The 57,671-nt window shown below is 43.4% G+C and carries 49 protein-coding genes, 3 tRNA genes and 3 pseudogenes (1 of these 55 running past the window's edge); 27 read left to right on the forward strand and 28 right to left on the reverse strand.

What is annotated here, in order from left to right:
• Window positions 1-763: FtsW/RodA/SpoVE family cell cycle protein (locus tag CUR83_RS00005; protein WP_284718821.1), on the reverse strand; the 763-nt coding region annotated here is incomplete at its 3' end.
• A 288-nt stretch (window positions 764-1,051) separates the two neighbouring features.
• Entirely contained in the window at window positions 1,052-2,488 is a 1,437-nt protein-coding gene (gene murD, locus CUR83_RS00010; protein WP_093070146.1) for a UDP-N-acetylmuramoyl-L-alanine--D-glutamate ligase, read from the reverse strand.
• Between the two features lie 668 nt (window positions 2,489-3,156).
• Here murD and CUR83_RS00015 point away from each other — a divergent pair.
• The 5 genes from CUR83_RS00015 to CUR83_RS00035 all read left to right on the forward strand — a co-directional run bounded on the left by CUR83_RS00015 (window position 3,157) and on the right by CUR83_RS00035 (window position 7,851).
• Window positions 3,157-4,656 carry a SulP family inorganic anion transporter gene (locus CUR83_RS00015; protein ID WP_093070144.1) on the forward strand — a complete coding sequence of 500 codons (1,500 nt, stop codon included), beginning with the start codon at window positions 3,157-3,159 and terminating at the stop codon, window positions 4,654-4,656.
• A gap of 171 nt (window positions 4,657-4,827) precedes the next feature.
• On the forward strand, window positions 4,828-5,682 hold the full coding sequence (locus CUR83_RS00020) for a universal stress protein (protein ID WP_093070142.1): 855 nt from the start codon (window positions 4,828-4,830) through the stop codon (window positions 5,680-5,682).
• Window positions 5,683-6,144: 462 nt separating this feature from the next.
• A complete protein-coding gene (locus tag CUR83_RS00025; protein WP_010197981.1) occupies window positions 6,145-6,483 on the forward strand; it encodes a P-II family nitrogen regulator in 339 nt (112 codons plus the stop codon).
• A gap of 106 nt (window positions 6,484-6,589) precedes the next feature.
• Window positions 6,590-7,096 (forward strand): ammonium transporter family protein, encoded by a 507-nt coding sequence (locus CUR83_RS00030; protein WP_284718822.1) that lies wholly within the window; start codon window positions 6,590-6,592, stop codon window positions 7,094-7,096.
• The gene (locus CUR83_RS00035; protein ID WP_284718823.1) at window positions 7,060-7,851 is read left to right on the forward strand and encodes an ammonium transporter family protein; all 792 of its coding nucleotides are present in this window, start codon (window positions 7,060-7,062) and stop codon (window positions 7,849-7,851) included. The genes CUR83_RS00030 and CUR83_RS00035 overlap by 37 nt, the downstream gene beginning before the upstream one ends.
• Window positions 7,852-8,047: 196 nt before the next feature.
• On the opposite strand, the gene CUR83_RS00040 is transcribed toward CUR83_RS00035, so the two are convergent.
• The 3 genes from CUR83_RS00040 to CUR83_RS00050 all read right to left on the reverse strand — a co-directional run bounded on the left by CUR83_RS00040 (window position 8,048) and on the right by CUR83_RS00050 (window position 9,844).
• Window positions 8,048-8,431 (reverse strand): DUF2147 domain-containing protein, encoded by a 384-nt coding sequence (locus tag CUR83_RS00040; RefSeq protein ID WP_058023491.1) that lies wholly within the window; start codon window positions 8,429-8,431, stop codon window positions 8,048-8,050.
• A gap of 260 nt (window positions 8,432-8,691) precedes the next feature.
• Window positions 8,692-8,955, reverse strand: a complete 264-nt coding sequence (locus CUR83_RS00045; protein WP_093070137.1) for a hypothetical protein — start codon at window positions 8,953-8,955, stop codon at window positions 8,692-8,694.
• A gap of 52 nt (window positions 8,956-9,007) precedes the next feature.
• On the reverse strand, window positions 9,008-9,844 hold the full coding sequence (locus CUR83_RS00050; protein WP_227674111.1) for a DNA/RNA non-specific endonuclease: 837 nt from the start codon (window positions 9,842-9,844) through the stop codon (window positions 9,008-9,010).
• 186 nt (window positions 9,845-10,030) lie between these two features.
• Here CUR83_RS00050 and CUR83_RS00055 point away from each other — a divergent pair.
• A tRNA-Ser gene (locus CUR83_RS00055) sits at window positions 10,031-10,121 on the forward strand.
• Window positions 10,122-10,404: 283 nt separating this feature from the next.
• A complete protein-coding gene (locus tag CUR83_RS00060) occupies window positions 10,405-11,760 on the forward strand; it encodes a tyrosine-type recombinase/integrase (protein WP_284718824.1) in 1,356 nt (451 codons plus the stop codon).
• 93 nt (window positions 11,761-11,853) lie between these two features.
• On the opposite strand, the gene CUR83_RS00065 is transcribed toward CUR83_RS00060, so the two are convergent.
• Entirely contained in the window at window positions 11,854-13,077 is a 1,224-nt protein-coding gene (locus CUR83_RS00065; RefSeq protein ID WP_284718825.1) for a hypothetical protein, read from the reverse strand.
• A gap of 586 nt (window positions 13,078-13,663) precedes the next feature.
• Between CUR83_RS00065 and CUR83_RS00070 the strand changes: the two genes are divergently transcribed.
• From CUR83_RS00070 to CUR83_RS00095, 6 genes are all read left to right on the forward strand, one after another.
• Window positions 13,664-14,569 carry a YagK/YfjJ domain-containing protein gene (locus CUR83_RS00070; protein WP_144297489.1) on the forward strand — a complete coding sequence of 302 codons (906 nt, stop codon included), beginning with the start codon at window positions 13,664-13,666 and terminating at the stop codon, window positions 14,567-14,569.
• A gap of 137 nt (window positions 14,570-14,706) precedes the next feature.
• Complete coding sequence (locus CUR83_RS00075) at window positions 14,707-14,994, forward strand: hypothetical protein (protein ID WP_284718826.1); 288 nt, start codon at window positions 14,707-14,709, stop codon at window positions 14,992-14,994.
• Window positions 14,995-15,089: 95 nt separating this feature from the next.
• The gene (locus CUR83_RS00080; protein WP_284718827.1) at window positions 15,090-16,085 is read left to right on the forward strand and encodes a DUF932 domain-containing protein; all 996 of its coding nucleotides are present in this window, start codon (window positions 15,090-15,092) and stop codon (window positions 16,083-16,085) included.
• A gap of 122 nt (window positions 16,086-16,207) precedes the next feature.
• Window positions 16,208-17,332 (forward strand): YqaJ viral recombinase family nuclease, encoded by a 1,125-nt coding sequence (locus CUR83_RS00085; RefSeq protein ID WP_284718828.1) that lies wholly within the window; start codon window positions 16,208-16,210, stop codon window positions 17,330-17,332.
• Between the two features lie 140 nt (window positions 17,333-17,472).
• Window positions 17,473-18,384 carry a recombination directionality factor gene (locus CUR83_RS00090; RefSeq protein ID WP_284718829.1) on the forward strand — a complete coding sequence of 304 codons (912 nt, stop codon included), beginning with the start codon at window positions 17,473-17,475 and terminating at the stop codon, window positions 18,382-18,384.
• Window positions 18,385-18,552: 168 nt separating this feature from the next.
• A complete protein-coding gene (locus CUR83_RS00095; protein WP_223808574.1) occupies window positions 18,553-18,813 on the forward strand; it encodes a helix-turn-helix transcriptional regulator in 261 nt (86 codons plus the stop codon).
• A 64-nt stretch (window positions 18,814-18,877) separates the two neighbouring features.
• Here CUR83_RS00095 and CUR83_RS00100 read toward each other — a convergent pair whose 3' ends face one another.
• Together CUR83_RS00100 and CUR83_RS00105 are read right to left on the reverse strand one after the other, a co-directional pair.
• Window positions 18,878-19,090 carry a hypothetical protein gene (locus CUR83_RS00100; protein ID WP_284718830.1) on the reverse strand — a complete coding sequence of 71 codons (213 nt, stop codon included), beginning with the start codon at window positions 19,088-19,090 and terminating at the stop codon, window positions 18,878-18,880.
• A 328-nt stretch (window positions 19,091-19,418) separates the two neighbouring features.
• A complete protein-coding gene (locus CUR83_RS00105) occupies window positions 19,419-21,071 on the reverse strand; it encodes an RNA-binding domain-containing protein (protein ID WP_284718831.1) in 1,653 nt (550 codons plus the stop codon).
• Window positions 21,072-21,258: 187 nt separating this feature from the next.
• Here CUR83_RS00105 and CUR83_RS00110 point away from each other — a divergent pair, with 187 nt between their 5' ends.
• A complete protein-coding gene (locus CUR83_RS00110) occupies window positions 21,259-22,194 on the forward strand; it encodes a hypothetical protein (RefSeq protein ID WP_284718832.1) in 936 nt (311 codons plus the stop codon).
• 143 nt (window positions 22,195-22,337) lie between these two features.
• Here the strand turns inward: CUR83_RS00110 and CUR83_RS00115 are convergent.
• Both CUR83_RS00115 and CUR83_RS00120 read right to left on the reverse strand, forming a co-directional pair.
• Window positions 22,338-22,721: pseudogene (locus CUR83_RS00115) on the reverse strand (transposase family protein); the annotation flags it as partial.
• 8 nt (window positions 22,722-22,729) lie between these two features.
• Window positions 22,730-23,170: an IS5/IS1182 family transposase gene (locus tag CUR83_RS00120; protein ID WP_071001767.1), complete on the reverse strand. Its 441-nt coding sequence runs from the start codon at window positions 23,168-23,170 to the stop codon at window positions 22,730-22,732.
• 228 nt (window positions 23,171-23,398) lie between these two features.
• Here CUR83_RS00120 and CUR83_RS00125 point away from each other — a divergent pair, with 228 nt between their 5' ends.
• On the forward strand, window positions 23,399-23,647 hold the full coding sequence (locus tag CUR83_RS00125) for a hypothetical protein (RefSeq protein WP_284718833.1): 249 nt from the start codon (window positions 23,399-23,401) through the stop codon (window positions 23,645-23,647).
• Between the two features lie 28 nt (window positions 23,648-23,675).
• Here the strand turns inward: CUR83_RS00125 and CUR83_RS00130 are convergent, their stop codons facing one another.
• The 5 genes from CUR83_RS00130 to CUR83_RS00150 all read right to left on the reverse strand — a co-directional run bounded on the left by CUR83_RS00130 (window position 23,676) and on the right by CUR83_RS00150 (window position 32,667).
• Window positions 23,676-26,780 (reverse strand): type I restriction endonuclease subunit R, encoded by a 3,105-nt coding sequence (locus CUR83_RS00130; protein ID WP_284718834.1) that lies wholly within the window; start codon window positions 26,778-26,780, stop codon window positions 23,676-23,678.
• Window positions 26,781-26,805: 25 nt separating this feature from the next.
• Window positions 26,806-27,996 (reverse strand): restriction endonuclease subunit S, encoded by a 1,191-nt coding sequence (locus CUR83_RS00135; RefSeq protein WP_284718835.1) that lies wholly within the window; start codon window positions 27,994-27,996, stop codon window positions 26,806-26,808.
• A 135-nt stretch (window positions 27,997-28,131) separates the two neighbouring features.
• Window positions 28,132-30,912 (reverse strand): type I restriction-modification system subunit M, encoded by a 2,781-nt coding sequence (locus tag CUR83_RS00140; RefSeq protein WP_284718836.1) that lies wholly within the window; start codon window positions 30,910-30,912, stop codon window positions 28,132-28,134.
• A gap of 106 nt (window positions 30,913-31,018) precedes the next feature.
• Entirely contained in the window at window positions 31,019-31,927 is a 909-nt protein-coding gene (locus CUR83_RS00145; RefSeq protein ID WP_284718837.1) for a hypothetical protein, read from the reverse strand.
• Between the two features lie 8 nt (window positions 31,928-31,935).
• The gene (locus CUR83_RS00150) at window positions 31,936-32,667 is read right to left on the reverse strand and encodes a YaaW family protein (protein WP_284718838.1); all 732 of its coding nucleotides are present in this window, start codon (window positions 32,665-32,667) and stop codon (window positions 31,936-31,938) included.
• Between the two features lie 123 nt (window positions 32,668-32,790).
• Here CUR83_RS00150 and CUR83_RS00155 point away from each other — a divergent pair, with 123 nt between their 5' ends.
• Window positions 32,791-33,552 carry an IS5 family transposase gene (locus tag CUR83_RS00155; RefSeq protein WP_284718839.1) on the forward strand — a complete coding sequence of 254 codons (762 nt, stop codon included), beginning with the start codon at window positions 32,791-32,793 and terminating at the stop codon, window positions 33,550-33,552.
• Window positions 33,553-33,616: 64 nt separating this feature from the next.
• Here the strand turns inward: CUR83_RS00155 and CUR83_RS13415 are convergent.
• Window positions 33,617-33,763 (reverse strand): annotated as a pseudogene (locus CUR83_RS13415) (DUF3817 domain-containing protein); the annotation flags it as partial.
• 173 nt (window positions 33,764-33,936) lie between these two features.
• Here CUR83_RS13415 and CUR83_RS00165 point away from each other — a divergent pair.
• Together CUR83_RS00165 and CUR83_RS00170 are read left to right on the forward strand one after the other, a co-directional pair.
• Window positions 33,937-34,164, forward strand: a pseudogene (locus CUR83_RS00165) (threonine synthase); the annotation flags it as partial.
• A gap of 348 nt (window positions 34,165-34,512) precedes the next feature.
• A complete protein-coding gene (locus tag CUR83_RS00170; RefSeq protein ID WP_071001644.1) occupies window positions 34,513-35,256 on the forward strand; it encodes a TorF family putative porin in 744 nt (247 codons plus the stop codon).
• Window positions 35,257-35,464: 208 nt separating this feature from the next.
• Here the strand turns inward: CUR83_RS00170 and CUR83_RS00175 are convergent, their stop codons facing one another.
• The gene (locus CUR83_RS00175; protein ID WP_189586920.1) at window positions 35,465-36,121 is read right to left on the reverse strand and encodes an IS1595 family transposase; all 657 of its coding nucleotides are present in this window, start codon (window positions 36,119-36,121) and stop codon (window positions 35,465-35,467) included.
• An 882-nt stretch (window positions 36,122-37,003) separates the two neighbouring features.
• Window positions 37,004-37,306, reverse strand: coding sequence for a hypothetical protein (locus CUR83_RS00180; protein WP_071002761.1), 303 nt, complete (start codon window positions 37,304-37,306; stop codon window positions 37,004-37,006).
• A gap of 357 nt (window positions 37,307-37,663) precedes the next feature.
• Here CUR83_RS00180 and CUR83_RS00185 point away from each other — a divergent pair, with 357 nt between their 5' ends.
• Window positions 37,664-38,446 carry a YdcF family protein gene (locus CUR83_RS00185; RefSeq protein ID WP_093070132.1) on the forward strand — a complete coding sequence of 261 codons (783 nt, stop codon included), beginning with the start codon at window positions 37,664-37,666 and terminating at the stop codon, window positions 38,444-38,446.
• A gap of 35 nt (window positions 38,447-38,481) precedes the next feature.
• On the opposite strand, the gene CUR83_RS00190 is transcribed toward CUR83_RS00185, so the two are convergent.
• The 6 genes from CUR83_RS00190 to ftsL all read right to left on the reverse strand — a co-directional run bounded on the left by CUR83_RS00190 (window position 38,482) and on the right by ftsL (window position 46,564).
• On the reverse strand, window positions 38,482-39,432 hold the full coding sequence (locus tag CUR83_RS00190) for a putative RNA methyltransferase (RefSeq protein WP_342213128.1): 951 nt from the start codon (window positions 39,430-39,432) through the stop codon (window positions 38,482-38,484).
• A gap of 128 nt (window positions 39,433-39,560) precedes the next feature.
• Window positions 39,561-40,679: a phospho-N-acetylmuramoyl-pentapeptide-transferase gene (gene mraY / locus CUR83_RS00195; RefSeq protein WP_186474969.1), complete on the reverse strand. Its 1,119-nt coding sequence runs from the start codon at window positions 40,677-40,679 to the stop codon at window positions 39,561-39,563.
• A 3-nt stretch (window positions 40,680-40,682) separates the two neighbouring features.
• Complete coding sequence (locus CUR83_RS00200; RefSeq protein ID WP_093070127.1) at window positions 40,683-42,131, reverse strand: UDP-N-acetylmuramoyl-tripeptide--D-alanyl-D-alanine ligase; 1,449 nt, start codon at window positions 42,129-42,131, stop codon at window positions 40,683-40,685.
• 83 nt (window positions 42,132-42,214) lie between these two features.
• Window positions 42,215-43,933, reverse strand: a complete 1,719-nt coding sequence (locus CUR83_RS00205) for a UDP-N-acetylmuramoyl-L-alanyl-D-glutamate--2,6-diaminopimelate ligase (RefSeq protein ID WP_284718841.1) — start codon at window positions 43,931-43,933, stop codon at window positions 42,215-42,217.
• 67 nt (window positions 43,934-44,000) lie between these two features.
• The gene (locus CUR83_RS00210) at window positions 44,001-46,085 is read right to left on the reverse strand and encodes a peptidoglycan D,D-transpeptidase FtsI family protein (RefSeq protein ID WP_284718842.1); all 2,085 of its coding nucleotides are present in this window, start codon (window positions 46,083-46,085) and stop codon (window positions 44,001-44,003) included.
• A complete protein-coding gene (gene ftsL, locus CUR83_RS00215) occupies window positions 46,082-46,564 on the reverse strand; it encodes a cell division protein FtsL (protein ID WP_071003736.1) in 483 nt (160 codons plus the stop codon). Before ftsL ends, CUR83_RS00210 begins: the two co-directional genes overlap by 4 nt.
• Before the next feature lie 14 nt (window positions 46,565-46,578).
• Between ftsL and CUR83_RS00220 the strand changes: the two genes are divergently transcribed.
• Window positions 46,579-46,737, forward strand: a complete 159-nt coding sequence (locus CUR83_RS00220) for a hypothetical protein (protein ID WP_156770989.1) — start codon at window positions 46,579-46,581, stop codon at window positions 46,735-46,737.
• 242 nt (window positions 46,738-46,979) lie between these two features.
• Here CUR83_RS00220 and rsmH read toward each other — a convergent pair whose 3' ends face one another.
• Window positions 46,980-48,029 (reverse strand): 16S rRNA (cytosine(1402)-N(4))-methyltransferase RsmH, encoded by a 1,050-nt coding sequence (rsmH, locus tag CUR83_RS00225; RefSeq protein WP_071002755.1) that lies wholly within the window; start codon window positions 48,027-48,029, stop codon window positions 46,980-46,982.
• A 346-nt stretch (window positions 48,030-48,375) separates the two neighbouring features.
• Here rsmH and gltX point away from each other — a divergent pair, with 346 nt between their 5' ends.
• The 5 genes from gltX (at window position 48,376) to CUR83_RS00250 (ending at window position 51,692) form a co-directional block, all read left to right on the forward strand.
• Window positions 48,376-49,902, forward strand: a complete 1,527-nt coding sequence (gene gltX, locus CUR83_RS00230; protein WP_186475412.1) for a glutamate--tRNA ligase — start codon at window positions 48,376-48,378, stop codon at window positions 49,900-49,902.
• A 144-nt stretch (window positions 49,903-50,046) separates the two neighbouring features.
• A complete protein-coding gene (locus CUR83_RS00235) occupies window positions 50,047-50,412 on the forward strand; it encodes a hypothetical protein (protein ID WP_186474972.1) in 366 nt (121 codons plus the stop codon).
• A gap of 122 nt (window positions 50,413-50,534) precedes the next feature.
• Window positions 50,535-50,610: transfer RNA gene (locus tag CUR83_RS00240), tRNA-Ala, on the forward strand.
• Window positions 50,611-50,739: 129 nt separating this feature from the next.
• Window positions 50,740-50,815 (forward strand) — tRNA-Glu (locus CUR83_RS00245).
• A gap of 223 nt (window positions 50,816-51,038) precedes the next feature.
• On the forward strand, window positions 51,039-51,692 hold the full coding sequence (locus CUR83_RS00250; protein WP_186474973.1) for a LysE family translocator: 654 nt from the start codon (window positions 51,039-51,041) through the stop codon (window positions 51,690-51,692).
• Window positions 51,693-51,809: 117 nt separating this feature from the next.
• Here CUR83_RS00250 and acnA read toward each other — a convergent pair whose 3' ends face one another.
• Together acnA and CUR83_RS00260 are read right to left on the reverse strand one after the other, a co-directional pair.
• Window positions 51,810-54,650: an aconitate hydratase AcnA gene (gene acnA, locus CUR83_RS00255; protein WP_284718843.1), complete on the reverse strand. Its 2,841-nt coding sequence runs from the start codon at window positions 54,648-54,650 to the stop codon at window positions 51,810-51,812.
• A gap of 286 nt (window positions 54,651-54,936) precedes the next feature.
• Window positions 54,937-56,001 carry a DUF3025 domain-containing protein gene (locus CUR83_RS00260; RefSeq protein WP_212564086.1) on the reverse strand — a complete coding sequence of 355 codons (1,065 nt, stop codon included), beginning with the start codon at window positions 55,999-56,001 and terminating at the stop codon, window positions 54,937-54,939.
• A 126-nt stretch (window positions 56,002-56,127) separates the two neighbouring features.
• Between CUR83_RS00260 and CUR83_RS00265 the strand changes: the two genes are divergently transcribed.
• Window positions 56,128-56,853, forward strand: a complete 726-nt coding sequence (locus CUR83_RS00265) for a metal-dependent hydrolase (RefSeq protein ID WP_212564085.1) — start codon at window positions 56,128-56,130, stop codon at window positions 56,851-56,853.
• 26 nt (window positions 56,854-56,879) lie between these two features.
• On the forward strand, window positions 56,880-57,386 hold the full coding sequence (locus tag CUR83_RS00270) for a YchJ family protein (RefSeq protein WP_212564084.1): 507 nt from the start codon (window positions 56,880-56,882) through the stop codon (window positions 57,384-57,386).
• Here the strand turns inward: CUR83_RS00270 and CUR83_RS00275 are convergent.
• Window positions 57,358-57,671, reverse strand: the end of a protein-coding gene (locus CUR83_RS00275) for a PDDEXK-like family protein (protein WP_212564083.1). 985 nt of this gene lie beyond the right edge of the window; only the last 314 of its 1,299 coding nucleotides appear in the window; the start codon falls outside the window, past its right edge; it ends in the stop codon at window positions 57,358-57,360. The genes CUR83_RS00270 and CUR83_RS00275 overlap by 29 nt on opposite strands.

The following is a 57,671-nucleotide window of genomic DNA, read 5'->3' on the forward strand; positions in this document are numbered from 1 at the left end:
TCAGACTACGTGCCAGCTGATAATCGGTATCCTGCACATCATCAAACGGATCCATGAACGACATCACACGTACCAATCGATACTCTGCCGTGGTCACCATCAACACTGCGCCACCAACGGCTGCCGCACCCAATGCTAAGAAATGCTTATAAGGTGCTCCAGCGATATAAAAAATCGCAAATAGCGTCCCCAAAATAACGACAAAAGAACCAAAATCTGGCTGCGACAATAGCAGTATCGTTATCAGTACCACCACTAGCATAATGCGTAAAAAGCCGTCTAGGCCATTACGAACCTCAAAAGAGCGGCGCACCACAAAATCAGAGACAAACACAATCATGACAAGCTTAGCCAACTCGGCTACCTGAAAGTTAAAGCCTCCCAGCGTGAGCCAGCGCTTAGAGCCGTTAATGGGTGTACTAAACAGCGTTGCCACCAGCAAAATACCAGTAATACCCAACAAAAGAAACTGCGTTTCAGTCTTATATAGCGTCCGTAACGACACACCATAATAAGGGATAATGGCGACGATTAACCCAATCGTCATGTAAAGTAGCTGATTATTGAAAAAATACAGCTCCGTCATACCGCGACTGAGCGCAAAAGGAATAGAAGCAGAAGCCACCATCAGCAGACTAAGTACCATCATGCAACCTACGCTCGATAGTAAAATTGCGCGCGCTGATGGCATAGAAAGCACACCATCTGAGCCAGAGGCTTGCTTGGTTTTGGGCGAAGAACGAAAAAAAGAAGAGAGCGCCATAATTTTATATACACTAACAAACGAAAAAACACGACGTCTATGAAACGCCACCGTTTAAAAAATCATAAAGTAAATCTTACTAGATAGACGATGATAAAAACCCTCAATCATCAAAAAATGCTTGAGCAATCATTTATCTAGCAACCAGAGTCATTACGATCGACAGTAGCAGCAATTTATAAGCAAAACAATCATTTATACGAGAAATGCTGCTTTGGTTAATAAGTAACTCACATGCTACTACACTATCTAAGCTAATCTGTTCGAGCCCATAGCCATTTAAAACTTTTAACTGATAATCGTGCTATCTGATTGTGCCGTGTCTAACTGAGCAACCAATCGACTGAAATGCTCACCGCGAGCCGCATAACCACTGTATTGATCAAAACTGGCACAGGCAGGTGACAACAATACCGCTTGCACTTGCGATAGGCTGCTGGCAGTGACTTGCTGAATAGTGACAAAGGCGTTTTCTAATGTTTGGCATTGATGCAATGCCACATCGTCGCTTAATTTCGTTGCGCGTAAATGCTGCTCAATCTGCTTGCCATCCTCACCAATAAACAGCACTTGGCTGACATACTGATTGATAAAGGGCGTCAACTCGCCAAACTGCTGACCTTTACCTTGCCCGCCCAAAATCAATAATAGCTTACCATCTTTTGGTGCATAGACCGCGCCTAGCCCTTCGATAGCAGCCATGGTCGAGCCAATATTGGTGCCTTTAGAATCATCAAAATAGTCGATATTAGCAAAGCTCCCTATATACTGGCAGCGATGCTCAAGACCTGTGAATTGCTGTAACGTTTCGAGCATACTCTCAAGGGGCAAACCTGCAAGCTCACCGAGCGCTAAAGCTGCTTGCGCGTTTAGCAGATTATGACGTCCTTTCATCAACAGTTTGTCTGCGGACAGTAACCTTTCTGTACCACGCGCAATAAATGTTTGACCTTCCCCATCTGTTATCAGGCCGTACTGTCCTTTGTCAGGCGCATGGATGCCAGTACTGATCCTTGGCAGATTGTCTGCAACCAATGGACGGGTGAGTGCATCCTCACGGTTGATGACGACGGACTTAGCGCCTTGGAAAATACGATGTTTGGCCTGATGGTAGCCCAGCATATCACCATGGCGATCGAGATGATCTGGTGACATATTGAGGACAGTGGCAACCTTTGCCCCCAAATTTGTGACGGTTTCTAGTTGAAAGCTAGATAGTTCTAGCACCGCCAGCTCCATGTTCGTATTATCCAGCAAAGTGAGTGCTGGTATCCCTATGTTGCCGCCTACACCCACATTGATACCAGCGTCTGCTGCCATTTGCCCAACTAAGGTGGTCACGGTGCTTTTGGCATTGGAGCCTGTGATCGCCACGATCGGCACCGTACAAGCCTCACAAAAAAGCTGAATGTCGCTGACGACGGGAATATTTGCGTGACGAGCTGCTGCAATGGCAGGTGTGTCAAGCGAGATACCAGGACTGATAATAATGCGGGCAGCTTGCTGCAATAATTCTGCGTCAATGGTACCAAACTGACGAACCTCAATCTCATCTGGCAATTGTGCTGCCAGTGTAGGCGCGACCTGTGCATCTGTTACCGCCACTTGATAGCCTTGTTTGGCAAGATAATGCGCGACCGATAACCCAGACTGTCCCAAACCAACCACGACCTGTAGACCATTACCCTTGTGGATCAAGGTTTCTGTTGCGTTATGAGCGGTCATATCTATTCCTTCTATTGAACGAGCGAGATGTCATCAAGCACACTGATGCGGATAGCGACTCCAAATGACACCGTCGAGATGACAAGCATCATAACGGTATCGTTCAGATTTCGGTACTGATTTTTTATGTGTTTGTGCTATTATTCGCCTATTTTTATATTCAGTGGCTAATGCTATAATAGCTAACTTAATTGATGCGTGACACTGCTATATGATAAAGCAGTTCACCCAAGCATTTTAGTTTATCATGTTGTCACATTAATCGCGCTATTGTCACGTCTCTTTAGCAATGATTCATGTGTTACAACGAGATGTCAGACCCGCATTCTTTTCTGGCAGATTATTGATTACCCTCTACTGCAGCAAGTGATTGCTGATTCTATGTCTTACGATAGGTCTTTTTTATAGCCTATTTTAAGCAATCTGGTTCAAACCATATTTTAGGTAGTTTTATTGCTCTTATCATCTTTTTGAATATTGATGAGCGTATTTGTGATACCAAAAAAATCAGTAGACATACTTATGATTGACCTTTCACATTCCAACACGGCAACATGACCTGTGCATGTTGACGTAAAAGAAAAATGAATAGCTATTTTTAGTGACACGATCATTTTATAAATGAGTAATGATTACTTTTTTTGCCTCTAACCCTATGTAGTTTACTTATGATATCTTTTGTTGATAACTTGCGTGACGAGTGGTTCTCCAACGTTCGCGGTGACGTTTTATCGGGCTTGGTTGTCGCCTTGGCGCTTATTCCAGAAGCCATTGCTTTCTCTATTATCGCAGGTGTGGATCCAAAAGTCGGCCTATATGCCTCATTCTGTATCGCTGTGGTGATCAGTTTTGTCGGTGGTCGTCCAGGTATGATTTCGGCAGCAACGGGTGCTATGGCCTTAGTCATGGTTGATTTGGTTGCCGATCATGGTTTGCGGTATTTACTGGCTGCGACCTTATTGTGCGGCGTCATTCAGGTCGTCATGGGCATCCTAAAGCTTGGTAATTTGATGCGCTTTGTCTCGCGCTCAGTCGTCATTGGCTTTGTCAACGCACTGGCAATATTGATATTCGCCGCCCAGTTACCAGAATTAAATCCCATGACTGAGCGTGTCGGTATGACGGTATATATCATGACAGCTGTGGGTTTGGCAATTATTTATCTGTTTCCACTTATCCCTAAAATAGGCCGTGTGATTCCCTCTCCATTGATTTGTATCGTTGGTTTGACAGCGGTCGCCATGTATATGAATCTTGATATTCGTAACGTCGGTAACATGGGTGATTTGCCAGATTCGTTGCCTGTGTTTTTATTGCCTGATATTCCATTGAACCTAAATACATTGTTGATTATTGCTCCTTATTCTATTGCGCTTGCCATTGTGGGTTTATTAGAGTCTATGATGACTGCGACGATTGTCGATGAGCTGACCGATACGCCAAGTGATAAGAACAAAGAATGCCGTGGTCAAGGCATAGCTAACGTGGTGTCAGGTTTCTTCGGTGGTATGGCAGGCTGTGCGATGATTGGTCAGTCAATGATTAATGTAAAATCCGGTGGACGCACGCGCCTTTCTACCTTGATCGCAGGTGTAGTACTGCTTATCATGGTGGTGTTTTTGAGTGAATGGGTCAGCCAAATCCCAATGGCAGCCCTCGTTGCTGTCATGATTATGGTATCGATTGGCACGTTTAACTGGCAATCTATTCGCGAATTCAAAACCCATCCGATGTCATTCAATATAGTGATGCTAGCGACGGTATTGACCACTGTCTTTACGCACAACTTAGCTTATGGCGTTGGTGTTGGCGTGTTGCTATCTGCCTTAGCATTTGCCAATAAGATTGGTCAGTTCTTAACCATATTCAGTGAGTACGATGATAGTAGCAATACCCGTTATTATTATGTTCAAGGACAGGTATTCTTTGCCTCTACGACACAGTTTTTGAATAGCTTTGATACCAAAGAAGCGGTAGACAGCATTCAAATTGACGTCAGCAATGCACATTTTTGGGACATCAGTGCTGTTGATACCTTGGACAAGCTGGTCATGCGCTTGCAACGTGAAGGTATTAATGTCAAAGTGGTAGGACTCAACAATGCGAGTCGAACACTGATTGACCGCTTCTCTATTCACGATCGCCGAGATATTGGCTTATTAGATTAAGCAAATCTACGTCTAACTTGTCATTGATGTATGGCAAGGTTGTATGGCAAGGTTTTGTGAATCGATGGATAAATAGACAGCTGCGTTGGTCAAAAGAGTTGGGTATGTACGTGATGCCTTAGCCCTACGCTGAGTGGCTGATTTTGATGATTAGAATGATGTGGCCGTTTTATGAGTAACTTAAAACCAGATAGTGTCATTGCTTGCTTGGACTGTCCTGATCATGTTCAAGCTGTATTAGAGGCCAGCATGTGGGCTTCTATTCGCTTGCGCGCGCCTGTAGGACTGCTACATTCAGTCCCAAGCTTACAGCAAAAAGCTGCAATCAATTATTCTGGTTGTCTCAATATCGATGATGAAAATGCCTTGCTTGAGCAGTTCACAACCAAAGAGCATTTGGGCAACTGTGAACTAAAAGCACAGGGCAGACTATTACTGTCTCAAGCTACCACGTATTGCGAGCAAAAGCCTCATAAGCTTAAAACTTATACCTTGCATCGTCATGAAAACCTGAACCAGAGTATCGATTACGTCGATGACAAAGCACAATTGATCGTTATCGGTCATCATGTCACGTGCAAATCGACATTAGGACAACTGATTAGAGTCAGCCACTGCCCCATTTTGGTGACACATGCACCATTTTTGCCCCCTACTACCGCTTTGTTTGCTTTTGACAACAGTCCAACATGCCATAAGTTACTTAATTGGTTGTGTAAGACCCCGCTCGTGCGTGCCTTGACCATTCATATTGTCATGATCGGTAAAGAAACCTCTGATAACTGTGACGCCCTACGTGAAGCATACGCGAAGCTCAAGCAAGCAGGTATCAAATCTAAAAAAATATTATTAGACTGCCGTGATGTTGCGGCGGCTTTAAATTACTACCAAAACCAAAACGATATCGGCCTACTCATAACAGGCGCGTTTGGCCAATCGCGTTTACGTGAGTTGCTACAAGGCAGCGATACTAAGAAGTTATTAGGCAGCACCAAAACACCATACCTCCTTTTTCCTAAGGCTTAAGCATCGTTTTATCTACACACATAGCCTATCTATATAAGCGCAGAGCACCAATGACTCTTTTGGTCTCTGCCGCTTACCGCGACCTCTCCTCTATTTAGCTTTAATCAGCTGTCATCAAACGTTCATTTTATTACTAAACTCAAGTTAGCAAATCGTCACATGAAATAGAGGGATAGCCTCCCCAAGCACCTACAAAGTTGGTTATAATAAAGTTTTCATTAACCAAACGCTAAAGGTTGATTCGCTTTTACTATGTTTATAATGATGGCTCTCATCATTACATCGTCACCCATATACTCTGTTGCAACCGCGGTTATTTTTGAATAAATAAACCCAATTCTACCTCCCCCTTGAGTAGGTTGGCACAGTTCTTGAATAACTTATCGTAAGCAAAGCAGAGATACGACGATGCACCATAATGCCTCTATCAATCTGCGGCATCACACAAATAAGGAATTTTTTATGAAGCTAATCACTGCGATCTTAAAACCGTTTAAGCTCGACGATGTGCGTGAAGCGCTTTCTGACATCGGTGTTAAAGGTGTTACCGTCACTGAAGTCAAAGGTTTCGGTCGTCAAAAAGGTCACACAGAGCTCTATCGCGGCGCAGAATACGTGGTGGACTTTTTACCTAAGGTAAAAGTCGAAGTCGCTGTGATCGACGAGATGGTCGAACCTGCTATTGAAGCAATCACTCGTATCGCTAGCACTGGCAAGATTGGTGACGGCAAAATCTTCGTCACTGCGCTTGAGCAAGTCATTCGTATCCGTACGGGCGAAACCGGACCTGATGCTATCTAGATTTGAGGCCATATCTATAAACATCGATTTATAGAGAAAGGCTCTTACTGCATTTTTATCTATCGGTCATACCGATATCTATATTGTAAATTCAAGGGGAATTTAAATGGAAAGTCAAATCTTTGAGCTCCAGTATGCGCTCGATACGTTTTACTTTTTGATCTGTGGGGCATTGGTCATGTGGATGGCAGCTGGCTTCACTATGCTAGAGGCCGGATTGGTCCGATCAAAAAATACGGTCGAAATCTTAACTAAGAATGTCGCGCTATTTGCGACCGCCTGTACTATGTACATGATATGCGGCTACGCTATTATGTATGGTGGCGATCTGTTCTTGAGCGGAATTGCAGGCGGCGACACCTTGGTAGAAGACGCGTTAGCAGCCTCTGCCGAAAATGGCTTTAGTGGTGACTCTGTCTACTCTGCAGCCTCAGATTTTTTCTTCCAAGTAGTCTTTGTAGCGACTTGTATGTCAATCGTTTCAGGTGCTGTTGCTGAGCGTATGAAGCTATGGGCTTTCTTATTATTTGCTGTTGTCATGACTGGTGTTATCTATCCATTAGAAGGCAGTTGGACTTGGGCGGCAACGATGTCTTTGGGTTATTTAACCTAGGTGACATGGGTTTCTCTGACTTTGCAGGCTCTGGTATCGTCCATATGGCGGGCGCTGCTGCTGCTCTAGCAGGTGTATTACTCCTAGGACCCCGTAAAGGTAAATACGGTCCTAAAGGTGAGATACGTGCGATTCCTGGCGCCAATCTTCCACTTGCGGCGCTTGGTACATTGATCCTATGGATGGGTTGGTTCGGTTTCAACGGTGGTTCAGTACTCAAGCTTGGCGATATCGCCAGTGCCAACTCTGTTGCCATGGTATTCTTGAACACCAATGCTGCTGCTGCTGGCGGTGCTGTGGGTGCTCTGATAATCGCTCGTATCATCTTTGGTAAAGCGGATCTAACCATGCTCCTAAACGGTGCATTAGCCGGCCTAGTCGCCATTACTGCAGAGCCATCAACCCCTTCTGCGCTACAAGCCACTCTTTTCGGTGTTGCCGCTGGTGTCATCGTCGTATTATCAATCTTAGCGTTAGATAAAATCAAAATTGATGATCCAGTGGGTGCAATCTCAGTTCATGGCGTGGTTGGTCTGTTTGGTCTACTAATCGTACCAATTACCAACCCAGCATCTACCTTCATCGGTCAGATTGCAGGCGCTGCGACCATCTTTGTTTGGGTATTTGTTGCAAGCTTCATCGTTTGGGTCATCATCAAAGCTGTCATCGGTATCCGTATCTCTGAAGAGGATGAATATGAAGGTGCTGATATTGCAGAGTGTGGTATGGAAGCTTATCCAGAATTTATCAGATAAGACCTCTTAATAGTCTAAACCCTATCGTTCGATACGCTGATACTACTTACCGTAGTGTCAGCGTTTATTATTTTATTGAGTAACCTCCCCTTACTGACACAATAAAATGTAAAACATAAAAAATCCCGCAGTACCTTTCGGTAGTGCGGGATTTTATCTATTAAGTACAGATCTGATAAAAAACTACTTGATCGACTTATTTCTTTTTCCACTCTTGGCTACGAGAGAATGGACCAATATAGCCTCTTAGCTTCAAAGTATTACCACTTAGATTTGCCGTCATACGATAATCTTTGCCTTTTTCAGGATCAGTAATCGTACCACCGCTGTATTTACCGCCACCATCAGATTTTAGACCTCTAATAATGGTCGTGCCTATATGCTTTTTGCCTTTGGCTGAGTTAGTAGCAATAAGCGTACCTGTCAGTACCCCATTTGACTCAGTAATTTTTACCGTACCTTTTGGCTTGCCTTCATCATATGTCTGCCAAGTCGTATTGGCTAATGGGTCAGCAGCAAATGCCATACTAGCAATACCAATACCAGCAACGGCTAACGTGGTTTTTGTAAATAACTTCATAGATTGACTCCCTTCATACAATGATTGCTCGAAACATTATGTTTCTGATCTCCTATGCTTATCCTTTGCTAGAATCTTTTATTACAAGCTTTGCGATTCCCTACTTATAAAGCGTAGGTTATCGATATTGCTCATAACTCTTTGTCAAAGATTTTGAGCGACATAAGCGATGTCTTGACTCATTATAATCAATTTTCCGACTTTGCCTAGTAATTTTTTTATACTTTATTATTTCTATAAAATAAAACCATATCAAAGACTTACAAGAAGGGATTGTCGATATCTTTGCCCAATTGGTCATCATTTTCCTTTGACTTATCATCATTATTATTATAAAGGTTTTTACTTTCAAATATGTTTATGACCCGACTCATTAGCTCATGCAATTGCTGAGCGTGTTCATATCCGGATGCATCCAAAGTCAGGTCAATATCACCATAGATGATGATTTTGTCCTTTTGGTTTTCAATAACAAGATCACCAACCTGCATGCTTTGGTGATCATTGGCGAATGGGTCAATCATGTGTGTATCCTTATGGTGTATTTAAAACTCAAAAAGTATTCTACGTTTTGCTCTATGCCTTTAACTGCGCAAGTAACCACTCCAAAATAGCCCAGACGAATAGCATCCAATCCGGCTCCTGAGCTGACGCATCAGTTGTGTCTGAACTCTCACCTGCCTTCAATGGCAAATCCAATGCTTCTCGCTTGGTTTGAATGTCCAACATCGGCAAGACATCGATACCGGTTTCAGCGGTCAGCTCATCGATACTAATAACATCAATGCGTTCAGATTCGTCATTTGGTGCGTAATATACCCCTGCCTGATTGGTCGCGGGTATATACACTGCTTTGAAAAAATGGCTGGGTACAAGCACACGATTGGCAAGCTGCTTGGTCTTTTTATTGGTAAATGCGACGCCAGTAATGGTATAAACCTCACCGTATTGCTGGGTCAAATAGCGAGTAGCAGACTCAATATTACGCCAAATATAACGATTATTGCGCGGCGACTGCGGCGCGATATTGGCCAGACTAAAACTATCATATTGCTGGCTGCGCGTTGCCATATTGGCATTTGGTGCTAGGTGTCCGCGATCATAACCAGAACCTGAATAGTCAGACAATGACGCGCGTGCTGTTTCTGGGAGCTTGCTTTCTTCGTGAAAACTGTCTTCACGGTCGATCTGTTTGGCTTGCTGCAGACGCGCACGATCTAGATGTTCTGCTGACCACAGCGGTGTCCGTGATACACCAGAGTACATAACGGCAAAGCCATCCATGCATAGTGTTTGTGTCTTATTACTTAGCTTGGTGTTGGTAAATTCAGGATAGATACCACCATAAAAAGATTGGCTACACTGCGTGAAATTATCAGCATGTGCCTGATTAACACCTATTACAACTGTCATGACAGTCATTAGTATGCTGTGTTTAACTCCATATGTGCGCTCACGGAAACTTATCATTCAATCTTCAACCATTTATACTCATCATTGCGTATCTGCTATCCTAGCAGGCAGTTAGCAATAAAGAAAGATAGCGCGCAAGTCGTGACATTTTAAATGGTATCCGCTATACTTAGGCGTTCAAAAAACGGTGAAGTGGGTGAGTGGCTGAAACCGCACGCCTGGAAAGTGTGTATACGTTAATCGCGTATCGAGGGTTCGAATCCCTCCTTCACCGCCAATCTTATAATATCCTACTTTTCCCACCTTGTCCCAAACGCTCCCATATACCTTTGCAGCCCTTTATAAATAACGCTTCTAGCGTTTTTTTTATGCCTACTACTTTCCCAATCTATCCGAACATAACCCACCTATCCCGCGGCTTGTGTTGGTCTATTCGTTGGTCTATTATTTCATTAGACCTCAAAAAGACCAACATTTAGGCTTTATGATTCAGCATTAGACCAACGTACTTGTTGTATTTCTTGATTCATATAGCTTTAAGCCATAGGGAATAGACCAACATGCTAAGCGATAGTAAGATCCGCAAGCTTAAACCTAGTGAGAAATGCACACCTTCACGTCCTGACAAATACAGTGATCAGCAAGGCTTACAGCTATTAGTACGCAATACTGGCACAAAGACATGGATAAGCGCCTATCGCTTTGATAGTAAGCAGACACGCCTCACACTCGGTACTTACCCCATCATGTCGCTTGCTGAAGCTAGACAAGCCAATACTGACATTAAAGCGCTGCTCGCTGATGGTATCGACCCAAAAAATAAAAAGCGTCAAGACAAGCTTGCTAACATCCACGCGCAAAAGTTCAATAACTACGCCTTAGACTGGCTCGCTGAGCGCAAGCGCAACGTTAAGCCGCGTACCTATCAGCAAGACTATAACCGGATGCATAAAGACGTATTGCCTCATTTTGAAGGCATTGCACTAAAAGATGTAAGCTTTGAGGATTGTCGATCGATGGCAGATGAGATCGAAACGCGTGTGAACACAAAAGGTGAGCCGCCACGTGAGGTGACTAGACGCACTATTGATCTGGTTGCTAATGTTTTAAGACGTGCCAAACGCGAACGCATCATCGACCAAAACCCAATCGATGATCTAAAAGCACTCTATCCTAAAGCCAAAAGTCAGCACATGAAGCATGTAGATATCAATGAGCTGCCTGCCCTACTCCAAGCTATCGAAGGCTATCATGGTCACGACCAAACCCGATTAGGTATGAAATTCTTAGCATATTCATTCTGTCGTACCATCGAGCTGCGTATGATGAAGTGGAGTCATATCGATTTTGCCAATCGCTTATGGCGTGTTGATATTGATAACCTTAAAATTGCGCGTAAGCATGTCGTACCGCTATCAGATCAAATGCTGGCAGTATTAGAAGAGATGAAAGCAATCACAGGGAAATATGAATATGTGTTTTACCACACGGGTATGCATCAGCCGTATAGTGAAGAGTTTATCAATAATGCGCTCGATATCTTGGGTTACGCAGGCAAACAGACAGGTCACGGCTTTCGTCACATCGCCTCTACCAACCTAAACGAGCTTGGCTATATGGGCGATGCGATCGAAAAGCAGATGGCGCATGATAAAAAAAGCAGCATTCGCGCGGTTTATAACCACGCGCAGCACTTAGAAGAACGGCGTAAGATCATGCAGGTCTGGGCGGACTTTTTAGATCTGCTCCGAGACAAAGGTAAGGTAGTAGACTTTCAAACAGCAAGGCAGCAAATTGAGAGGTCGTTAGGTAGTTATCAAGCTGATGGCCTTGAAGCAATTGATAAACAACACCTTATTCAAGCGCTTATTAATAAGGGTATGACGAAAGTAGAGTTGCAGGAGCTATTAGAATAATTTGATAATTTTTTTATAAAGTTAGCCATTCAAAACATTAGATCAAACACTTAATAATTACATCAAATCGAGTGGCTTTCCCTACTAAACCACCTAGTTTTTGTTGAAAACTTTTTTATATTCATTTTCAATGATTTGACTTATAACCTTGTTGGCAGTCGTTCCTTTAGCTTTCATGATAGAGTCCAATTGATCTTGATTTTTCTTATATATCTTGACTTCACTTAAATCTTCATTTTTGTTGCTCGTTGAGAATTTAGCCCATGCGTCTTTCATGTTCTCTATAATTTTGGCTCTATATGATATTTCAGATATTGACTCAAGATCAACTGTAGGGTCGCTCATATCTATATTTTTAGTAAGAGTCTCATATGTGTATTTTGCATTTGATAGGACATCAAGACTCGCTAAGATTAAATTATACTTGTCCTCTATAGAGGAGGGTATGAAGATATCCTGAAGTATAAGGTGATCTCTCTTGTCTGAGCTTAGATAATTATAAGCCCATTCAATTTGATCACTATCATCACCCTTGAGCCACTTAATTTCTCTATCAGTACGATTTCTAAAATATACAGATTTAATAGTTTCTATACGCCATATTAACGGAAGATTGTTTTCGACTACATAATTTGCATAATACGGAAGGGTGAGTGGAGTGTAGTTGAAATGCATAATCTCATATTTTAAATAATTCGAAATATGAGAAATTAACTCAGTACCTCCAACCATAGTTTTATTGTAAAAAAACCCTTGAACTAAATAAGCGATGTGCAGGGCGCTACGAAGATCACCTTTTATCCAGTTCAATGAGCTATCTGGCAGCTGGTTGTTAATTTTAAATCGCATTAGCTCGTGAAAGTATGGAATTGGATATGGCTGAGACTTGAATATGCTGATCAAAGTGGATTTGAACGCTCCCTTATCAAATTCGATATTAGCTGATAAATTTCCCAAATATACATTGTGCGCAAATACCAAGCTCTTGCAATCCTCCTCATTAAAACTTCCAATCGTTTTATAAAAATCCTCATGGTTTTTCCAGTTTTGCTTTGCATGGTAAAAATACAAGTCAGTACTAAATTTATATTGCTGAGCCTGATGATATGCATTAGCTTGATTTAGCACTTCTTGATTTAAACTAGTAGATGGCTGATTATCGCCTTCTACTACAGCCCCATTATTATCAGATGTAGCTGTTAAAGCCATAGAAGCACATCCACTTTTTTCAACCGGGATTTCGTAATTGTCGTTCAATCGATCATAATTATGAGCCGAGTTTCCATCATTATAATTCGAATTATTAGCGTATATCATAGCCAGATTTCCTTCAAAAAAACTCTTAAAAAGTGGGTTAATAGTCTATTTTAGTAGGAAAAAAGTATGTATTTACTACATAAGAACTCCCTAATATAGAGGCGTGAGCAGTCTTACACCGTTTTTTAGCTTAAAATAGACTGAATTTATTCTTTCATCTTTCTGCTTTGACTATACCTTGTATATAAGTTTCGTTCTAGCAATAAGTGTGAGTGATTTCGGCCTAATATAAATGCTTCGTTTAGGTACTATCTGCGTGCCCTTGAATGGATGATTTCATCACTAAGCGGGATGGGCTCCACTAAGCAAGAACAATATATGATACGTTTTGACAACCCCAGTCAGCTAACTCCATCCTAATCGGAACTCTAACGCAGACAGCAATACTGCATCTGCTCCGATAAAAAAACATCAAGCACACAAGCAAAAAGCTGCTCTTTGGCAGCTCATCCTTAGTGGGTTATTTATATTATTAATAATGCCATTATCATTTATTCTAGTGCTGAGAGCGCAACTCTCAGCAGTTAATATTATAAAAATACAGACTGACCTTACCCTATGAAACCAACTTCATAGGAGCACTACCATGCCGTATTCACATCTTAATCAACCTCTAGTTGTCGCTAATGTTCACAGTCTGGTTACGGACATACTGGCGAACACCATCAGCTTTAATGAGACTATGGATAAACTGAACGGGTTGTATTACCCGTTCATGAATCATCTCAATACTGAGTTATTTTATACACAGCCAGTCTTAGCATTTTTTAGTAGCACTCAAGCGATCGTTGGTGATACCTATCCAGAAAATGTGATTTGGGATCATGATAAAACAAAGCGTTTTATCAACATACTGTCATGCTATAAAAATGATATTGAGAATGAACGTCAGGCGTTCATTTATCAAGAATCGTACAATAAAAGGGAATTAAAGAACTATGTACACAGCCTGATTAATCATTACTCACGACTGCTCTTTATCCGTATCGACCTAAAATACGTAAAAGAAACCAGCCACCATGTATCTATTGAAGATTTTGACTGTCACATGAGAAAATTTAGAGATCTTATCGGTAATAAGAAAACATGCTTTGAGCATCTGCAAGGCTATGCATGGGCTCTTGAACAAGGTGGTATTGAGGGCGGACTGCACTGTCATTTACTCCTAATATACGATGGCTCAGAAAGACAAAATGACTGGTATCTAGCAAAAGAGGTAGGTGAAAAATGGAAAATGATGACAGGTGGTTTAGGTGAGTACTATAACTATCACGATACAGAGACTAAGCAGAAGTATGAGAAAAATGGCAAATTGGGTATTGGCATGATCTATCGTGATAATGCTAAGAAAGTTGAAAACGCGGTAACGTCAGCTTTATACCTAACCAAACCAAGCAAGCATGAGCAGCAGCTTAAATTGTGGGTGCCAAACATGCGCACCTTTGGTCACGGTATTTATAGAACCCCAAAACGTAGAGGCATAATCTCATAGCAAAATAATTTCAGATATATAGTATTTCCATGAGATGAGCATCGATGTCATCGTTGCCTTATCAATCTAACCCTAAACGCATCATCAAGGCCTGCTTTATAGCAGGCCTTTTTATGCCTCATTATCAAGGAGATCCTATGAAACCCATCTGTCCCAATTGTCACTCTTCTCATGTCATCGAAAATATAGATACCAGTATGCAAAGCATTTCAGAGCATGTGCTCTCACCAAAGCTGTTAGTCAGTCTTAGCGTGAGCGTCTGCAAGTACTATAAGATCAATCCTGTGATTGGCATGGTCGCAGGCAGCGCCCTTGCCACCGTCATTAATCTGGCACAACAAAGACTAATGCAGCCTCCACTCATTAGAGCGGCTATCCTGCCTCGCTATTTATGCCGTACCTGTCAGCATACCTTTAGCGTCTGACATGCTCATTTATTGAAACCTTCAATGACTCATGTAGCAAAGCATGAAATCAGTCAAACCACTTATTTTATTCAACAATAAAAGGAAATATTCTTATGGCACATTTACTCGAATCTATGGCGTACGTCGGTGACACCCCCTGGCATGGACTAGGGCAAGAGTTATCCCCCAAGCAGCCTATTGAAGTCTGGGCCCGTGAGGCAGGTATGGATTGGCGTATTGAGTCCTCAGACGTCAGCTACATGGCAACCAATGATAAAGGCCAAAACCTGATCATGCCTTTTGATAGCAATAAGGTGCTGTATCGCAGTGATAACTTGGAGCCGTTGTCAGTGGTCAGTCAACGCTACCAAGAAGTACAACCGAGTGAGATTCTAGAGTTTTATCGGGATCTCACCGAACAAGCTGACTTTGAGCTAGAAACAGCAGGAGTGCTTAAAGGCGGTCGTAAGTTCTGGGCACTCGCTCGTACTGGTCAATCAGCAACACTACGAGGTGGTGATGTCAGTCATGGCTATCTACTTCTAGCAACCGCTTGTGATGGGACGCTTGCGACCACAGCGCAGTTCACCAATATTCGCGTGGTGTGTAATAACACTTTAGCGATCAGCTTGGCTGATGGCAGCGGCGGCGTTGTAAAAGTACCGCATAGCACTAACTTTGATGCTGATAAGGTCAAACGGCAACTAGGCGTATCTGTCAGTCAGTGGGATGCGTTTAATTATGAGATGAAGCAGCTAACCAACAGACGAGTGACCCAAGCAGAAGCGGCCAATTATTTAAACCGGGTGTTTAACGATGTCAAAGACGATGGCCTTATTCTGTTTAATACCGCTAAGAAGGAGAAAGAAGCGGTTCCGAATGCTCGCGCTATGAATCAAGTGATGACTATGTTCAATGGACAAGGTCGCGGTGCAGATTTAGACTCTGCCAAAGATACTGCTTATGGCCTGCTGTCTGCGATGACAGAGTTTGTCGATCATGAACGCCGTGCTATGTCGAGGGATCATCGCTTAGACTCAGCTTGGTTCGGTGCAGGGGCTAAACTTAAAGATAAAAGCTTAGATGAAGCGCTGCGCTTAATTGCTTAATCTCTTAATGACTTTGTTTACTCAATGAATCAACCACGCCTTTGAGCGTGGTTTTTTTATGCCGCTAATCAAACAAAGTACCGTATTACTTATGAATAATAAATCTAACGAAGGAGTTCATCATGAACATGATCGCATTAAACAATACAACAATCATTCAGCCAAGAGCTAAGCGTGTAACCGTTAAGAGTAAGGCTTCAATCAAAGCTCGGCACAATAGCGAAGAGTTGCCAACGCCTAAAGTAGATAATAAAGCGGTTAAGCCATCTGCTAATCAATCAAGCACGGCTAAGCGTTTGGTCAACACCAAAAACTTAAGTCGTGAAGAGTGGCTAGCTGTTCGCAAGCAAGGTATCGGCAGTAGTGACGCTGCTGCCGCTTGTGGTATCCATCCGTATCTATCGATGCTTGAGCTATGGATGATTAAGACAGGACGCATGGAATCAAGCATCGATGAAAGCTTAGAGGGCTACTCACCTCTTTACTGGGGTAACACGCTAGAGCCAATGGTGGCTAAATACTATCAAGAACATACAGGCAATAAGGTAAGGCGTGTGAACGCTATCTTGCAACATCCTGAGCAGCCATTCATGCTAGCAAATTTAGACTATGCCATTACTGGTAGTGAGGAGGTACAAATCTTAGAGTGCAAAACCGCTGGTGAACATGGTGCCAAACTTTGGAAGGATGGTGTTCCGCTCTATGTCACCTGCCAAGTTCAGCATCAGCTGGCGGTGACGGGTAAGCAGGCAGCGCACATCTGCGTGCTGCTTTGTGGTCACGAGGCTAAGATTTATAAGGTTGAGCGCGATGAAAAGTTGATCGCAAGCATCATCGAGCATGAGCGTTTGTTCTGGCAATACGTGCAGACCGACACCCCGCCAACCCCTGATCATTCAGAATCTGCAGCTCGAGCATTAAAGCAGCTTTATCCAGCGCCTCAGCCGTCAAGCAAGGTCGACCTGCGAGATGACGACGGAGCCAACAAACTATTTGAGCAGTTACTGAGCTACCGTGACTATATGCAAGAGTTAGAGCAGCGTCATAATCAAGTTAAGCATCAGCTGCAAACACTGATTGCCGATAATGAAGTCGCTGTGTTTGAAAAAGGGGCTATTTCATGGAAACGCTCGAAAGACAGTGTCGGTCTTGATAGCAAAGCGGTTATCAAAGCGCATCCTGAGCTACTAGCGAAGTTTAGTAAAACTAAGCAAGGTAGTCGCCGCTTTGTCATCTTAAACGATTAAGCTATCTATCTCTTAACTATCAATATATTCATCAAACAATCAAAGCCAATCAATCGAAGTAAACACATAACCGCCCAGCCATCAAAGCTGGGCTTTTTTATGGGCAAACACAATTTATTAAACCTATAAGGAATATCACCATGATTAAAGGTCTCACCATAACCCCGCCCGTACTTGGCCGTATCAGCATTGGACGTGTCATTCAAAAAGACGGCAAACGTCTTCCTGCTAAAGACGATCAATTCACCATCACCAGCCAAGTTCAAAATAAAGACGGCTGGATCAATCATCCACTAGACGAAAAGCTACGTGCAAATAATGACGGTAAGCTCAGACATATTCCCGTACGTATGTTGTTTAACGATCCGACACTAAACCTACGAGCTGAGTACACGCTATTTGATCGGCAAACGGGCAGACCGCTATGCGTAGGTGACGGTGAGAGCTGTCAGCGGCGCACAAGCAAGGGTGTAGAGCAACTGCCTTGTCCATCCCCTGATCGCTGTCCACTCGCGCAAGGTGGCGCGTGTAAGCCATATGGTCGCTTGTACGTTAATCTCAGTGAAGACGATGAGCTTGGTACGTTTATCTTTCGCACCACAGGCTTTAATAGCATTAGAACGCTTGCAGCACGGCTGAGCTATTTTGCAGCAGTATCAGGCAATAAGCTGTCCTGTTTGCCACTGCAACTAACCCTACGAGGTAAAAGCACGACGCAAAGCTATCGAACGCCGATTTACTTTGTGGATTTAACCTTGCGTGATGGTGTGACACTTAAAGATGCAGTACAACATGCCAGAGCGATTGATAATGAACTGAGTGAACACGGCTTTGATCAAGCGGCATTAGAGGAAGCCGCGAAGCTTGGCTATGTGAATTCGTGCTTTGAGATTGATAGCGATAGTCTACTTGATGTGGTCGAAGAATTTTATCCAGTAGAGACTGATGATGTCAGTAGTGTTCAGCAAGGGAATTATCAAAACAGGTTAGCGACTCATAACGTGACTAGCATTGAGCAAGGATTACGGCAAAGTGTTACAGCGGTGAGCTAACGCATTCAAAGCAGATAGGTGACATAAAAAGGAGCGGATTCATTCTGCTCCTTTTTTATTACTTCAACCCAAGACTAGAGAACGGACTGTATAGGATGCCGTAAAAAAATATGGGACTCCCTCACTGTATGAGAGATGACGCTCTCATTAACTAATAAGGAGATATTCATGGAAATTTTAAACACAGGCACTCAACAAAACGTATCAACACGAAGCATGCCGCAAATACCTCGCATGCTACCGCTAAAGCAAGTCGTACATTATACAGGGCTTAGCAGCACTACGATTTACGACATGCTCGATAAAAGATCAGACCGTCACGATCCCACCTTCCCCGTTCAGGTTAAGCTAACCAAGGGACGTGTGGCATGGGTCGAAAGCGAAGTTGCTAAGTGGATTGAAAGTAAGATAGCGACTCGAGTTCATTGATACGCTATAAAAAAATAAGCTGCGTTACGCAGCTTATTTTTTTCTTTAATAGCATCAGAGCAACTTATCGATTTATATCAATGAAAGCTCCAACAGGCACGTCACCTTCAAAGTCATCGTGCGCTAAACCCTGCTTTGCCATTTGTTCAGTAATATCATCTTCAAGCTGTTGCTCTTCTGGTGTAAGCTCTTCATCTTCAAGCTGTTGGTCTTGTAATGTAAGCTTATCAAAGTCAACAATATTTTCTATATGATCATCACCGTATGGACTATCCATCGTACCTTCCTTATACTAAATGTTAGAGTGATTAGTATTAGGCGACTAAATAACTATTTCAAGTCTTTTTTTTGTACTAATTTCATGCTTAATAAACTAGGTATTCTTAACTAAGAGACAAAACCACTTTTTCTCTCTGCAACAATTTTTACTAGCTGATCAAAACTCATTACTTCTATATAGACAATATAGAAAGGCACATCATGAATAGATTTATTTACAAATAAATCGATCACTGGCAAAACGTCAGACTCAGACAGCTACTAGGCTCTTTTTAAAACACTTTAAATAGCTAAACCTAGCTAGGCTTAGCTGTTTTTAGCTATCCTTAGCTATTTGGAAGAGACCAAGACCAACCCTCCGAAACGACTAAACCATCTCGGCGCATTTTCTGCAATAGATTACGCACCTTGTTCTTACGCTGTTTATCATCCAGTACTTGCGGTAATTTATTAGCCAGCATTTTATCAAAATCAGCTAGTCTACCTCGTTCAAACGTCTTGAGGTATTCTACGATCAAACTTTGATAATGCATATCATCTAAGCCACGCATTTGCATATACTCCGCCTGCTGCTCAGTATGCTTAGCAACATCAGCGGCGATGATATAGCTATTTTTACGTCCTTCTATCAATGACTTTTTGCGTAACGCGTCGGCTTCTTCTTCAGTAACGCTTTGCCCTTTCTGGACTTTATCAAGCGCTATAATGTCATGCAGTGTGAGATTATCGACGGTTGCTAACTGCTTGGCGTACTCTTGATCAAGTACTTTACCTGTAAACTTCACGCCTACTCTTTCACGGGTTAAGTCATAATCTGGCAATGGGAAAAAGCGCTTAGACTGAATCTGATACATTTTTTTGATGCCGCTACCGATGGTGTCCATCATATTTAGATTGACCATGGCATTGACCAAGAACGGATTGCGGTAACTCGCTTCAGGCGCATCTTGTAGCAAGACATTTTCAATGGTCTTAGGAATAAACGCACCGCTGTTTTGAAACAATAGCGTTGAGTCTTCTTTTTCAACTACTATGATACGTCCACCTAGTCGGTAGTCTTGATGACCAATGGCATTGCTTAACGCTTCACGAATGATATAAGGATCGTATTGCTGCACCTCTTCAGGAAACAGCGTACCTGACGCCATGTAGCGATAGTTTAGGTTACGGATTTTGTTATACACCTCATCTAAGACTAACAAAAACGGCGGTTCAAAATGCTCATAGTCTTTTTCAATGCCATCAACGCCCTTTAAAATCCATGTGATATGCGCTTGCGCTGGACTCAAAAAACTCGTGGATTCATAACGACCTAATAAGATAATCGCCGTGTTGGTGATTTGACCATGAATGGTAATTTTGGCTTTATTTAAAAAAGTGATGTCATCCCATTCTTTAACATCTTCAGCCAACCGCTTGTTTTTATCCGCAAAGACTTGTCTAGCAACAGCGATAGCTTTAGGATCAAGATCTTCAAGCGTTGCCTCGTGGCAAATCTCGGCACTCCAGTCATCGGCTTGGTTTTGCCAGAGCTTACGGCTTTGATCGGGATAATGCTTGAGCAGTTTTGTGACGCTACCAATACGAATATAAGGCTCATGCAAAAAGCTAATGGGCGTATCGGTAGCTGCTGGAATCTCAAACAGCACCACTGCTTTACCATCGATCTGTAGTTCATGAATGGTAAAATGAATCTTAGGACTTAGACGGCTGACCAGCCAATGCTCTAAGTCCTCGTTACCTTTGGCTTTTTTTGTCTTTGGGCTAAAGCTTGTGCCTACGATTTCATGCGTGCCGTCCTCTACCCCAAACACTAAATAGCCGAATTTCTTGCCAGCCAAGCACGCGCCATTGGCTAGCGCAGAGATACGCTTACCGATCTCTTCAGGGCTATGAAAGTTATGCTTAAACTCAAGCCATTCTTGTTCGGTTGGTTGCTGAGTTAGGCTTAGGGCAAGGCTTTGGTAGTGGTTGGGCATAATGAGAGCGCTAGAAATGATTGAGTATGAATGATTCTGTTTTATTTATTATACGCTGTCAATTATGCAAAAGCAGTGTATCATTGGCAAAACTATAGTTTACAAAGAATGCGCGCGACACTATGTGACGCATGCTGTATCAATTTGATTGTGAAAAACATCATTTGCTTTAAAATTAGAGGACGAAATGGCTAACAAATCAAGACCCTTAACCTTTTACTACAAAACCATCAAGTTAGACGACGATATTACTTTTCAACAAATACTCGAAAGTTTGAATAATTTAAGTCCAGATCAGAGAAAACTTGTGGAAGGTAAGAAGACTTATCTTCTTAATAATGTGATGGACTATGAAGGCATGTATTACGGAGAGATTGTCTGTTTCGAGACAGATAAGGTTCAAAGTATTATTCATGATGCTGTCAAAGAAAATAATCTTTTAGAAAGTGCGATAACGACTAAAGACGTTGCTGCCAATGAAGCAGAACTTAAAAATAGCACCAGTGAGTTCGTCAATTCACGTATCATATTTGGTTTATCAGATAATCATTTAGCGATCAACCCTTCAATGCTTGGTATTAATAGGTTTGTCACTTACTTTAACTTTTTACTTAATACTTATTATTGGAAAGACCCCAAAAGTGCTAAAGTACTGTTAATTAAGGATGTTTTTCAAAAACCGCTTAAAGAAAAGCTCAAAGAAACACATGTTCGTAATGTCAAGATTGGACAGGGCGTACTCACTAAACATTCTGATAAAGCTACTGAAAAGCCTTTTAAACTAAAAGACAAATCGTTATTAGGTAAAATTACCGACGCTGTAGGAAAGAGCTTAGGTTTTAACTCTGCAATGGATGATTCTAACTTACGAGTAAACGTAACCATTGACTACTGCCGAAATACCTCTACTGAAGGTCAGAAAGTATTAGATGACTTAACAGTAGCGCTAGCAACACTTGACGACAGTTATATAGAAATTGATTTTGCTGACGGTTCAGACTATAAACAAGGTAATTTGAGAGTAAAGGGAGTAATCAAACAACAGATACTTGACAACAATAGCTTCGATAGAAATAGATTAGTTGAAGAAATCCATAGTTTTCTATATCAGAGTATAGAGTAACAAGACGAGGTTGCCATGAAAATTATATTTATTGGCTTGATGATGAGATGTCCTCTTATTCTGAATATCACTCTCATGGCTCTGATTTCTACTATACTTTTTATTTTTTTTAAAGACGATTCTAATTAGACCTCTTGCAAAAGTCATAGTCTAAGCTCGGAATTAATGATACCAGCAAACAGCTTCATTCTAAGATCATAGCGCTGACGACGGTTGCGATATTTATGAGCCACGATTTTGAACAACTTGATTAAGCCTATTTTGTGCTCAACCACAATACGGAACTTTGCCAGATAGTGATTGGCCTGTTTGCATATCTCCAATAACTGACCACCACGAGGTTTCTTAAATGGTGTGAAGGTTTGCTTATGTAGATTTGCTATACCCTGATAACCACTGTCTGCTAGATAGTTAGTATTCTCAGGCAACCAATCAGGACAAGTATCTTTATACAGCTTAAAATCGTGGATTGACCCTTTGCAGGTTTGTACATCAAGTATCAACCCTGTTTGCCAATGAACGATAACCTGCGCTTTTAAGGTGTGTTGTTTTTTCTTACCGCTATAGTAGTCGCTTTGGTTTTTTTTGGACGCTCAATAGGGGTTTCGGTGGCATCGACAATGACGACTGACCAATTGGTATCCTCATCGACACGACTAGGCAGCTTTTTAGGCAATTCAAACTTGCCAGAGTCAATCAGGATGTCTTCTACTTTACGAATGATACGGCTAGCAGAAGACTCATGAATACCAAAGTCCATACTGATATGATAAAGCGTGCGGTATTCACGCCAATAAGTCAGGGCTAATAGTATTTGTGCTTTAAGACTGAGCACACTTGGTCTGCCTGATTTGGTCTTAGATGCTTCATGCTCTTGCATGGCCTCAAGCATGTCATAAAAGGTGGCTTTATGAATGCCAGTGTAGCGTTTAAAACCAGCGTCACTTTGTTTGAGTAGCTTATTTATGTTTGGCATGGTTCCTAAAAAGTTATGAGTGTCTTCCTATTTTAATTCCCTTTGCTACTTTTGCAAGAGGTCTATTATATACTGATTAATTTCAGATGGTTCTTTACAGTAGCTGGTATTACAGCTGCTTTACTTGCGCAAATATACTTTAAGCTACAGGACACTAAATATATATCGAATGCTAGTGTTAGTGAGTTAAATCGTATTACTGATTTAGTTAAGGAATATTCCAGACCTGTGATGAAGCTAATCTTTTTTCATCTCTTTTTTGGGGTTGCTAGCAATATTGCTTTTTCTTTAAAGCTAATACCAACTGCTGATGCAATTGCTACATCAATTGCTCTTTCCTGTATACCGTTATGGGGAGTCAGTCTGTTTTTTGGATATGTAATATATGATGAAATTACAAGTTTTAGCTCTGATTTGACCAAAAGAAATCTTGAAAGAACTAGACGACAAGAAGCGCTCGAAGCTATGAAAAAGTGATAGTTAAAGACACCAATACCAAACTCTCCTACTCTAGCTTACCCTCACCCAAAACAAACGCTCTCAACGCCGCATCGACCTTCATATTGACCTTAAACATAGGGATACTGCTGCCTTCAAGTGTTTCAAAATACGCTTTGGCTTTTTCTTTATCCACAGTATTTTTTAGCTCATCAAAGCGTCCAAACTCGTTAATATTGGCCTCAGTCACAGCGCTGTCTAAAAGCGCTCGAAGCTGAGCCTCATCCAGCCCTAAGCTATCTGAAAACTGCTGAATAGTATCGTTCTGATCTTTTACTTGATAGTCAACGATATAGTCTTTAAAGGTACTATTTACTTCGACTTTGATCTTACCTCGCTGTACATCATTCAAGAATATATTAGCGTATTTTTGCTCATCAACACTTAGCGTCGGAAAGGCTTTGTGTAGCTCATTTAGCGCTTGCTCGGCATCGCCGAGTTCAAGTGATTCGATATATTTATTAAAGCGCTCGTTTAGATACGCCGTATCTATTCTGTCGGTATTGATCTGGGTCAAGTGCCCTGAGATATCAAAAGGCACATCACCTGAGCCGCCCGATGAGCCACCTTGAAACAGCTCTTTATAGCGTATAGCGAGTACTAAATAAATTTGTTCATCAAAGTTTAAGGTGACACTAGTATCTTCAAAATCATAGCTTAGCTTATCCCAAGTAAAACCTTGAATCTCTGCCGCCTCCAAGTGGTCGTTAAGCTGTTTAAATAGCTTGGCAAATTTAGCTTGGCTTGCCTCAGTACTAGGCAGGGCTTCAAAGTTTGCTATCCCATCTGCACTAAATACCGCTTGAATCTCAGCAAAAACAGCATTCATCTTAGCCAAATTATTCTCAAGCTTATCGACAAACAGACCGATGGGCTTATTACCAGAATACAGCTTGATCGCCGCCGCGATATTACGCTCCATGGTATGAGGCTTGCGATAATAGCGAATTGTGCCAAAGGGCTTTTCACGACCAAATAAGCGATTGGTGCGCGAGAACGCTTGAATGATATTCTCGTAACGTATGAGCTTATCAATATATAAGGTATTGACCCATTTAGAATCAAATCCTGTCAGCATCTGCTCAACGACAATCAATATATCCAGCTGCTGATCTGGGGTGCGCTCAATAAACTGATACGGCTCTTTATGGGCTAAGCGATTGGCAAGATCTTTTTTAAACTTGCTATGGCTGGCTATTTTAAAGTCTTTGTCATATTGGCTGTTGTAGTCGGTGATGATCTCAGCCATGCCGCGCTCTTTAAAAACGGATGTCTTCTCGTTGCCTTCATTGGCATCAAATAAAGCGCTGATTTTTAGATTAAGACCTTGCGCCTTGATTTGTGCTTTTAATAAACGATAATAAGTGATCGCTTCCGTGATACTACTGGTGGCAAATATGGCATGGAATTTACCGCCTCGGCTCAGCGTTGGAAAGTTATCTAAGATGTCTTCGACCACCATAGTTTGGTGCGTGTCTGTCAGATACTGCTCTTTTGGTAGATAATCCTCAATGCCTTTTACATACGTGCCATCAGCTTGCTTATGCCCTGCCATGGCAACATCATTGATAAACTCATAATACTTCTTTTTTTTAGCATCATCTGCTAAGGCTTCTGATTCGGAATCGGCTTTGGCTTGCTGCAGTGCCACTGCGCGGCGCACGTCTTTATCCTTAAAGGTCGCTACGCGGTACAGATCAAAGCCTAAGACGTTTTCGTCACGGATACCATCGGCGATACTATATCGGTGCAATTCATCACCAAAAATATCAGCAGTGGTATTCATTTTGCGCTGGTTTTCATCGTGAATGGGCGTGCCGGTAAAGCCAAAGAATATCGCATTTGGGAAGGTTTGCTTAATCGTTTTTAGCATATCGCCAAAGGTTGAACGATGCGCTTCATCGACAATAAATACCAAGCGCTTATCCTGCATCATGCTCAAGTCATGAGCGTTCATGCCGCTGCTATCGGCTTCGATATTACTCATTTTTTGAATGGAGGTGACGATCAAGGTATCCTTTGGATCACTGCTTTTTATTTTAGTGATTAAGGCGTAAGTATCCTCTGTGTCTTGCACACCTTCCTTATCATCAGCAAAATTTTGATATTGGGCGAATGATTGCGTGCCAAGCTCGATGCGATCCATCAAAAAGATCACTTTATCCGCATCTTGTGAGCTGGCAATCAGTTGTGCGGACTTAAAGCTGGTCATGGTCTTACCTGAGCCTGTGGTATGCCAGACATAACCACCAAGCTGAGTATTGTTTTGCCATTTGGTAGTAGATACCTTATCAGAGATGGCATTGGCAGCGTAATACTGGTAGCTACGCATGACCTTTAGTACACCATCTGCCTTGTCCGCTACGGTATAAAAGCCGATCATCTGATGCGCCATAGGAATAGACAGCAAGGAGCCTGCGATATCCTTATAGCTGTCATACGGCTCATTATAAAAGTCCGCCCAGCTGAAATAATAATCATCATTAAAGTTGCCATCGGGATTGGCAAAATAAACCGACTGCTCAGGATTCATCGCGACAAATATCTGTACGAGGGCAAACAGGCCAGTAAAGATACCCGCATCGGCATATTTTTCGATTTGCAAGCATGCTTGACTGACGGGAACGCCGCTACGCTTAAGCTCAATATGAAAGACGGGCATGCCGTTTATCAGTAGCATCAGATCACCACGGCGATCTCGCAATACGGGCGACTTGGTCGGGAATTGCGGTTGCTTGACGATCTGGTATCGACTCTGCCCTGCGGCAATCTCATGGCGATCATATATCTTGAGGCTGATCTCTTTGCCGAGGTGCAAGGTATCATGTGGATTGTCACGTGTGATAGCGACGGTCTTCCCATTGATAAAGCCGTTAAGCTTAAGCGGCGTCTTAAGAGTATTAATCTGCTCAATAAGCTGCTGCATCTCGCTGTCAGTCAGCGGTACGTTATTAAGACGGTCGATACCGCGATTGTTTTCAAATAAGATTTGCGCCCAGTTATCAATCAGATCTTGCTCAGTGGGTCGGTTAATGACCGCCTCTTCCCAGCCTTTTTGTTTTAGGATTTGGATGAGGGCGTCTTCAAATTTGTCTTCGGATGCAAAGGTCATGGGCGAGCCTTATATGATATATGAGTTATACAAACATTTTTGCCAATAAGGCTTTTTTTAGGTTTTCTAAGCTTTTAAGCTGCTTGGCTTGTATGCTGACCGTGTCATCAAGCTGTTTAAAGAATTGTCCGATGGCGGTTTGTTCTTTTTTTGAATTGGGTATGAATACTTTTACTTTTGCCATACTACTCCAATCAGCTCTAGGCATTTTTGACCCTGAACTTACGTTAGTAGCATTCAAAAACGCATTTGTTTGAACTAAAGCATAGATAAATTCGCTTTCGATCAGTTCAGAATAAAAAGCCCATATTTCCCCACTTTTCACCCCTTCTACATCTGCTAACCACCATTTTTTGAGATATGGTCTAAGCCTTCCAAAAAGCACATCACCTCTTGCAAAATAAGAGTTTGCTTGCGTTCTGACACTCGTATTACCAATGATAATACCTGTTTCGCTTTCAATATTTTCTAACTCAATATCAACATCGAAGTCATCAGAATCAACGGACATACTTCTGATCAAAAGTACATTACCTAACTTAACCTCAACCCAATCTCCACTAAAACCTTTTAAACGAATCTCAGGCTGCTTCTGCCCTTTTTTGGGGAACATTTTACCCAGTAGTGATTTTTTAAGCATTTGCGTTTGCTCATGCTTACGGCGCTGTAGCGCAATGGTTTGGTCGATATTTTGGAAAAGGTTACCGATGGCGGCTTGTTCGTCGCTTTCTGGCAAATAAAAGCTCATTGCCTTAAACATACCACCAGTGATTTGGTTGATTGTCGCACCTAAGTTTTTACTAACTTCATCATGAAATTCTTGGGTATCGAGTAAGGTATTAAAAAACGAGGGAACGGGCGCTCTAATACCCGTCATAAACGCCCCTATGACAGTATTACTCATAGGCTTTGTGATCATCGCATGTTTGCCAATAAGATTTCTAGAACCGTTTCTGACTACTACGATGCTATCACCAACTTCTACGTTTTGAGAGTTTACGACTTCAGATTTTACATAAACATTATCATCTAACGTGATAGCTCCATTTTGTACGTTAGATGAACGAAGTACCAAAGTACCTAATTTGTCGACCACGTTATTTGGTGTATAAGTTAGTCCTGAGAAAAAAGTAACTTCCTCAACTAGCTTTTTTTGTACCCAATCCTCATTAAAGCCTGAAAAACGAATTTGTGGTGTTTGTTGTCTTATACTCATATTACACTCGATTCATAATAGCCAGAATGGACACAAGTAAATAAATGCTTTTTTTACCCATATTTGCATAACATGCGTAAATTTCCTAGTTTTTTACGCATATAAAAGCATCATCACTTTATAGGTCACGTTATTTCAATACTTTAATAATGCCTGTAACGCTTGCAGTCCAGCCATATCAAAGGTGTCACCCGTTAAGTGGTCAATCATACCTGCCAGCTCATTTTCAGATTTTTCTAGCTGCTTTGTGGTGTCCATATAAGTATCGGCATACTTATCAGCAAGCGCTTGCGTCTGAAGCGTTAGCTCACTGACCACATCGTCTGCCAGCTGCATCATGGCTTGGTCGAGCGGTACGATCCATTTATGGTTCAGTAAGTCATTCACGGTAGCATCGTCCAGCGCCTCGATGGTTTCTTTGGTTTTTTGATGCAAGGCATCGCTATCGGCTTTGATCTCAAGCTTGAGCGTTTTTTCTTCATCCAACGAGTCACTGATCTGAACGAGCCTAGCTTCATCGCTATCTTTTGTAAACTCATGCGTAGCTTGTAAGGTCTTGATATAGGCACTGACTTTAGACTTACCATAATCACCGCCTTTGTTCGCCTCGATATTATCCCAATTAACTGCTAACTCATTGGCAACATAATCAAGCTTAGCAGGCTTTTTGGGCTTAGTTTCCAAAAAGTCTAGGTAATCATTTAATGCTGTAATCTCAGGGGTTGCAATATCGGCATAAGCGGTATTCAGCGCTTTATTCACATCACTCACCGAGAAGCTGCTACCGCTGTCGTTGAGTAGGTTCTCTTTTTGCTCTTCATCCAGCTCATCGATGAGCGCGTCAAGCTCACCGCTCACCACACTCAAGCGGCTCTCTTTATCTTGCAGCTGCTGCAACTCATCGCTAAGTAGCTGTCTTTGTACCAGATCAAAGGGTAAAACATGCCCAACCCAGCCTTCTTGAACCTCTTCTTCCTTATTTTTTACCTTTTTTGTCACCATATTTGGCACAACTTTTTTGGTAGCGGTAAAGCCTTCGGTCTGAATAATCTCAAGATCGATCATGATGGTCTGCCACAGATCATCGAGTGCTTGATAAGCGCTGTATTTATCAATCAACTCAAACCCTTGTAAGCGAGCAAAGATATCATTTGCCAGAATGGTTTCTTGCCTTGCGATTTTTAGCGTGGTGACTTGATCAACCAGCTGCTGATATAGGTAATCAGGGAAATTTGCAAAAGACGCTCGGTAGCGATCAAAGAAGGCTTTAACGTCTTGATTTTGATAAACGTGTTGCTCGATGTCTGTGGTTGCTAATTGGCTGTTCGTCAACTGGTTGTTTTTCAACTGATAATAAGGCGTGTCCTCTACTTGCGTAAATAAAGTCTCTCGTAAGCTTGGGAACGTTTGCCAGTAGCGCTGCAGATAATCAATTTCATGCTGAGGAATACCGCCCAGCATGGTGGCGTAAATGTCCCACGTCTGAGCATCGTCGGATGAATCCACATAGCGCGGTATGTTGAGGTTATAGTTTTGGTCGCGTATATCTTTTTGACTGACCACGCGTGCGTACTTGTCAATGTTCTCACGATTGATCACCGCATCAGTGATTTTTTTAATATCTGATGCGCGTAGCTGATTGTCTTTACCTGCCTTGATAAAGCCTTTTGATGCATCAATAATTAAGATATCTGTGTTCGATCGTTTTTGTTTAAGCACCATGATGATGGTTGGAATTCCTGTACCAAAAAAGATATTGGCAGGAAGTCCGATAATGGCGTCGATGTGGTTATGCTCAATCAGGTTTTTACGAATAGTTTCTTCATCACCGCCACGGAACAGCACGCCATGAGGCAACACAATGGTCATGATGCCATCGGGCTTTAGGTGATATAAGTCATGCAATAAAAACGCGAAATCCGCTTTGCCCTTTGGCGCAAGTCCAAAGCGAGCATAGCGTGGATCAGACTCTTTATTTTTAGGTTGCCACTCTTGCGAGTAAGGTGGGTTTGATACCACAGCATCGACATATAGCGGCTGATAACTATTGACAGGATCAGACTCATTAAAATATGGCCAGTCATCTTCTAACGTATCGGCGTTACGGGTAACGATATTCGCAGGCAACACACCGCGCATGATAAGGTTCATACGAGTGAGGTTATAAGTATTTTGTTTAAGCTCTTGGGCGTAGTATTTAATATTGTTTTTGTCATCGATATGACGGGACACTGATTGACCGATATTGATAAGCAGTGACCCGGAGCCACTGGTCGGATCATAGATCTCAATCTGATTACGATCTTTTAAATGATAGGCTACAATCTCAGACATTAGTACTGAAACTTCATGCGGCGTATAAAATTCCCCTGCTTTTTTGCCTGCATTGGCAGCAAACATCCCGAGCAAATACTCATAGATAAAGCCTAGTACATCATAGTCTTGCTTGCCTTCCATTGGGATGTCTTTGATTAAATAGATCAAGCTGCTGGCAGCATTACTCTGTGATTTGGCGTTTTCGCCAAGCTTACTTAGCCCCGTTTGTAAGGTATCAAAGATTCCTTCAAACACCTTTTTATGCTTGATGTTGCGTGAAAACGCCGACAAGGCATCGCGCACATCAGAGATATCAAAATCACTGCCTTTGTTTATCCATGTTGAGAACAGATGAGGATAGGCGATAAAGTAGCCGATACCGTTTTTGATAAAGTCTACCGTCTCAGTATCTTCTTCGCTAAGGCTTGCAATGTCTTGATCGCTAAAGTCATTCGCTCTTAAAAACTGCTCCTCTTTATCTGATAAAAACTTGTAGAACACAAAGCCAATGATATAGTCTTTGTATTCATTGGCTTCAATCTTAGAGCGCATTTTGTTGGCAGATTGCCAGATTTTTTTAGCGAGTTGTTGCTTATTCATAGGGCTTATAATCTATGTCATTGAGTAGGTATATGACGACAGATTGTAGCGGTTCGCGTGTGGCAAGGCAAAGCCTTATTAAATGACTTTATATGGTGGTTTTTGTCTAACTGACTTTTTTAGGAATAGACAGTTGCTCACGAGCTGGTTTTTCTAGCAACTCAACGTGTATCTGATTGGCTATCAGATCTAATGCTGGCTGTTTAATTTTATTAAAGTAAGGTACTTCGCTAGTTTCTAACTCAAAGGACTTAACCCGATTATTCATTAGGTTTAAATAACCTCTATACTTGGTCAATAATGTAGCATATTTTTGATGGCTATCCTCGATTAAGGTTTGTGAGAGCTGGTACTGACCAAGTCTATGCGAAAGAATGTGTTCTAAATGCATACCTACTGGCAAAATTTCCATCATCTGCTGTACAAATTTAAGCATTAACCCCAGATGTTGCTTATCTTTAATTTGTCCGGATTCTATCAGGCTTATTAAATTTGAAATAAAAAATAATATATGGCTTTTTAGCTGCATCGATTCTGCGAGGACTGAATTGGCGAGCGACTCGATCACTTCAATATCTTCATTAGATTGCAAAACCAATTTAAGATTTTGTACAACTGATAAATACTCGCTTACTTTATCTGTATAAAATAGTATATTTTGCTCGTTTACTGTCTGTGATACTTGTAAAACCGCACTTCTTACGACCTCTATTTTTTTACTAAGTATCTGTGTTTGTATTATAGTTGCCATCATAATTGAAGCAGTTGAAATAGCTTGAGCTGCTACAATAGTACCTTGCAAGCTTGACTGCATTGAACCAAGGCTTTTAATAAAAGTCTCTGAAGTCAATGTCTGTACCTTCTTGAGAGGTACATGTTGAATAATGCCTGTTGACTCTAGTCCCTTTTTCCAATAAGCAACACCATCTCTAAATATGACTTGATTATTTTTTAGTGCTTTGATTAAGACTTCACTAAAACGAGCTTCATCAAACGCGAAAATTTCCGTTTCCATAGTTATCCTTAAAATTCGTCAAAGCTAGCACTATTATTAGTATATTTTGTACGCATCATAGCAATGATACAGACAGCTGGTATGGTTACCCGATAGGCAGGAGCAGAAAAATCTTTTACGGTAAGCGGCAAGGTAGCAGCTGTTACGAGAGGGTTTACTTTAGCCAACTTGGGAAGCATTTTAATACCAGCAAAAATCGCACTTGCTCCAGCTGCCGCACTAGTATTACCACTTAATCCAGCACCGTTCTTAACAGTATTCCAAGGGTCAGATTTGAGAGATGTCAAACCAAGCAAACCTTTTTTATCTAAAGTTTGATAAATAAGACCAATATCATCTAATGTCGTTACACGACCAAATAAACGTCTTAGTACTTTTTCTTCTATTTGTGCTACTGAGGTAGTACCTTTATGAAAGTCTGCTTTAACTTTTTTGGCTACATCATGCAGTATTTCTTCATATAACACTCCCTTACGACGGGTAAGATTTGCGATAGTATCTCCACCAAATAGTTGCAATTCAGCTGCGATAGCTTTCCAGCTATTTTGGTAGGCTTCCGCTTCACTCGTTTTATACATACCAATATTCTGAGCAAGAGTCTTTTTAAGCTGCCCAGTCCATTGCTCAGTACCACTATGATCTTTTATTAACGCTTCTGCTAGCAGCTTTAAATCCTGCCAGTCCGCATATTGTAAGAAAGCTAGGTCTTTATCTTCACGAAATTTTGATTCTACTGCCATGATGAAATCGCCAATTTAAGTTAGTGAATAAACTAGGGGCTGTATAGAATTGAGAAAACATTGAAAAAAATAAGCAACGCCTTACTCTAATGTTTACCACAACAAAGAAATAAGGCATCACTTATGACTCGCACCAAGCTCAACGATGAACATTGGCACAAGCTATTTATTATATTGCGACAAATTAACGTATATAACAAGCCCAATCTAAGACGTACCGTTGAAGGCATGTTGTACCGCATACGAGTAGGCTGTCCATGGCGAGACTTACCTTCTTATTTTGGTCATTGGTCTCGCATATATCATCAATACCGTTACTGGCGTAAAACCGGTAAATGGCAAAAGCTCATGAAGATAGTCACAGCAAACTATGATAGTGAATGGTTATTTATAGACGGTAGCGTGGTCAAAGCTCATCAGCATAGTTCAGGTGTAGCCAGTCATCTTGATGAGGCCATTGGTAAAAGTGTTGCAGGTAATAGCAGCAAACTGCACTTAGTGGTCGATGCTTGTGGTAACCCTATACATATTGAGCTGACAGGTGGGCAAGTGCATGACGCTAAGATGGCAAAGACGTTGATAGATAGCACGATTAATAACCAGACTAAAGCGGTGATTGCAGACAGGGGCTACGATAGTAGTGATATTAGAGAGTGTATCTTCAAGCACTGTACTGAGTCAGTCATACCCGTTAAGTCGAACTCTAAAAACAGCAACAATGACACACTAGACTGGTATTTGTATCGTTGCCGTCATTTGGTAGAAAACGCTTTTGCTAGATTGAAACATTTTAGGGGCATTGCCACGCGATATGATAAGCTCAAAGATAGCTATGCAGCGGCGGTAATGCTCGCTTGTGTCTTTATCTGGTTGCCACTCATTTGAGTTCTATACACACCCTAGTGAGGTGCTCTTCTTTTTTCAATCACTTTCGAAGTTGAGAGTGGGGTATGATATAGGTAATAAACAACATACCGTGTGCCATACCGATGTATTTCACACCTTCTGGAATGTCCATCATATATTTTAGTGGCATGGCGATGAAGAGCAATAATAAGAAAGAGGTGCCTTCTAGATAGCCTATAGTCAGCTGAATGTAAAAATGTTATGGATTTAAACGCGCTACTGGTATAAATTTTCTTTGCGTGCTGCTTACACAGAGGCTGCACAAAATTCATCCCAGTAGCACTGTATCATTTTTAAAGTGGGTTAACTAGACAGCTAAAAGGATAAAAAATGACCAAACCTAATCCAAGAGTATTAGAAGTAAAAGGCGTATTCGTTGAGCCTGCATCGGCGGCTTCAATCGGCGGTGCAATCCGTGATATTAAAGCAGGTAAAATCGCTGAAGGTTCGGTGATCGTTTGCACAGTGACGGGTAATGGTCTAAAAGATCCTGACACTGCGATCAAACAATGTGCCGATGCCGTGATGCTCACCATCAATGCCACATTGGATGATGTCAGAACATCAATCCTATCAAATATGGAAAAATAATTTTTCATGCTTTGCTCAGAAGAAAATACTTAAAAAGCCAACCAACTGCGGTTGGTTTTTTTTATTGCATCGTGCAGAATATAAACTGTATAAGAATAATTCCTATTTACAAACAATTTGATACAGTTTGATTTGTTTTGGTGCAAAATCAATAAATCGCCCAATATTTGTGCAATACAATAATGCTTCAAAGTTGGTTTTGTAAGTTATTGCAGTTTTATTGCAAAGAAATAAGATAAAACAGTAACTTAATAAAGTTGGCACGCCCTTTGCTATTTCAATAACAAGTTCAGAGTCAAATCATTTCGATTTGAACATTTGTAATAAACAGCTTGGGGGAATACCAACATGAACTTTAAACTTTCTACATTAGTGGCTGCATCTTTACTCACTTGTGCAAGTGGCTTGACTATGGCAGCTGAAAGCGATGTATCATTCTCTGGTACTGCAGCAATGACTTCAGATTACCGCTATCGTGGTATGACACAAACTGAAAGCGACCCTGCCGTTCAAGTTGGTTATGGATTAACCCATAGCTCTGGCTTATACGCAGGTGTCTGGGGCTCGAATGTCGGCTTTGGTAGCTCATTAGAGCTCGATCCATATGTAGGTTATAGCACTGAACTTGGCTCTTTGGCGTCTAAACCAGTTTTAGATGTCGGTTTATGGTACTACGGCTATCCAAGTGCTTCTGATTTGAATTGGCTTGAGCTGTATGCACGTCTAGGTTTTGCAGACACCATCACTGTTGGTGACAGTTTGCTTGCAAGCGTGAATTTCACTAATGATTTTTTTGGCTTAGATACTGATGCATGGTATTTAAACCTGACTTATAGCATGCCATTGAGCGCATCTTTCGGTGGTGTAGCAAGCTTAGGTTATACCACTGCTGACGATTATGATTTCAGTGATAACGCTAGTGGCGATGATAACTACATCGACTGGAAAGTTGGTGTGACTTACAGCTTTGCTTCTGTTGAAGACCTGTCAGCTGAGCTTGCTGCTGTCGGCACAAATATTGACGCCGACACCAACCCATACAAACGTGGTGTAGAGACTGGTGCTGTATTTACAATTACTAAAGCATTCTAAGTTGTAAATAGCATAGGCTAGAAAATTAGCCTTGCGATAAAAAAATCCTGTCTTACTTCAAGGCAGGATTTTTTTATGGAGAATTGGTTCTAAATACGTCTTGGCATGTTAAATGCTTAATATTTATATCGAATAAAGATTGTTTGAATAGATTAAAAAGAAGGGGCTGTCCTAGATGAGTAAAATTAGGGGCTGTAGTAGATAAGGATTAAATATCACACCATTTTCTCAGGAATTTTAGCTGATTAGATGGTGAACCATAGTTAAATCTAAACTCACATTCTTTTAAAAATAAATGGAAGTTCTTCTTATCGATTCCATTATACTTTCTGAGTGTTCGTTTAGACTGATTCCAGAAGTTCTCAATGCCATTGATGTGATTGTTTTTACCGCAAGTGAACTCTTTAGAGTGATTGACTCTGAAATGTTTAAACTCGCTCACATCCAGTGCATTGTAACTTCGATAGCTATCCGTATAAACAAAGCTGTCAGGCTTGATTTTACGCTTAATAACAGGCATTAGAGTAGTCTGTTTGGTGTCTGCTACGACAATGGTATACACCTTACCGTTTCGTTTTAGAATCCCAAATACAGCGGTTTTACCAGCAGCCCCGCGACCTCTTTTGCCTTTGCGTACACCGCCAAAGTAACTTTCATCTAATTCGACCTCACCATCAAAAAGCTCATCAGCTTGTAATGAGAGATGGTAATCTATCACAAGTCTTATTTTATGATAAAAAAGTGCAGCACTGTTAGGCTGGATATTAAGCAAATCTGCGGCTGTTCTAGCAGTCACTTCAGCCGTAAAAAACTCTAACAGCCTTCGCTGTATTTTTTTACTTAGTTTACAATGGGTTATCTTCATAAAAGTAGTCTAGCATAGTGCTTATCTACTACAGCCCCTAGATTAAATTCAACCAAATCAATTACTTACACCTATAGTAAGACTTCCTCCTTCACCGCCAATCTTATCTATTCTGAGAAACGCACTAGTTTTTCTGTACTGTCATACTCTATCCTAAATAAAATCCAGACACCTTAACAGTAAGACTGTCAGTCTGATCGTCTAATGCTGCCTAAATGGTGATTTTTATCCTATCTATCAAAAAAAACCACCAATAAAGAATATTGCTGGCTCATATCACTGCTCTATTGCTGCTAATATCTAAATCTACAGCTGTTTACTGCCTATACATCTCTTTATTGCTTCTTTTTCACTGTCACTTAGATTCATATGTAACTTGTTCAACCCCAAACTTATGCGGCAGTCTCGTCTGATTTTTTTCGTTTCAGCAGACATGACTGGTTTTGGAGTCGCGTTTACTGCTTCTGCAAAAGCAATGCTTGGTACCATCGCGTTGGCTGAGTAGCCTATTACACTGAATAAGGTGATAAATAGTACGAACAAGGTTTGTCTCATGGGCGCTCTCAGTCGATTTTTAAGATGATTATTTAGGACAGTCAATGAATATTTAACATCACTGGTTTGATTGAAAAGCACTACTTGAGATAACTAGCGCGCGCAGATGATGTTAATACTGTCTCTTATCATAGCCAGTTCCTATGTTAAGTAGCTTGATGAAAGTTTAAGAAACGTTAAGGTGTGAGCGTTTTGCATATCTGCTAAACCGTAATATCTCTTCAAATAGAGATACAAGACCAGATATATCACAACTACTAGCCAAACCATTGCACATAAAAATGACGCCTACTTAGGGCGTCATTTTTAAATAATCAGATATCACTTTTAAGAGCGGTGTCTGTAGTCGTTTTTGCTTTGTTTATCGTTTTTATATTTGCCCTGATATTTGTCTTGATGCTTTTCTTGTGCTTTATGCTTGGCAGCCACTATTTTTGCTTTTTGCTGTGATACCTTTGCCTTGTTTTTGACAACTTTATGTTTACTACCTACTTTGGCTTTAGCATCATGCTTTTGATGCTGTACTTGAGCGGCATGAGACTTTGAGTAGTCAGGTGCAGCGTTGGCTTGACCAACCATAGATAAACAAGCGGTAGCGGCTAAAATCGAACTTACTATTATCTTTTTCATTGTTTTTTCCTAATGTAATTCATATTAATAAATGATGATTAAAGATACCTTATGAAGTATCACGATAAAGCATCGCTCTATCGACAAAGAAAATGATAACTGGTTCTCGTATTAAGTAGCTTTATGAAACTTGAAGAAAGGTTGCGATTGTTACCTTTATTTGGCATATTCGTCCACTAAACTGCAGACAGTTGTATAGTTGTGCCACTGGTGTAAATAGACGGGCAGACCTAGAAGTATGTATAACGCTTTTGGTCGCTGTTGATGTGGCTGTAGCGTTTAATATTTGATGCTGAATGTTTGACACTTATATAGAAAGCGTGATTGATCTATCAGTGCTGACAGGATAAAAAATTTATGTTTGGATTATTACGTATCGTATTGATAGCGCTTGGATCCATACTCATCATTGACTGTACTGCTCTGATGGCCGTAGATAAGGTTAATTTTGGTACAGTGCTGCCTTTTTTGATAGGCGTGGTTTTTGTAGGGCATGGACTAGGTGCTCCTTTAATTATAAAAATACTTGCTAAGAATCCTTTACTGCGACGTATTTGGTACGGATTGTGGCTAGCGTTTGGGTTATGGTTCATAAGCTTTTTGCTCTTTGTTTATTCATTGCAGCAGCAGATTGCCCAGGGCAGACAAGATTTGCCACCTGTAGCAGCTATTATTATACTCGGTTCTGGGACGGTCGATGGCAAGCCGACCCCTACCTTAGCTAGTCGCTTGGATACGGCAGCAACACTGATTGAGCAGCAACCACAGGCATTGATTATTACCAGTGGCGGTATGGGCTATGAGCACACGCGCAGTGAGGCGGACATCATGGCGACTTACTTGGCGCAAACCCATGACATTCCACTAGATCGTATCTATCAAGAAGGGAAAAGTACCAGTACTGAGGAGAATTTGGCGTACAGCCAAATCATACTTGAACAGCATGGTATTGATAAAGAGGTACCGATTGCGATTGTCACCAGCGACTTTCATACCATCCGCGCAGCCGCCATTGCCCTCCATCAAGGTTATACGCAACCAATCACGCTTGCCAGCCCAACCCCACTGTCTATTCGCTACAATGCATGGTTTCGAGAGTATTTTGCCTTTGGTAGCGGTTGGCTACTACAAGAATACTGATTAGTGGATGCCGTAACAAAAATATTAAAAGGCTCTCAACTGGACGCCTTTTTTTGCAAAATATAAACCACAAACTTGGCCTCTGTATTAAATGGCGCGTGCTTACTAAGCTCCAGTAACGCTTGTCTTTTTTCACTACGTGCGCGGTAGGCATACGGGGTCATGGTCATTAAATCAGCCAAATCATCCGCTGATAATGTCATCTCTGTACTAACATGGTCAGTCCCCATCAACGTAAAGTATGGCGCCAACTCGTGTAAAAACTTATCAGAATCATGCTCACGCACATCATCGAATAAGGCATCTCGCATCGTCGCCAAGTGTCCGGCATCTGGTTTGGCAATGATTAAATAACCATCATCGGCCAATACCTCAGCGAACGCTTCAGGTAAAATAGGACTAAAAATACTGCTAATACCCGTCACACTATGAGAGCGTAACGGTAGATGCGCGGCGCTGGTCACTAGCGGATAAATCACCGTTGTTTTGGCAGCATTAGTATTATTGCGCTGATACCAAAGACGACCTGCCGCCTTACTGACTTTAGCCAATTCCACCAATGCAGGTTTGCTGATATCCGCTGCGAGTAAGTTATCAATAATACCTGAGCCAAGTTGTGCCATTGCCTGCATGTAGTAGCCCTCGCCGCAGCCAATATCAAGCCAATTCACAGACTGAGTATCCTGCTCCTCTATGGCCTCACTTTTTGACAGTAGCGCTGCCATCTTTTGGCTAATCAGATTCTGTAACGGCCCATAGTGCCCATGGTTCAAAAATCGCTTGCGGGCATTGATAGATTCTTGACTGTCGCCAGGTGCTTTTGATTTCTTCTGCTGTACAGGCAACAGGTTGACGTAACCTTGGCGAGCCACATCAAAAGGGTGTGAGGTGTTTTTGGGGTGCAAACTACCGTCACAGCGCCACGTATCGGCTGCAGGCTGCATGGGTGACTGGCAAAGGGGACAAATAAATAAGGACACAGGTATCTCAACGTCATAGCAATATGACCCACATTTTAACAAATTTCGTGTTGCTTAGACGATAAAAAGCCACCTCAATAATCATCGAGATGGCTTCTAAGCAGGAAAGTTAGGTATGTTTGAGGCTTGTTTTTCTAACGCAGCTTCAAAGTCATTAACCCAAGGATGACGAGAATGATGGCGATAATCCAAAACCGCGTCACCACTTGCGTCTCTTTCCAGCCAATTTCTTCAAAATGATGATGTAGCGGAGCCATACGGAAAACGCGTTTTTTGCGCAATTTATAAGAGCCAACTTGCAGCATTACTGATAGCGCTTCAGCGACAAATAGACCACTCATAATGGCAAAGGCAATCTCTTGTCGCGTCATCACGGCAATCGTACCGAGCATCGCACCCAGTGCCAACGCGCCCACATCACCCATAAATACTTGTGCAGGATGCGCATTGAACCACAAAAAGCCAAGACCCGCCCCGACCATGGCGCCACAAACGATAATGACTTCAGAGTTATAGGGAATATACGGAACGTGCAAATAATCCGCAAAGCGCACATCGCCTGACACATAAGCCATCGCACCCAAGCCTGCTGCGACAAGCACTACTGGTAGGATTGCTAAGCCATCAAGGCCATCAGTTAAGTTAACCGCATTGGACGCACCATTGATCACAAAGTAGGTAAAGATAATAAAACCAATACCAAAAGGTACTGCCGAAAATGGAATCATCCAATCTTTAAAAACCGGCACCAACAGATCTTGCATCTCGTGAGTCGTATTGATATCCGGCTGTAGTGTGGCGATGTAGTATAAAGAGACGCCGACGAATAATGCGCCCATCGACAACCAAAAATATTTCTTGCGCGCAATCAGACCTTTGGGATCTTTATACTTGATTTTGAGCCAATCATCCGCCCACCCTACAGCACCGAAGATCACCATAACAACGAGCAAAATCCACACATAAGGATTGTTCAAACGTGCCCATAGCAGAGTCGATACCCCAATAGCACTGAGAATCAATACCCCGCCCATGGTTGGCGTACCGGTCTTGACCAAATGCGATTGCGGCCCATCATTGCGAATGGCCTGACCGTATTTGAGCGCACGCAGATGCTGAATGACCCGCCCGCCAAAAAACATACTAAACACAAGCGCTGTGATAACCGCAAGCAGCGCTCGCAACGTCAACGAAGAAACCGCAGAAAACGGTGTATAATACTGGCCAAGCCAGCCAAACAACCAAACTAACACCGCCTACTCCTCTACTAGCGCATGAATAAGTGTTTCCATTGTCATGGAACGCGAGCCTTTGAACAACACCGTACAAGGTTTTGCTTGGTGCGCTTGTAAATACGGCTGCAAATACTGCAATAAGCTGTCTTTGTCTGCGAATGCCTGAGCATTGATATCAGCAACCTCTTTCGCACCAGCAACGGTGGCCTTGGCATATTCGCCAACACAGAGCAGCACATCGATACCTGTGGTCGCGATAGTACGGCCGAGGCTTTGATGCTCACTAACTGCCGCCTCTCCTAGCTCGCCGATATCACCCAACACCATCACTTGCGTACCCGTTTGTGCAGCCAATACTTTGGCAGCGGCGCGTACCGAGTGTGGGTTGGCGTTATACGTATCATCAATCAGACGGTGCTTACCCAGTATCTGACTGTTCAGACGACCTTTGGCTGGACGCGCGTTTTCAAGGCCGATAACAATATCACTGACGTTGATATTTAATGCATGCGCACAGGCTGCAGCAGCCAAAGCATTATTGACATTGTGCTCGCCTGCTAATGGCAAATTGATATCATGAACCTGATTACCGATATGTAGCTTAAACTCACTACGCTCAGGCTCTACATCTAGATGGCTTGCGCTCACATCGGTATTACCAAACCCAATCACATGTGACGTGTGCTTTTCAGCAATGCGGCGTAACTGATTGGTAAAATCGTCTTTATCAGGAACAATCGCAAACTGCGCATCCGTTAAGGTGTGATAAATCTCCGCCTTGGTTTGGCAAATACCTTCACGGCTACCGAACTCACCCAGATGAGCCGTACCAATATTTAGGATACAGGCCACATCAGGGCGCACAATCTCAGTCGTATAGGCGATCTCACCAATGTGGTTGGCACCCAATTCTAAAATGGCATAGCGATGATGGTCTGATAACTCAAGCAGCATCATTGGCACACCCAAATCATTATTGAGGTTACCACGAGTAATCAATGTCGGTGCCAATCGACCAAAAATACTGCCTAGCATTTCTTTGCAGGTGGTTTTACCGCTAGAACCAGTAATCGCTATCACGGTCAGATCTTTATGCTGCTGACGACGATAGCTTGCCAACTGCCCTAACGCCAAACGGGTATCACTGACAACCAGCTGCGGAATCGCATTTGACTCAGATAAGATAGGACGAGACACAATGACAGCAATGGCACCTTTTGATGCTGCCATATCGATATAGTCATGACCATCGAAGTTCTCACCACGTAACGCCAAAAAGATATCACCAGGCTTTATCGTACGAGTGTCGGTCGCAATACGCTGACTGGCTAGGGCTGGCTGGCCTGCATCTGTATAGTCTTGTGGCAGTTGCCAGTGACCATCGAGCGACGCTGTCGCCTCGAGCATATTATCCATTTGCCAGACATAAAGCCCTTGCGACTGGATGGTGTTATCGTTGTCGGCTGTCATAATGGTTACCTTATATAATGACTACTCAATTTTTATATTTAATGTTTAATTTTTTGATAATAGGGGTATCGATAATCACTCGACTATATACGGCCCGCTTGCGCTAACGCCTGCTGCAAAATCACACTGTCATCAAAATCGTAACGGACGTTGTTAATCTCTTGATAGGTCTCATGGCCTTTACCAGCGATGACGACAATATCGTCTGGACCTGCCTGACTGACGGCATATTCAATGGCCTTTTGGCGAGCAGGTTCTATATGCGTACGTTGATATTGTTCAGCACTCATCCCAGCCTGCATATCCTGTAAGATGGCATTAGGGTCTTCGGTACGTGGATTGTCAGCGGTCAAGACAACTTGATCAGCACCTGTGAGGCCCGCTTGCGCCATCAGTGGGCGCTTACCTGCATCACGGTCACCGCCACAACCAAACACTGCCCATAGCTGACCTTTACAGTGAGTTTTCAGGCTCGCCAGCACTTGACTTAAGGCATCTGGCGTATGTGCATAATCAACGATAAAACAGCCATCATTCGATGGCACGCGCTGCATACGCCCAACTGCACCTTGTAGCTTAGGAACAGCCGTCGCAATATGCTCGGTACTGATGTCTGACTTAGCACCGAGCGCCGCAGCTGCCGCCATCGCTGCGATCAAGTTGGCAACATTAAAGCGACCGACTAATGGACTGACAATCTCGATAATATCCGTTTTCTCATCACCAACTGTTTTATCATTAAAGTCAGTACGCAGACTTATCTTGACGCCCTGTAGACTTGGCTCGATATCAGCAGCGACAAAAGTAGCAGATGTTGCAGGCTCTAGACTGTACGTCCATACCGTCAAATCACTAGCAGTGGCTGTATCCAACATAATCTGAGCATGTTCATCATCGACGTTGATGATGGCATGGGTCAAATCTGGGAAGTGAGCTTTATCAAATAGCTTGGCTTTGGCAGACGCGTATTCTTCCATATCAGCATGATAGTCTAAGTGGTCACGACTCAGATTGGTATAAATCGCAATGCTAACTGGCACGCCTTGTAAACGCTGCTGATCCAGACCATGAGAGCTGGCCTCTAATGCCAATATTTCAGCATTCTCGGTACCCATTTGATATAAAAACTGCTGTACAGCCAAAGCGTCTCCAGTGGTATGGCTGGCTTGCACCAAAGCGCCAAGGCGACCATTACCTGCCGTACCCATCACTGCACTGCTCATGCCTGTTAATTGGGTCAGCTGTGCCACCAATTGACTGATGGTGGTTTTACCATTGGTTCCCGTGACAGCGACTACCTTTGGCAGGGTCACTGGCTGCTGATATTGCAAATATGCTTGGATTAAGCTGCCTAAGAAATCACGAATATTAGGAACGTATAAGATTGGGCACGGCAGCGCTGCTAATTGCTGCTGTGCGTTAGACTCACCATCCATCTTCAGAGGGGTATTTGCTTCGCTAATCAAGGCAGCAGGATCCATCTCTGAGAGGACAAAAGCAGCCTTCTCAGCGGCTTGTAGCAAATAATTTCGGCTCTTTTGGTAATTTGGATTGTGGCTTTTTAAAAGGATGAATACGTCATTATTGGATAGTTGACGGCTGTCTAGTTGGAACTGCTGAAAAGGAATATGAGCAATTGATTGAATCTGATCCGCCCCTGACTGACTCGACGCCTGTTGAACCGATGCTGCGATCATCGCGGTTAGCTGTTGCGCCAGCCTATTATCGCTAGTATGGATAAGCTGCTGTAGAGTGGCCGTCGTAACAGTGGCGCTATTTGGCGATAAGGTAGGCATGGTCATGAGCAAATCCTAAACAGTTAATACAAATCAGCCCTTAAAGAGCTGACTACTTAAAATCATTGAACGCCTACTGTGGTTCTGTTTTGAGCGGCTTATCTAAAGGCACATTATACAATCGTAACGCTTCTTTCATCACGTTGTGGAACACAGGTGCGACCGTTAGACCCGCATAAATCTGACCGCGCGGATCTTCAATGAGCATGACGCCCACAAGCTTTGGATTAGACGCTGGTGCCATACCAGCAAAGACATTGCGATACTGGTCAGAATAATAGCCACCCTCTGGGTTGATACGGCGCGAGGTACCCGTCTTGCCTGCCACACGGTATCCGTCAATGGCGGCAGCTTTAGCTGTTCCACCTGCCTCGGTCACGCTCTCAAGCATCTGTACAATAGACATCGCCTGCTCGCGCGCCATAATACGCTTGCTTGGTTGCGGTTTGTCATCTTTGATCAAAGTCAACGGGTGCATCACTCCGCCTGCTGCGAGGGCTGAATAAGCCTGCGCTACCTGCGCTAGTGTCACTTGTAAACCATAACCATAGCTGACTGTCGCACGGCGTGAGGTTTCTTTCTCTTTTGGCGTCACAATCAGACCACTGCCCTCACCTGGGAACTGTAAAGGCGTTTTTGAACCAAAGCCAAACTGTCGTTGCATATTAGTAATGGCATCAGGCGGTAGCGACAACGCAATCTTAGTTGAAGCCACGTTACTAGACTTCTGTAATAGCGTCGCCATGTTGATCATGCCCAAGTTATTATGATCGCGGATGGTATAGCCACGCACGCGAATTGAGCCAGGATTGGTGTCAATTAAAGTGGTCGGCGTATATTTGCCTGAATCTAAGGCTGCCGCAACGGTGAACGGCTTCATCACCGAACCGGGTTCAAACACATCCAATAGCGCACGGTTACGCTGGTTTTCACCGGTCATCTCATTGAGATTGTTTGAGTTGAATGATGGCCATGTGGAGAGCGCCAGTACTTCACCAGTCTGTACATCGACGATCATACCCGTCGACCAGCGCGCTTTTTGCAGACGCCCTGCTTTTTCTAGCTCTTTGTAGAGCAAGTATTGCAACCGCGAATCAATCGTCAGTGCCATATCTTTGCCTGGTATCTCAGGCTCAAGTTGCTTGATCTCTTTTAAGCTGTTTTGTTTGGCATCTTTTAAAACAAGCACTTTGCCATCGTCGCCTGCTAAATCTTTTTCATACTGGCGCTCAATACCAGCACGTCCTTCGTAACCACCCTCAGGGTCGTTGGCGTTTTGCCCCATAAACCCTAACAACTGCGCGTTAGATTGCGGCTGCGGATAATAACGCTGAAAGAAATTTTTCTCATGGACACCAGGGAAATCAAGCGAGCTAACACTTTGCGCAATCTCAGGTGTGACTTTATTGAGAAGGGGTAAATAATGCGAGCCTGCACCAGAGGGCAGCGCCGCTTTGACTGCTGCTTCATCGGTCACATCAATACTGTCATCGATTGCCGTGGCTTTTTTTAGCTCATCGACAGAGATGTTGGCAGCCGCAGCCAGCGTCGTCAGATCCATATTGTCCAAACGCTTTTGCATACGCGCCTGCAATTGTGGACTATTAGGATTGGTCAAGATAATACGTTTGAGCTCGTAGTATTCGCTCGCGTAATCATGCGGGCTAAATGACACGGTCGCCAGCGGTGCGCTCACTGCAAGTGGTAAATCATTACGGTCAGTAATCATACCGCGATAGGATTTTTGCGTGCGCTCACTGGTAATGAGCTCATTACCTTTGTCTTGATAAAACTGCGCGTTGGCCACCTGAATATAGTAGGCACGGCCAATCAATAGCACCAATATAACCAGCGCCAAACCCCAAACGGTACGAAAACGGTTTTTGTCCTGCTCAAAGCCGCCACGAGACGAGGCGCCAGAGGCTTTACCTAAAAACCCTCTTTTGCTCTTTGGGTTTCTGGCACTAGCATGCGTCCCTTTCGTGTCACTCTTTTTGATACGATCAAATAATTTGGCTTTACGACTGCCTGCCGCTTTATCACTCGTTTGTCCAGATTTAGCAGCGCTCGCACGGCGTAATGGTTTGGTCACCTTGCCACTGGCTGGTTTTTTACTGGTATTTTTTGCTGATGTGGATTTAGGTTTTTTGTCGCTCATTGTCCTGCCTCCGCTACCGGTTCTTCAGGGGAGATATCGGTAGAGGCTCGTGGTCCGACCACATCTAAATCTAACTCATCGTCGTCATCAGAGACTACTGGTGCCAAGGCGGTGGCGACACCAGGCTGAATAATCAGCTTATCCTTTAGTGTCGGTGAGTACATACCCAATTCCGCCACTGCACGACTGGCGATTTGCGGCGTGGCGCTAAAAGTTTGCTGCTCAATCAATAGACGCTGATGTTCTATTTGTAGCTTACGCTCTTGTTTTTTCATGTCTTGCAAGGTTTTATAATCCTGATGATATTGCTGAACGGCTTCGGCAGTCTTGATGCCGCTCCATACGATTGCGGCTGCCAAGAGCAGTAATACGACCACATAAATGCTCACCACATTGAACCGACGCACGAATAGCTCGCCGATATCGGTGTTATAGGGCGCGACGGCGCGGCGGTTTGCAGGTTTGTCAGATATTGCCATGACGATCTCAAAAAGTGAACGTAAACGATAAAGTAGATAATGGTCTGCAAGCAATGAACGCATCATTGCTCAGCCATACCATTGATAAAAATAAAACCAAAGATGACCGTCTTATAGCGGCAACAGCCTACCGCTATAGCGATATGTCATATCAAAACCTGCTGTCTTACTAAACCTGCTATCTTGCAAAGTCGAATAGGTCGAATAAATAATCACGTTATTTTAGAGTAAAGAATGATTGAGTTGCTTGATATCTCAGACACTCTCAACTAATAAATGACGGAAAATTATTTGCTGAGCCTAACAGACAATATTTACAGCTTTTTAACAGTGGCGTAGCGATTAAGACATTTATGCATCATTCAGACAAACAATAGCAATCATATGCGATTTACTCAGTGTTTTCATCCATGATTTATGGCGCGACTGTCTGCTGATACTCTGTGTCGGTGCGAGTTGCCATACGCAACCATGCACTGCGCGCGCGCGGGTTTTGGCTCGTTTCAGCTTTGCTGGGGCCAACGCGTTTTGGCTTGCTAAAATAGCGCGGACGATTGGGCAGCATCGGTAGATTTTCATCTTCTGGATATTGCCCTTTGCTATGTCGCTGCAAAAACTGCTTGATGCGGCGATCTTCTAATGAATGAAAGCTAATGACCGCAAGCTGCCCGCCTGACTTCAAGATAGCAATACTTTGCGCTAAAAATTCGTCAACATCGCCCAGCTCATTATTAATAAAAATACGCATGGCCTGAAAGCTTTGCGTGGCTGGGTGCTTACCGCGTTGCCAATTGGGATGCGCCTCTTTGATTACCTCTGCCAGCTCAAGCGTAGACTCGTAGCTCTCCATCTGTTTGATAGCGCGCGCAATACGGCGACTATGACGCTCTTCACCAAATTCATAAAGCACATTGGCCAATGTCTCATCGTCAACCTGCTCAAGCCACTCGGCAACTGACTGGCCGCGACTGGTATCCATACGCATGTCCACTGCCCCATCGCGCATAAAGCTAAAACCGCGGCTACCATCATCAATTTGCGGTGATGAAATACCCAAATCCGCCATCAAGCCATCCACTTCACTAATGCCCATAGCAGCCAGACTATCTGTCAACGTTGCAAAGCTGTCATGAACCACATGCACACGGCTGTCTTTACTTGCCAATTCCTGCGCCACACTAATGGCTGTCGGATCTTTGTCAAAGACAATCAGTGTGGCGTCATCGGCAAGCTGACTTAATAGTAACCTGCTATGACCGCCACGACCAAAGGTCGCATCAACGTATATACCGCTTATATTTAAGCCATTTTGGTCGCCGTCTTTTTGCTTGGGTAGGGATTTTACCCCTAGCACGGCAGCGACGGTCTCCTCTAGCAGTACCGCATCATGGACAAAACTTAATTCATCAGACGTGATATCACGCTCACTATCGGATTGAGTCGGGTTTAGGGGTTCATCTTGCATGGTGACATCCTCATTAGAGAATGGACTGGGCGCTGATTCAGTGCGGTCAGTGGGAGCAAGACTGGCTTTCGATTTTGGCGTAGACTTTGATAGGGACACAAACAACTCAATAGATGACGACCATACTGGCCAGTAATTGGATGAAAATAAACAAGTTATGACTTGCCTAGCATTATTATCGCAAGGATACACGGGTAGTCAAGCACTAGAAGGGCTTTTCATTAAAAATATCACATGTCTCTGTTATACTAGCGCTATATTTTACGCTATTTCTTAGCACCCTCTTCATATCTTTCATCGCTATTTATACTAATAGCCTATATTGATAGTAAACTTTGAGACTTTTATCATGCAAACCTCTACTGACAGCAAGCGCCCTGTACGCACGCGTATCGCACCTTCACCCACGGGCTTTCCACACGTAGGTACTGCCTATATTGCCCTATTTAACTTGGCTTTTGCCAAAGCACATGGCGGCGAATTCATCCTACGTATCGAAGACACTGATCAGACGCGCTCGACTGAGCAATCAGAGCAAATGATTTTGGATGCCTTGCACTGGGTTGGCCTAGACTGGAGCGAGGGTCCAGATATTGGCGGCCCGCACGCCCCTTATCGTCAGAGCGAGCGTAGTGATATCTACAAAAAACACGCCGAGATACTCATAGAAAAAGACCATGCGTTCCGCTGTTTTTGTACCCCTGAAGAGCTCGATGCCATGCGCGCTGAGCAAATGGCCAATGGCGAGACGCCGCGTTATGACGGTCGCTGCGCACATCTTGCTCCAGAAAAAACCGAGCAATTAGTAAGCGTGGGCAAACCACACGTGATTCGTATGCGCGTGCCGACCGAAGGCACCTGTCAGGTACAAGACATGCTACGCGGTACAGTTGAGTTCCCTTGGACCCAAGTCGACATGCAAGTACTGCTAAAAACCGACGGTATGCCAACCTATCATCTCGCCAACGTCGTCGATGACCACTTGATGGAAATCACTCACGTCATGCGCGGTGAAGAGTGGCTGAACTCTGCGCCCAAGCATCAACTGCTGTATGATTATTTTGGTTGGGAAATGCCAACACTCTGCCATATGCCACTACTGCGTAACCCTGACAAATCAAAACTGTCTAAGCGTAAAAACCCAACCTCTATCACTTACTATCGTGATGCAGGCGTGCTGCCTGAAGCGTTGCTCAACTATCTGGGTCGTATGGGTTACTCCATGCCCAATGATGCTGAGAAATTTACCTTAGATGAGATGATTGCAAGCTTTGATATTCAGCGTGTGTCGCTTGGTGGTCCTATCTTCGATATCGAAAAGCTTAACTGGGTCAATAGCGAGTGGCTACGTGCGCTTAGCCCTGAAGAGCTAAAAAATAAAATCCTTGAATGGGCCAGTAACAGTGACAAGCTGACCGCTATCGCCGCTGCGATTCAGCCACGCATCGAGCTGTTGTCTGACGCGGTCAACTGGGGCGGCTTTTATTTCCAAAACCTGCCAGACATCACCGCTGAGAGCTTCACCCATAAATCGCTTGAGCCTGAGCAAATCATCGAGCTGCTACAACTGGCGCTTTGGCAGCTTGAGACCCTGCCGACGTGGTCGGAGGAAAACATCTATACCACGCTAAAAGGCCTCGCCGCTCACCTCGATATCAAGATGCGCGATTTTATGGCGCCGTTCTTTATCGCGATTGCGGGTAGCACCTCATCGACGCCCGTTATGAACTCGATGGCGATTATCGGTGCGGATATGACCTTGACGCGCTTGCGCCATGCGGTTGATGTACTCGGCGGTCTTGGCAAAAAGAAACTGAAAAAACTTGAGAAGCAGGCGGCAGAGTTGCCAGATTTTTTGGCTGCTGCTGAGTAATTCAGAAGCTGAATAACTTATCTACTAAACAGTTAATTAGCGAAACTTGTCGAATGTAAAAGGGTCAAGCCATCTCTGACCCTTTTTTTGTTGTTAGTCAATACGGCTACTTCCATATCATCAAATTTTTAATTGGAAATAAACATGGCCGCCAAAACCGTCACGATAGAAAGCAAAGATTATGTGTTTAACACTCTAAAAGAAGCGCAAAAATACTACGATGCCATCGTAAAAGAGCTTTTTGAGACAAACCTTACCCAAACCACAGGTCGGGATTTTGAAGATTTAAAATGGATATACCGCACTTACTGCGGTTATACCAAGCATAATCTAGATAAATTAGGCAAATATGACATCATTGGGGTCAAAAGTATCAGAACGATCCGAGAAAAAGGCGGTCAATATGTGCCAACCGAATGCTGTGCGATTATTTTGTCTGATGGTAGCGAAGCAGAGTTTTATACCGATAAAGCCATTAAAGAGATCGCGCTTAAGCAAAATCTACGCTAATTTGGACTTCTTGGGCCTTTAAAATAGGCTAAAACGCTTTTTTTTGCATATTTATGCATTTTTTTAAAAATATCGGTTGACAAGACTGCTGGTCTTACCTAAAATACGCACACTCTTAGCGAGGGGCTATAGCTCAGTTGGTAGAGCACTTGCATGGCATGCAAGGGGTCAACGGTTCGACTCCGTTTAGCTCCACCATACTATTTATCGCTCAACGGATAAATATTGCTTTGAGAACAATGTCAGCACCTAGGCAAGGCTTATTAATAAATAAGCGCTCTGATATTGTGAAGTACCGTTATAACCATAGGTTATAACACTCTATGCGTCCCCATCGTCTAGAGGCCTAGGACACCGCCCTTTCACGGCGGTAACGGGGGTTCGAATCCCCCTGGGGACGCCACTATTCGGCGTCACTTATTAGCACTTTTGCTTAGCATCAGGTTAGACTAATAAGCGAACACTAAAAAATCCCAGTCATCATCCAGTGACTGGGATTTTTTTCGTTTGTCGTTTATAAAAATCATCGATATGAGCTGCTCATGACGACCGATACCAGGTAAACTACGAAATAAACGATAAATAAAACACTCCCCTATTATTGCTATCACAAGGAAGTATGAGCCATGTTCGGTATCGAAAACTATCTGGGCTTTGTCTTGGCGGCGATTTTGTTAAATCTCACTCCAGGCACCGATACGATGTATATCATTACCCGCAGCGTCTCACATGGCAGCGCAGCAGGGTTTTATTCTGTCCTCGGTATCATTTCAGGCATCTTGGTACACACGGTATTCGCCGCATTGGGTCTATCGATCATTTTGATCAACTCGCCTCTGGCCTTTACGGTTGTAAAATATATCGGTGCCAGCTACTTATGCTATCTGGGTATAAAAATGCTGATGAGCAAGCAGCCTTCTTTACTGGCAAATCATTTACCAAAAAGCAGCCCATCTGCACCTGCCAACTCTATAGCGCACTGGCAAATATACAAACAGGGCGTATTAACCAATGTCTTTAACCCAAAAGTCGCGCTATTCTTCCTCGCATTTTTTCCGCAGTTTATCGATCCTAGCTATGCTCATAGCGCCTTGTCATTTCTGATCTTAGGATTGAGTTTTGCGCTGACGGGCTTTGTATGGTGTTTGTGCCTTGCTTTATTGGCATCAAGATTTAGTGCCAACTTAAGAAAAAACCCAGCTATCGAAGTTCTGTTAAATAAAATAAGCGGCGTGGTTTTTATTGGTTTGGGGGTTAAGCTATTGACTGAGAAGGGTTAAAAAAGCTGCTATAAATGTCCAAATAAGCTACTTTCTATAAAATCTAACTACCCATAAAAAAGCCCAATCCCCTACATTAAGGAGACTGGGCTTTTTCGTTGTAAGTCTAACGAACCACTAAGCAGCGCTCTTACTCTCCGCCGCTAGCTGACGTAATACATAGTGCAGTACGCCGCCATGACGTACGTATTCGCGCTCTTTTGGTGTCTGTAGACCGACATTGACCTCAAAGGTTTCAGTCGAGCCATCGGCGCGGGTGGCAGTGACTTGAGCGGTTTTGCTCTCGCCATTGTTTAGGCCAGTGATGCTCAGCACTTCAGAGCCATCGAGCTTGTAGGTTTGAGCGTCTTCGCCATCTTTGAAAGTCAATGGCAGCACGCCCATACCGACGAGGTTTGAGCGGTGAATACGCTCGAATGAGGTGGTGAGTACCGCTTTGACACCAAGCAAAATCGTACCCTTCGCTGCCCAGTCACGGCTAGAGCCTGAGCCATACTCCGCCCCACCGAGGACGACGAGTGGACGCTTATCTTCTTTATACTTCATCGCTGCATCATAGATGGCCATTTCTTCGCCATCTTGTAGCGTCGACTTGTCATCTTTGAAGTAATAGGTATAACCGCCTTCTTTGCCGCCCATCATTTGGTTTTTGATACGGATATTGGCAAAGGTACCACGGGTCATGACTGCATCATTACCACGGCGTGAGCCATAACTGTTGAAGTCCGCTTCCATGACGCCGCGCTCTTGCAGATACTTACCTGCTGGCGAGTTTGGATCAATATTTCCCGCAGGCGAGATATGGTCGGTGGTGATTGAGTCACCAAACAGACCTAAGATACGCGCACCTTCGATATCAGGGATACCCTCTGGCTCCATGGTCATACCATCAAAGAACGGTGGGTTTTTGATATACGTTGAGCCTTCATCCCATGGATATAGCTGACTATCGGCTGAGCTAATCGCATTCCATTCTTTACTACCATCGAACACTTCACCATAGTTTTTGCGGAACATATCAGCATCGATATTATTGGCAATCAGCTCGTTGATTTCATCTGACGTTGGCCAAATGTCTTTTAGATAGACATCATTGCCGTCTTGGTCTTGACCGAGTGGGTGGGTAGTCAAGTCAATATCGACTGTTCCTGCTAAGGCATAAGCGACAACCAATGGCGGCGATGCTAGGTAGCTGGCCTTGACGTGTGAGTGAATACGACCTTCAAAGTTACGGTTCCCTGACAAGACCGCGGCAGCGACCAAATCGTTTTCTTCAATGCCTTTTTCGATCACATCAGGAAGCGGACCTGAATTACCGATACACGTGGTACAACCGTAACCGACCAAATAAAAGCCTGTTTTTTCTAGCTCATCCATCAGTTTGGTTTTTTCTAAGTAATCCGTCACTACTTTTGAGCCGGGCGCCAATGAGGTCTTAACCCAAGGCTTGGCTTTGAGGCCTTTGGCAGCGGCTTTTTTGGCGACCAATCCAGCACCAATCATAACGGCTGGATTTGAGGTGTTGGTACAAGAGGTAATAGCGGCAATCACCACGGAACCATCGCGCAATTTGTGCTCTTTGTCGTCAATATTAACGCTTGAGAACACGTTATTGGCTGGCTGGTAGCCTTTGCTATCGTCAGTTTCGGTATCAACGTCGATGTTGGGTTCAGCTGCCAAGTGTTCCGCTTGCTCTTGCTCGCCGCCTTCTTGATCAAAGCGTACTTTGCCTTCAACTTCTGCCTTGCGGTCCTTGGTCATCTTCTTAAGCGTTTCGCCGAATTTTTCGTGCATATCAGACAGGTTGATACGCTGCTGCGGCAGATTAGGGCCTGCCAGTGCTGGCTGGACAGAGGACAGATCGAGCTCTAGCTTACTTGAGTAAGTCGCCGCTGGTGTATCGGCATCATGCCATAAGCCTTGCGCCTTGGCATATTTTTCGACCAGCTCAATTTGCGCTTCGTCACGGCCTGATAGACGCAGATAATCAATCGCCATTTGGTCAATCGGGAAGATACCACAAGTCGCACCATACTCAGGCGACATATTGGCAATCGTCGCCCGATCCGCTAATGGCATTTGATGCAAGCCTTCACCGTAGAATTCGACAAACTTACCGACTACGCCATGTGCTCGTAGCATCTCGACCACACGCAATACCAAATCCGTCGCGGTGACGCCTTCACTGAGTTTGCCTGTCAGCTCAAACCCGACGACTTGCGGAATCAGCATAGAAGATGGCTGACCGAGCATCGCCGCTTCAGCTTCGATACCGCCAACGCCCCAACCCAGTACGCCAATACCATTAATCATCGTCGTGTGACTGTCGGTACCAAATACCGTGTCAGGATAGGCGGTCAGCTCGCCATCGACCTCTGCTGCCATGACCACGCGCGCAAGATACTCAAGGTTGACTTGGTGCACGATACCCGTCGCGGGCGGGACAACGACAAAGTTCTCAAAGGCATTACGGCCCCAATGTAAGAACTCATAACGCTCATTATTACGCTTAAATTCAATCTTTTCGTTGAGATCCAGCGCATCCTCACGGCCATAAGCATCGACCTGTACCGAGTGGTCGACGACCAGTTCACTAGGGATAAATGGGTTGATTTGCTCAGCACGACCTCCAAGCTCGACCACTGCATCACGCATCGCAGCCAAATCAACGACTGAGGGCACACCGGTGAAATCCTGCAATACCACACGCGCTGGCATAAAGGCGATTTCTTTTGACGCCTCGGCGCCTGCATCCCAATTGGCAACCGCTTCGATATGGTTTTTGCCGACTGACTGACCACCGTCTTCGTTACGCAGTAGATTCTCTAACACGACCTTCATACAAAATGGTAGCGTTTTGATATGCTCGTAAGTTTCGGTAAGTTTGGGCAGGCTGTAGTAGGCATGTTCCTTGCCAGCAACTGAAAGGGTGTCTTTTACATTAAAAATATCACTCATGATAGCTTCCTTATCGTTGTTATAGATCCTAGACATAAATTCTTATAAGTTTATGTATAACGGGTGGCTCAATAGATGATCGATATATCTTTAATCAGCAGAGCAGTTTAATAAAACGGTCTGATGTGACTCTGTGTTAACAAAAGAGATAACCATCTCTTTGCTGTTTAACAGAAACGTCCTTTTACCATAACAAACATATGAGGCTTTGTTAACGTCTGGACGTTGTCAAATCGTGGCACAATCGTAAACGTACCAAAGGTTTGGCTAACCGATCTTGAGTGACTCATTCCTTTTTATTCTTTTGGCGTCGACCACTGCGAAATACATAGCTGTCTTCATAAAAGCTAGGTTCTGCGTTTTCTGCCCAGAAATGCGGCACACCTAAGATTGGCAATGGCGCAAGCTGGCGCGGTGTCACGTCATCTTTTGATAATAATGTGTCCATGTATTCGGCAACTTTGTCATCCAAAAAACGTATACACTCAGCTAATGGTAGGGTAAAGAAACGTTGGGTCACATGGATGACAATGCTGTGCGCACATAAGGGTTTGCGCGGATAGAGTAACTGCTCTAGTAAGGCATGCCCAAAGATATACACGGCTGCCTGAGCGCTGTCATCAGGCTGTGTTGGATCGTCCCATTTATCACGGGGTCTCACCAAACTTGACTGCCAGTCGAAATCAACCAATGCCTCACCAATATTAGGGTCTGCCGTGACCAGAACTGCCCCATTCTCATCAAACACCGTAATAGTGTCGCGAACACGCCCTCGGCGCTCACTGATGCCTTGTTTGGCGATTTCCAGCATATGGTAATAATTCAGCACCGCTTTGGTCTTGGGAAACGTCAGCCAAATACTGCCATTAAATAGGTCATGCAAGTTATCACGCGTCGGAATGTTTCCAGTTGTACCGATGAAATGCTCGTAAGCCTCCCCTTCAGGCAATGCATTTTGAGAGACAAACTGTAGCGTTTGAGGCGTTTGGTTATGGGTAGGTTTGGTCTGCGGTAATGGCTGTTCTAAATGACTGGCCTTCTGCTGCATCGCCGTTTTTAAGACGTTGGCAATCGTGTCAGGCGTGCTGATGTTACAAGCATTGATACCATGCGTATCTAGACTTTCTGCATTATCCAAACTATCCAATTCATTAAAGCTATTCATCTGCTGACTTGGTCTACTAAGGTGCTCAATAGTGGTGCTCAAGTAATGTCGTTGAGTAATGTGCAACAGCCACGGCGCTTGCCAATCAATCTCAGCAAAGCTGTTATCAAGTGTGCCCTCTATTTTAGACGGCGGCTCAATACAGGCGGTAGAATCAGGTTTGGTAGGTAAATCACTGGCAGGCATAGGCGCTATCTCTTAAAGGCTATCTCTGTTAGATGTCTGGCTACTCTATGGTATCATGGGGCGCTTTTTTACAGCTAGATGCACCGCTCGAAAGGTCTTTTTGAGCGCTATGGATGAATGAGTTTTATGGCAAATTTTAATACCCACTTAAATGTCGCTTTTATGGTCAGCGGCACTCTGAGTTTGACGGTTTATAAGGCAGGCTTGATTGATGATTCAGGGTTTTTAGTATGCGTGGCGCTTGGTACTATCGGTGGATTACTACCAGATTTGGATTCAGATAATTCAACACCGATTAAGCTCGGTTTTAATATCACCTCGTTTGTCTTTGCTTTTGGTCTGGTCATGCATTGGCGTAGCGATCTGAGTTTGCTCGCATTGATCGCATTATGGCTCGCGGGGTATGGTTTTATGCGCTATGTGATCTTTCATATTTTTACCACTATGACGGTGCATCGCGGCGTCATCCACTCTGTGCCTTATATGGCGATACTTGGACTGGGGTTAACCTGTCTAAGCTATTATGGTCTGCATCTACCGCTGACAACCAGTTGGTTTTATGGTCTGTTTTTATTTGGCGGCGCGATGGTGCATTTGGCACTGGATGAAATCTATAGCGTCAATCTGACAGGCATGCGCCTAAAACGCTCGGCAGGTACGGCGATGAAGTTTTATCAGCACAAGGATAAATGGTGGTATTTGCTGATTTATGGCGTACTGGCATTACTGATTTATGCTGCACCGCCTTTTGCGCCTTTTGTGGACGATGTCAGTGACCCCACCCATTGGCAACAGTTGCGCCAAGGCTTGCTGCCGACACTGCTTGAGACGTGGTGGACGCACAAAGGCTAGTTTTATTCATCTATTAAGGAGCGTCTATGTCCGTCTGTCCCTGCCGTATCACGCCGCCGTCTGTTAGTACGCAAGATAGCAGCGCGTCTTATGAAGACTGCTGCCAGCCATATCACGAATCACTTGCCGCGCCCGATGCCGAGCGCCTGATGCGCAGCCGCTATAGCGCCTTTGTATTGCAGCTGCCTGACTATATCGTTAAGACCACCGTACCTGCACAACAAGCGCTGCTGGATAGTGACGCGATAGCGCAATGGGGCAAAGACACGGACTGGGCGGGACTTGAGATTGTGCAGCATCGACCTAAACTGGGCAAACGCCACGCGCAGGTAGAGTTTAAAGCCTATTTTCATACCGATAATGGTGTGCAGGCGCATCACGAACTGTCAGGCTTTGTGAAGATTACGGATAAAGACAAGCAAGCGCGCTGGTACTTTATCGACCCGACCGTGCGCATGACTGTGAGCCAAAAACAGCCTTGTATTTGTGGCTCAGGGGAGAAATTTAAACGGTGTTGTGGGATGTATTTGTAGCCGATTGAACATCAATAAGTCCTAAGCTTTTGACACTCTCAATAAATGAAACGATTTCATCAGTGGTTTGTTCAATCCACTGTGCTCTGTCATTATTATTAGCAATTTTATAAAGACTCTTAATTTTATCAAATTGTATAGGCTGTGTTGGTTTAAGATCTCCTCCTAAAGCCCATTCTTTAGTATTACCAACTATTGGTATATTCAAGCTACCGATTTGAGTTGCTAGGTTATTTAAAGAAGATGGATACCCAATAGGTCTGCCCTCTCGAGAACTAATCATAC

Origin of the sequence: Psychrobacter pocilloporae, from assembly GCF_029872915.1 — a bacterium.
Classification (GTDB): Bacteria; Pseudomonadota; Gammaproteobacteria; order Pseudomonadales; family Moraxellaceae; genus Psychrobacter; species Psychrobacter pacificensis.

What these genes read in the sequence shown, in the direction of transcription:
- CUR83_RS00235 (WP_186474972.1), top strand. Translation starts at nt 50,047, where the DNA reads ATGGCCGCCAAAACCGTCACGATAGAAAGCAAAGATTATGTGTTTAAC.
- murD (WP_093070146.1), bottom strand. Translation starts at nt 2,488, where the DNA reads ATGACCGCTCATAACGCAACAGAAACCTTGATCCACAAGGGTAATGGT.
- CUR83_RS00065 (WP_284718825.1), bottom strand. Translation starts at nt 13,077, where the DNA reads ATGATATACGCTAATAATTCGAATTATAATGATGGAAACTCGGCTCAT.
- CUR83_RS00205 (WP_284718841.1), bottom strand. Translation starts at nt 43,933, where the DNA reads ATGACCATGCCTACCTTATCGCCAAATAGCGCCACTGTTACGACGGCC.
- CUR83_RS00080 (WP_284718827.1), top strand. Translation starts at nt 15,090, where the DNA reads ATGGCACATTTACTCGAATCTATGGCGTACGTCGGTGACACCCCCTGG.
- CUR83_RS00200 (WP_093070127.1), bottom strand. Translation starts at nt 42,131, where the DNA reads ATGACAGCCGACAACGATAACACCATCCAGTCGCAAGGGCTTTATGTC.
- CUR83_RS00050 (WP_227674111.1), bottom strand. Translation starts at nt 9,844, where the DNA reads ATGACAGTTGTAATAGGTGTTAATCAGGCACATGCTGATAATTTCACG.
- CUR83_RS00025 (WP_010197981.1), top strand. Translation starts at nt 6,145, where the DNA reads ATGAAGCTAATCACTGCGATCTTAAAACCGTTTAAGCTCGACGATGTG.
- ftsL (WP_071003736.1), bottom strand. Translation starts at nt 46,564, where the DNA reads ATGGCAATATCTGACAAACCTGCAAACCGCCGCGCCGTCGCGCCCTAT.
- CUR83_RS00110 (WP_284718832.1), top strand. Translation starts at nt 21,259, where the DNA reads ATGGCTAACAAATCAAGACCCTTAACCTTTTACTACAAAACCATCAAG.
- acnA (WP_284718843.1), bottom strand. Translation starts at nt 54,650, where the DNA reads ATGAGTGATATTTTTAATGTAAAAGACACCCTTTCAGTTGCTGGCAAG.
- rsmH (WP_071002755.1), bottom strand. Translation starts at nt 48,029, where the DNA reads ATGCAAGATGAACCCCTAAACCCGACTCAATCCGATAGTGAGCGTGAT.
- CUR83_RS00180 (WP_071002761.1), bottom strand. Translation starts at nt 37,306, where the DNA reads ATGAAAAAGATAATAGTAAGTTCGATTTTAGCCGCTACCGCTTGTTTA.
- CUR83_RS00095 (WP_223808574.1), top strand. Translation starts at nt 18,553, where the DNA reads ATGGAAATTTTAAACACAGGCACTCAACAAAACGTATCAACACGAAGC.
- CUR83_RS00020 (WP_093070142.1), top strand. Translation starts at nt 4,828, where the DNA reads ATGAGTAACTTAAAACCAGATAGTGTCATTGCTTGCTTGGACTGTCCT.
- CUR83_RS00185 (WP_093070132.1), top strand. Translation starts at nt 37,664, where the DNA reads ATGTTTGGATTATTACGTATCGTATTGATAGCGCTTGGATCCATACTC.
- CUR83_RS00140 (WP_284718836.1), bottom strand. Translation starts at nt 30,912, where the DNA reads ATGAATAAGCAACAACTCGCTAAAAAAATCTGGCAATCTGCCAACAAA.
- CUR83_RS00175 (WP_189586920.1), bottom strand. Translation starts at nt 36,121, where the DNA reads ATGAAGATAACCCATTGTAAACTAAGTAAAAAAATACAGCGAAGGCTG.
- CUR83_RS00130 (WP_284718834.1), bottom strand. Translation starts at nt 26,780, where the DNA reads ATGACCTTTGCATCCGAAGACAAATTTGAAGACGCCCTCATCCAAATC.
- CUR83_RS00260 (WP_212564086.1), bottom strand. Translation starts at nt 56,001, where the DNA reads ATGCCTGCCAGTGATTTACCTACCAAACCTGATTCTACCGCCTGTATT.
- CUR83_RS00030 (WP_284718822.1), top strand. Translation starts at nt 6,590, where the DNA reads ATGGAAAGTCAAATCTTTGAGCTCCAGTATGCGCTCGATACGTTTTAC.
- CUR83_RS00040 (WP_058023491.1), bottom strand. Translation starts at nt 8,431, where the DNA reads ATGAAGTTATTTACAAAAACCACGTTAGCCGTTGCTGGTATTGGTATT.
- CUR83_RS00270 (WP_212564084.1), top strand. Translation starts at nt 56,880, where the DNA reads ATGTCCGTCTGTCCCTGCCGTATCACGCCGCCGTCTGTTAGTACGCAA.
- CUR83_RS00070 (WP_144297489.1), top strand. Translation starts at nt 13,664, where the DNA reads ATGCCGTATTCACATCTTAATCAACCTCTAGTTGTCGCTAATGTTCAC.
- CUR83_RS00015 (WP_093070144.1), top strand. Translation starts at nt 3,157, where the DNA reads ATGATATCTTTTGTTGATAACTTGCGTGACGAGTGGTTCTCCAACGTT.
- CUR83_RS00090 (WP_284718829.1), top strand. Translation starts at nt 17,473, where the DNA reads ATGATTAAAGGTCTCACCATAACCCCGCCCGTACTTGGCCGTATCAGC.
- CUR83_RS00150 (WP_284718838.1), bottom strand. Translation starts at nt 32,667, where the DNA reads ATGGCAGTAGAATCAAAATTTCGTGAAGATAAAGACCTAGCTTTCTTA.
- CUR83_RS00135 (WP_284718835.1), bottom strand. Translation starts at nt 27,996, where the DNA reads ATGAGTATAAGACAACAAACACCACAAATTCGTTTTTCAGGCTTTAAT.
- CUR83_RS00170 (WP_071001644.1), top strand. Translation starts at nt 34,513, where the DNA reads ATGAACTTTAAACTTTCTACATTAGTGGCTGCATCTTTACTCACTTGT.
- CUR83_RS00145 (WP_284718837.1), bottom strand. Translation starts at nt 31,927, where the DNA reads ATGGAAACGGAAATTTTCGCGTTTGATGAAGCTCGTTTTAGTGAAGTC.
- CUR83_RS00060 (WP_284718824.1), top strand. Translation starts at nt 10,405, where the DNA reads ATGCTAAGCGATAGTAAGATCCGCAAGCTTAAACCTAGTGAGAAATGC.
- CUR83_RS00250 (WP_186474973.1), top strand. Translation starts at nt 51,039, where the DNA reads ATGTTCGGTATCGAAAACTATCTGGGCTTTGTCTTGGCGGCGATTTTG.
- CUR83_RS00105 (WP_284718831.1), bottom strand. Translation starts at nt 21,071, where the DNA reads ATGCCCAACCACTACCAAAGCCTTGCCCTAAGCCTAACTCAGCAACCA.
- CUR83_RS00085 (WP_284718828.1), top strand. Translation starts at nt 16,208, where the DNA reads ATGAACATGATCGCATTAAACAATACAACAATCATTCAGCCAAGAGCT.
- CUR83_RS00210 (WP_284718842.1), bottom strand. Translation starts at nt 46,085, where the DNA reads ATGAGCGACAAAAAACCTAAATCCACATCAGCAAAAAATACCAGTAAA.
- CUR83_RS00120 (WP_071001767.1), bottom strand. Translation starts at nt 23,170, where the DNA reads ATGCCAAACATAAATAAGCTACTCAAACAAAGTGACGCTGGTTTTAAA.
- CUR83_RS00100 (WP_284718830.1), bottom strand. Translation starts at nt 19,090, where the DNA reads ATGGATAGTCCATACGGTGATGATCATATAGAAAATATTGTTGACTTT.
- CUR83_RS00265 (WP_212564085.1), top strand. Translation starts at nt 56,128, where the DNA reads ATGGCAAATTTTAATACCCACTTAAATGTCGCTTTTATGGTCAGCGGC.
- CUR83_RS00155 (WP_284718839.1), top strand. Translation starts at nt 32,791, where the DNA reads ATGACTCGCACCAAGCTCAACGATGAACATTGGCACAAGCTATTTATT.
- CUR83_RS00045 (WP_093070137.1), bottom strand. Translation starts at nt 8,955, where the DNA reads ATGATTGACCCATTCGCCAATGATCACCAAAGCATGCAGGTTGGTGAT.
- CUR83_RS00075 (WP_284718826.1), top strand. Translation starts at nt 14,707, where the DNA reads ATGAAACCCATCTGTCCCAATTGTCACTCTTCTCATGTCATCGAAAAT.